Annotated in this window: 49 protein-coding genes and 9 pseudogenes (2 of these 58 running past the window's edge); 30 read left to right on the top strand and 28 right to left on the bottom strand. The window is 63.0% G+C overall.

The annotated features are described in order from the left end of the window. Window positions 1-250: the 3' portion of a transcriptional regulator gene (locus NHAM_RS21865; protein ID WP_011504857.1), read on the top strand. Its footprint begins 122 nt before the window's first position; only the last 250 of its 372 coding nucleotides appear in the window; its start codon lies off the left edge, out of view; it ends in the stop codon at window positions 248-250. Between the two features lie 76 nt (window positions 251-326). Here NHAM_RS21865 and NHAM_RS21870 read toward each other — a convergent pair whose 3' ends face one another. From NHAM_RS21870 to NHAM_RS21920, 12 genes and pseudogenes are all read right to left on the bottom strand, one after another. Next, complete coding sequence (locus tag NHAM_RS21870) at window positions 327-659, bottom strand: single-stranded DNA-binding protein (protein ID WP_041359558.1); 333 nt, start codon at window positions 657-659, stop codon at window positions 327-329. A 617-nt stretch (window positions 660-1276) separates the two neighbouring features. After that, window positions 1277-2509: a plasmid replication protein RepC gene (gene repC / locus NHAM_RS21875; protein WP_011504855.1), complete on the bottom strand. Its 1233-nt coding sequence runs from the start codon at window positions 2507-2509 to the stop codon at window positions 1277-1279. Window positions 2510-2777: 268 nt separating this feature from the next. After that, window positions 2778-3779 (bottom strand): plasmid partitioning protein RepB, encoded by a 1002-nt coding sequence (gene repB / locus NHAM_RS21880; protein ID WP_011504854.1) that lies wholly within the window; start codon window positions 3777-3779, stop codon window positions 2778-2780. Next, window positions 3779-5002: a plasmid partitioning protein RepA gene (gene repA, locus NHAM_RS21885; RefSeq protein ID WP_011504853.1), complete on the bottom strand. Its 1224-nt coding sequence runs from the start codon at window positions 5000-5002 to the stop codon at window positions 3779-3781. Before repA ends, repB begins: the two co-directional genes overlap by 1 nt. Before the next feature lie 205 nt (window positions 5003-5207). Continuing rightward, window positions 5208-6412, bottom strand: a pseudogene (locus NHAM_RS21890) (site-specific integrase). Beyond that, window positions 6409-6732 (bottom strand): hypothetical protein, encoded by a 324-nt coding sequence (locus NHAM_RS21895; protein ID WP_011504852.1) that lies wholly within the window; start codon window positions 6730-6732, stop codon window positions 6409-6411. The pseudogene NHAM_RS21890 and the gene NHAM_RS21895 overlap by 4 nt, the downstream one beginning before the upstream one ends. A gap of 72 nt (window positions 6733-6804) precedes the next feature. Further along, the gene (locus NHAM_RS21900) at window positions 6805-7242 is read right to left on the bottom strand and encodes a type II toxin-antitoxin system VapC family toxin (protein ID WP_011504851.1); all 438 of its coding nucleotides are present in this window, start codon (window positions 7240-7242) and stop codon (window positions 6805-6807) included. Further along, window positions 7239-7517, bottom strand: a complete 279-nt coding sequence (locus NHAM_RS21905; RefSeq protein WP_011504850.1) for a type II toxin-antitoxin system Phd/YefM family antitoxin — start codon at window positions 7515-7517, stop codon at window positions 7239-7241. The genes NHAM_RS21900 and NHAM_RS21905 overlap by 4 nt, the downstream gene beginning before the upstream one ends. Before the next feature lie 57 nt (window positions 7518-7574). Beyond that, window positions 7575-7814, bottom strand: coding sequence for a hypothetical protein (locus tag NHAM_RS21910; protein WP_011504849.1), 240 nt, complete (start codon window positions 7812-7814; stop codon window positions 7575-7577). 447 nt (window positions 7815-8261) lie between these two features. Continuing rightward, window positions 8262-8474: a hypothetical protein gene (locus NHAM_RS28670; protein ID WP_245270099.1), complete on the bottom strand. Its 213-nt coding sequence runs from the start codon at window positions 8472-8474 to the stop codon at window positions 8262-8264. 91 nt (window positions 8475-8565) lie between these two features. Beyond that, window positions 8566-9177 (bottom strand): annotated as a pseudogene (locus NHAM_RS29495) (TniB family NTP-binding protein); the annotation flags it as partial. Beyond that, window positions 9119-10762: a Mu transposase C-terminal domain-containing protein gene (locus NHAM_RS21920; protein WP_011504847.1), complete on the bottom strand. Its 1644-nt coding sequence runs from the start codon at window positions 10760-10762 to the stop codon at window positions 9119-9121. The pseudogene NHAM_RS29495 and the gene NHAM_RS21920, both read right to left, overlap by 59 nt. A 110-nt stretch (window positions 10763-10872) precedes the next feature. Here NHAM_RS21920 and NHAM_RS21925 point away from each other — a divergent pair, with 110 nt between their 5' ends. From NHAM_RS21925 to NHAM_RS21950, 5 genes and pseudogenes are all read left to right on the top strand, one after another. Further along, entirely contained in the window at window positions 10873-11823 is a 951-nt protein-coding gene (locus NHAM_RS21925) for a DUF1612 and helix-turn-helix domain-containing protein (RefSeq protein ID WP_011504846.1), read from the top strand. Window positions 11824-11909: 86 nt separating this feature from the next. After that, window positions 11910-13040 (top strand): annotated as a pseudogene (locus NHAM_RS29500) (RHE_PE00001 family protein). Between the two features lie 117 nt (window positions 13041-13157). Beyond that, entirely contained in the window at window positions 13158-13985 is an 828-nt protein-coding gene (locus NHAM_RS21940; protein ID WP_041359477.1) for a DUF6088 family protein, read from the top strand. After that, window positions 13982-15061, top strand: coding sequence for a nucleotidyl transferase AbiEii/AbiGii toxin family protein (locus NHAM_RS21945; protein WP_041359478.1), 1080 nt, complete (start codon window positions 13982-13984; stop codon window positions 15059-15061). Before NHAM_RS21940 ends, NHAM_RS21945 begins: the two co-directional genes overlap by 4 nt. A gap of 154 nt (window positions 15062-15215) precedes the next feature. Beyond that, window positions 15216-15983, top strand: a complete 768-nt coding sequence (locus tag NHAM_RS21950) for a hypothetical protein (protein WP_011504843.1) — start codon at window positions 15216-15218, stop codon at window positions 15981-15983. A gap of 421 nt (window positions 15984-16404) precedes the next feature. On the opposite strand, the pseudogene NHAM_RS21960 reads toward NHAM_RS21950, so the two are convergent. Continuing rightward, window positions 16405-16632 (bottom strand): annotated as a pseudogene (locus NHAM_RS21960) (IS256 family transposase); the annotation flags it as partial. Between the two features lie 261 nt (window positions 16633-16893). Between NHAM_RS21960 and NHAM_RS21965 the strand changes: the two are divergent. Continuing rightward, entirely contained in the window at window positions 16894-18111 is a 1218-nt protein-coding gene (locus NHAM_RS21965) for an IS110 family transposase (RefSeq protein WP_198137033.1), read from the top strand. Window positions 18112-18183: 72 nt separating this feature from the next. Here NHAM_RS21965 and NHAM_RS21970 read toward each other — a convergent pair. Beyond that, window positions 18184-19260: pseudogene (locus NHAM_RS21970) on the bottom strand (IS256 family transposase); the annotation flags it as partial. Window positions 19261-19437: 177 nt separating this feature from the next. On the opposite strand from NHAM_RS21970, the gene NHAM_RS25815 reads away from it, so the two are divergent. The 4 genes and pseudogenes from NHAM_RS25815 (at window position 19438) to NHAM_RS21995 (ending at window position 24261) form a co-directional block, all read left to right on the top strand. Next, window positions 19438-19578: a transposase gene (locus NHAM_RS25815; protein ID WP_245270117.1), complete on the top strand. Its 141-nt coding sequence runs from the start codon at window positions 19438-19440 to the stop codon at window positions 19576-19578. A 1126-nt stretch (window positions 19579-20704) separates the two neighbouring features. After that, complete coding sequence (locus NHAM_RS27775; protein ID WP_198137063.1) at window positions 20705-20872, top strand: hypothetical protein; 168 nt, start codon at window positions 20705-20707, stop codon at window positions 20870-20872. Window positions 20873-21875: 1003 nt separating this feature from the next. Continuing rightward, window positions 21876-22283 (top strand): annotated as a pseudogene (locus tag NHAM_RS21985) (IS5 family transposase); the annotation flags it as partial. 1642 nt (window positions 22284-23925) lie between these two features. Continuing rightward, window positions 23926-24261 (top strand): carboxymuconolactone decarboxylase family protein, encoded by a 336-nt coding sequence (locus NHAM_RS21995; RefSeq protein WP_011504838.1) that lies wholly within the window; start codon window positions 23926-23928, stop codon window positions 24259-24261. Between the two features lie 436 nt (window positions 24262-24697). Here NHAM_RS21995 and NHAM_RS27780 read toward each other — a convergent pair whose 3' ends face one another. Beyond that, on the bottom strand, window positions 24698-25039 hold the full coding sequence (locus tag NHAM_RS27780) for an FAD-dependent oxidoreductase (protein WP_049769474.1): 342 nt from the start codon (window positions 25037-25039) through the stop codon (window positions 24698-24700). Between the two features lie 346 nt (window positions 25040-25385). On the opposite strand from NHAM_RS27780, the pseudogene NHAM_RS22005 reads away from it, so the two are divergent. Further along, window positions 25386-25757, top strand: a pseudogene (locus NHAM_RS22005) (nitrilase-related carbon-nitrogen hydrolase); the annotation flags it as partial. 11 nt (window positions 25758-25768) lie between these two features. After that, on the top strand, window positions 25769-26392 hold the full coding sequence (locus NHAM_RS22010) for a TraH family protein (protein WP_011504836.1): 624 nt from the start codon (window positions 25769-25771) through the stop codon (window positions 26390-26392). A gap of 84 nt (window positions 26393-26476) precedes the next feature. On the opposite strand, the gene NHAM_RS22015 is transcribed toward NHAM_RS22010, so the two are convergent. Next, complete coding sequence (locus NHAM_RS22015) at window positions 26477-26758, bottom strand: type II toxin-antitoxin system VapC family toxin (protein ID WP_347336465.1); 282 nt, start codon at window positions 26756-26758, stop codon at window positions 26477-26479. Window positions 26759-26850: 92 nt separating this feature from the next. Further along, window positions 26851-27119: pseudogene (locus NHAM_RS28685) on the bottom strand (IS110 family transposase); the annotation flags it as partial. Between the two features lie 974 nt (window positions 27120-28093). On the opposite strand from NHAM_RS28685, the gene NHAM_RS22025 reads away from it, so the two are divergent. Continuing rightward, entirely contained in the window at window positions 28094-28813 is a 720-nt protein-coding gene (locus NHAM_RS22025; protein ID WP_011504834.1) for a hypothetical protein, read from the top strand. A 514-nt stretch (window positions 28814-29327) separates the two neighbouring features. Here the strand turns inward: NHAM_RS22025 and NHAM_RS22030 are convergent. The 5 genes from NHAM_RS22030 to NHAM_RS27790 form a co-directional block, all read right to left on the bottom strand. Further along, window positions 29328-29603 carry a hypothetical protein gene (locus NHAM_RS22030; RefSeq protein WP_245270101.1) on the bottom strand — a complete coding sequence of 92 codons (276 nt, stop codon included), beginning with the start codon at window positions 29601-29603 and terminating at the stop codon, window positions 29328-29330. A 213-nt stretch (window positions 29604-29816) separates the two neighbouring features. Then, window positions 29817-30317 carry an Hsp20/alpha crystallin family protein gene (locus tag NHAM_RS22035; RefSeq protein WP_011504831.1) on the bottom strand — a complete coding sequence of 167 codons (501 nt, stop codon included), beginning with the start codon at window positions 30315-30317 and terminating at the stop codon, window positions 29817-29819. An 85-nt stretch (window positions 30318-30402) separates the two neighbouring features. Then, the gene (hspB, locus tag NHAM_RS22040; protein WP_011504830.1) at window positions 30403-30864 is read right to left on the bottom strand and encodes a small heat shock protein HspB; all 462 of its coding nucleotides are present in this window, start codon (window positions 30862-30864) and stop codon (window positions 30403-30405) included. Window positions 30865-31435: 571 nt separating this feature from the next. Then, a complete protein-coding gene (locus NHAM_RS27785) occupies window positions 31436-31864 on the bottom strand; it encodes a type II toxin-antitoxin system VapC family toxin (RefSeq protein ID WP_011504829.1) in 429 nt (142 codons plus the stop codon). After that, window positions 31861-32115 carry a hypothetical protein gene (locus NHAM_RS27790; protein WP_011504828.1) on the bottom strand — a complete coding sequence of 85 codons (255 nt, stop codon included), beginning with the start codon at window positions 32113-32115 and terminating at the stop codon, window positions 31861-31863. Before NHAM_RS27790 ends, NHAM_RS27785 begins: the two co-directional genes overlap by 4 nt. Window positions 32116-32224: 109 nt before the next feature. Between NHAM_RS27790 and NHAM_RS24300 the strand changes: the two genes are divergently transcribed. After that, on the top strand, window positions 32225-32740 hold the full coding sequence (locus NHAM_RS24300) for a hypothetical protein (protein ID WP_157043841.1): 516 nt from the start codon (window positions 32225-32227) through the stop codon (window positions 32738-32740). 121 nt (window positions 32741-32861) lie between these two features. On the opposite strand, the gene NHAM_RS22060 is transcribed toward NHAM_RS24300, so the two are convergent. Further along, window positions 32862-34079: an IS110 family transposase gene (locus NHAM_RS22060; protein ID WP_198137033.1), complete on the bottom strand. Its 1218-nt coding sequence runs from the start codon at window positions 34077-34079 to the stop codon at window positions 32862-32864. An 853-nt stretch (window positions 34080-34932) separates the two neighbouring features. Then, a complete protein-coding gene (locus NHAM_RS24305) occupies window positions 34933-35523 on the bottom strand; it encodes an IS110 family transposase (protein ID WP_049769477.1) in 591 nt (196 codons plus the stop codon). A 76-nt stretch (window positions 35524-35599) separates the two neighbouring features. On the opposite strand from NHAM_RS24305, the gene NHAM_RS22070 reads away from it, so the two are divergent. Further along, the gene (locus tag NHAM_RS22070) at window positions 35600-35857 is read left to right on the top strand and encodes a hypothetical protein (protein WP_041359490.1); all 258 of its coding nucleotides are present in this window, start codon (window positions 35600-35602) and stop codon (window positions 35855-35857) included. Window positions 35858-36597: 740 nt separating this feature from the next. Here the strand turns inward: NHAM_RS22070 and NHAM_RS27795 are convergent. Both NHAM_RS27795 and NHAM_RS22080 read right to left on the bottom strand, forming a co-directional pair. Beyond that, entirely contained in the window at window positions 36598-36879 is a 282-nt protein-coding gene (locus NHAM_RS27795; protein ID WP_041359492.1) for a hypothetical protein, read from the bottom strand. 69 nt (window positions 36880-36948) lie between these two features. After that, the gene (locus NHAM_RS22080) at window positions 36949-37242 is read right to left on the bottom strand and encodes a hypothetical protein (protein ID WP_011504823.1); all 294 of its coding nucleotides are present in this window, start codon (window positions 37240-37242) and stop codon (window positions 36949-36951) included. Window positions 37243-37450: 208 nt separating this feature from the next. Here NHAM_RS22080 and NHAM_RS22085 point away from each other — a divergent pair, with 208 nt between their 5' ends. Genes NHAM_RS22085 through NHAM_RS22100 form a run of 4 tightly spaced genes read left to right on the top strand, consistent with a single transcriptional unit; the run spans window position 37451 to window position 43337 of the window. Then, a complete protein-coding gene (locus NHAM_RS22085) occupies window positions 37451-39148 on the top strand; it encodes a proton-conducting transporter membrane subunit (RefSeq protein WP_011504822.1) in 1698 nt (565 codons plus the stop codon). Window positions 39149-39154: 6 nt separating this feature from the next. Continuing rightward, window positions 39155-39916 carry a hypothetical protein gene (locus NHAM_RS22090; RefSeq protein ID WP_011504819.1) on the top strand — a complete coding sequence of 254 codons (762 nt, stop codon included), beginning with the start codon at window positions 39155-39157 and terminating at the stop codon, window positions 39914-39916. Continuing rightward, window positions 39901-43014 carry a DUF2309 domain-containing protein gene (locus tag NHAM_RS22095; protein ID WP_041359583.1) on the top strand — a complete coding sequence of 1038 codons (3114 nt, stop codon included), beginning with the start codon at window positions 39901-39903 and terminating at the stop codon, window positions 43012-43014. The genes NHAM_RS22090 and NHAM_RS22095 overlap by 16 nt, the downstream gene beginning before the upstream one ends. Further along, on the top strand, window positions 43011-43337 hold the full coding sequence (locus NHAM_RS22100) for a P-II family nitrogen regulator (RefSeq protein WP_011504817.1): 327 nt from the start codon (window positions 43011-43013) through the stop codon (window positions 43335-43337). Before NHAM_RS22095 ends, NHAM_RS22100 begins: the two co-directional genes overlap by 4 nt. Here the strand turns inward: NHAM_RS22100 and NHAM_RS27800 are convergent. Further along, on the bottom strand, window positions 43327-43479 hold the full coding sequence (locus NHAM_RS27800) for a hypothetical protein (RefSeq protein ID WP_198137070.1): 153 nt from the start codon (window positions 43477-43479) through the stop codon (window positions 43327-43329). The genes NHAM_RS22100 and NHAM_RS27800 overlap by 11 nt on opposite strands. Between NHAM_RS27800 and NHAM_RS22105 the strand changes: the two are divergent. The 5 genes and pseudogenes from NHAM_RS22105 to NHAM_RS22125 form a co-directional block, all read left to right on the top strand. Further along, window positions 43429-44002 (top strand): annotated as a pseudogene (locus tag NHAM_RS22105) (ATP-binding protein); the annotation flags it as partial. The gene NHAM_RS27800 and the pseudogene NHAM_RS22105 overlap by 51 nt on opposite strands. 367 nt (window positions 44003-44369) lie before the next feature. Next, a complete protein-coding gene (locus NHAM_RS22110; RefSeq protein WP_011504820.1) occupies window positions 44370-46067 on the top strand; it encodes a proton-conducting transporter membrane subunit in 1698 nt (565 codons plus the stop codon). Between the two features lie 6 nt (window positions 46068-46073). Continuing rightward, entirely contained in the window at window positions 46074-46835 is a 762-nt protein-coding gene (locus NHAM_RS22115) for a hypothetical protein (RefSeq protein ID WP_011504819.1), read from the top strand. Beyond that, complete coding sequence (locus NHAM_RS22120) at window positions 46820-49933, top strand: DUF2309 domain-containing protein (protein ID WP_041359586.1); 3114 nt, start codon at window positions 46820-46822, stop codon at window positions 49931-49933. The genes NHAM_RS22115 and NHAM_RS22120 overlap by 16 nt, the downstream gene beginning before the upstream one ends. Beyond that, window positions 49930-50256 (top strand): P-II family nitrogen regulator, encoded by a 327-nt coding sequence (locus NHAM_RS22125; RefSeq protein ID WP_011504817.1) that lies wholly within the window; start codon window positions 49930-49932, stop codon window positions 50254-50256. Before NHAM_RS22120 ends, NHAM_RS22125 begins: the two co-directional genes overlap by 4 nt. Here NHAM_RS22125 and NHAM_RS22130 read toward each other — a convergent pair. Beyond that, a complete protein-coding gene (locus NHAM_RS22130) occupies window positions 50246-51178 on the bottom strand; it encodes a LysR family transcriptional regulator (RefSeq protein ID WP_011504816.1) in 933 nt (310 codons plus the stop codon). The two genes, NHAM_RS22125 and NHAM_RS22130, sit on opposite strands and share 11 nt — an antisense overlap. 211 nt (window positions 51179-51389) lie before the next feature. Here NHAM_RS22130 and NHAM_RS22135 point away from each other — a divergent pair, with 211 nt between their 5' ends. From NHAM_RS22135 to NHAM_RS22155, 5 genes are all read left to right on the top strand, one after another. Further along, window positions 51390-52811, top strand: coding sequence for a form I ribulose bisphosphate carboxylase large subunit (locus tag NHAM_RS22135; protein WP_011504815.1), 1422 nt, complete (start codon window positions 51390-51392; stop codon window positions 52809-52811). Window positions 52812-52887: 76 nt separating this feature from the next. Then, on the top strand, window positions 52888-53214 hold the full coding sequence (locus tag NHAM_RS22140; protein ID WP_011504814.1) for a ribulose bisphosphate carboxylase small subunit: 327 nt from the start codon (window positions 52888-52890) through the stop codon (window positions 53212-53214). Between the two features lie 104 nt (window positions 53215-53318). Continuing rightward, complete coding sequence (locus NHAM_RS22145) at window positions 53319-55994, top strand: CsoS2 family carboxysome shell protein (protein ID WP_011504813.1); 2676 nt, start codon at window positions 53319-53321, stop codon at window positions 55992-55994. A gap of 11 nt (window positions 55995-56005) precedes the next feature. Then, a complete protein-coding gene (locus NHAM_RS22150) occupies window positions 56006-57538 on the top strand; it encodes a carboxysome shell carbonic anhydrase (RefSeq protein ID WP_011504812.1) in 1533 nt (510 codons plus the stop codon). Between the two features lie 13 nt (window positions 57539-57551). After that, on the top strand, window positions 57552-57671 hold the 5' portion of the coding sequence (locus NHAM_RS22155) for a carboxysome peptide A (protein WP_011504811.1). Its footprint extends 138 nt past the window's final position; 120 of the gene's 258 nt are visible here — the first part of the coding sequence; its start codon is at window positions 57552-57554; the stop codon falls past the right edge of the window.

Consider the following 57671-nt stretch of genomic DNA (forward strand, 5'->3'; position numbering starts at 1 on the left):
CCTGGCGCGTGGCACCTACTACACGATCCTGCGCGGCGTCGGGAATCCGACCTTAAGGACGATGGAGCGGATCGCCTCGAGCCTGAACATGAGCGTGCTTGAACTTCTCGGCTTCGAGGCCGCAGATGCGCGCCGCGCGCTCAAGAAAAATGGCGTCGATTACGACGAGCTGGTGTCGGCGATCGGCAAGAAAAATCGGGCCGACCGCGGGCTCGCGCGGCAGACCCGATCGCGAAAACTTCCTTCCTAACGGTTCGAACGTCCGAGTTCCGGAGCCGAGCCTTCAACCGGAAGCGATGGGGAGGCCGAAGCCTCCCCGCCCTTGGCTATGCCGCGGCGCGTTCGCTGGCCTGCGCCAGCCGGCCGACCTCCAGAGCGATGAGATCGACGGTGTAAACCCGCTGGCCATCCCGCTCATAGCTGTTCTGCCGAAGCCGTCCGCGCACGTGGACCAGGTCGCCCTTGCTGACGTGCTCGCTCACGTAGGACTGGATCGCTTTCGTGAAGATCGTGACTTCGTTCCAGTGCGCGTCGTCTTTCCACTGACCGTTGTCGTCCTTGAAGGGGTAGTTGGCGCAGATGCTGACGCGAACGGTCTTGCCGACCTGCTTGATGGTTCCGACCCGACCAATGAGGGTGAATTCGGCGATGTTGCGCATGGTCTTTCTCTTTTCTGTGGGGCTGTGCCCCGTTGCGATGGCTTTTCCGTAATGGCCGGGAAGACGAAACAGAGCCGGAGCCGCCAGAGGCGGGCGGAGGGCAAGCGCAGCGCTGCGCCCCGGCCGGAGCCACGAATTTTGGCGCCGCAGGCGCATGCGCGAGGAATGCCGGTCGGGGTCCCCGCTTGCGGGGTTGTCCGGCAGGGGAAAATTCTGGGCTCCAGGGGCCGACGTGGCGTCGACGGCCATAGGTATCCAGCCATGCAACCGGGAGCGACAGCCGACCGGACGAAAGACCTGCGATCGCCGCCTGCACCCGGCTCTTTGGGCGGCGCGAAGAAAAGGGACGGCCATGCCCTTTATCGCGGCTTTTGCGCGCCATCCCACGGAGGACATTTCGGAAGCCCTGATACGCACTGGCGGGTACGATCCGCCCGGCGATTCCGGGCAGCGAGCGATTCGTCGGCGGCGAGACCCGCGCACTATAGGACGGCCGCGCAGTTTCAGTCCTCCGCAGCACGGTCACTCGATCACGTGTACCGCATTCAGGTGCGTCCACAGGGCAAGGTCGAGGATGCCCGGCAAAGCGGGGAACTGGCGGCAAGGTCGCCATCGCCTTAAGCTCGGCGCTTTTCGTGGAGACGCGAATTGATCTGCGACATCAAAATCGGGCCGAGCGAAAATTCTCCGGCCTCGGCCTTCCGCGTCAAACCGCGCAGGTAGCCGCCGGCAGATCTGATCGCAGCGCCGCGCTGCAGGATGCACGCGACGACAATCGCAGCCGGCGTTTCGCCGAGCACCGTTTGCGCCTCTTCCCAGGCGCTCGGACTGATCCCCAGCATCGATCGAACCACGGCGGCGGTGGCGAGAAAATCGCGCCAGTTCGAAATCCCGCCCTTCGCGTAATCGACGATGTTGGGGCAAGCGTTCAGCACCATCCCCAACGGATAAGTCCCCTCCCCCACCCTCGGCGCTTGAAGTTTTGGCTCCGCCCCCGCCGCCCTGCCTTGTGGAAGGCTAGGTTCAAGATCAATAAGGGGATCTGTATTTGAATTCTGTATGTGGCGCTCGGTATGGGACTCATTGGCGCTTGGATTCGTGGATTTGATGTGTGTTTCCAGAAGATTGAGCACGTCATCCGCAAGCTGTGAGAGCTCCACGGCGATCGGCTCGAGTTCTTGCCTGGTCGCTGTGCGCGGAATCTGGTCGACGAGCGAGCGGAACGCGACATGAACTTCCTGCCAGTCGGCCGGCCCCTGCCCTCCCCTGCGCGTCGGGACATCTTCCTCGATCCCGGTAGCGATCATCTTGGCAATGTCGCGCCGGCACAGCGTGATCCGCTCACGGACAAGCTTGAGCGCCCGCGCCTCCGCCTCGATGTCGGCCGCCAGGCTCTCGAACTCTTCCGATCGGACAACCAGCGGCGACAGGTCAAAGCCGAAGGCCAGATCGATCTCGCCGGCGGTCCCCTTACGAGCGTAACGCTTGCCGTTCGGGCTATCGCGCCGAACCACTAGCCCGGCGTCGACGAGAACGGCAAGGTGACGCCGCAGCGTCGATGCCGGCATCCCATGCGCCCGCAGCGACAACTGATGGTTCGACGGGAAGACAATCAGATCGTCTTCGCCGGTGAGCGCGGTCTCCGGGTGGAAGGTGAGGAGCGCGTTCAAAACCGAGAGCGAACGCTCGGAGACGCCCAGGCGCGGCCGGGCCGTGCAGATGGCGTGAAAGATCTTCCATTTGTGCACGACCTTCTCAGGTGGCCGTGTCGTTGCCACCATTTGGCTTGCCACATGGGCAAGAGTCAGCGATCGCCGCCCAAAGGGCGTCGTTGGAGAGTGTGACTGCATGTCCTTGCCTCATCAGGGCAAAGGAAATCGGCTCGTCAAAACGACGCCGTCTCTCACGAGACACTTGACTGCGATTCGCGGAAGTGATTCTCTATCAATCGCCAAAGAGATGAGAGGGCTTCCGGGACGGTGACGTTTCGGGGGCCTTTTCTTTGCCTTATGATTCCTTTCGTAGTTGTCGGAAACGCGGTTTACGCATTACAGCGCTACCAGGGGGCGAAGCCCGCGGGGTGGCGGCTGCAATTTCGATCATGGGAAGAAATCATGTCTACCCCTTGGATTGCCTGAAGGCATCGTAGAGCTCAGGCAGTTTGTCTAAGACAAAGTCGCCGAATAGCGGGGCAGCTCTCTCGTCTAGTGCAAGAACGAACCGGTCTGCATTTCTCTCAATCTTTGCGACCTTCTTGCCGTCGCTTGCAGTCCAGGTCGTCGACTTAGAAGGTTTGGTGTCGCGTACTGTCACCGCGGACAGGACCATAGCAAACCGTTCGTCCGACGGCGCCGCGAGAAACCGCGGGCTCGAGAGCACCGTCTCTAGGACTTTGCTTCGCTTCCCGCTGCCGAGTCGATCGACAAGCTCCGTCCATCGCCGGCGACCCACTTTCGGTGCGGCGCCAATCGCGTCGCTCACCTCTGCAGGGATCGCACGAAAGACCGATATCAGGCGCGATAGCTCTGTCTTGTCGACGGACAATGCAGCCATGATGGTGTCGCGCTTGAAGTTGCGATCCTCAAGCAACGTGGCATACCGCGCGCGCTCAATGAAGGAGAGGTCTTCTCGCTCGCCATTCTCTTTTCCTTGAGCGATGACCAGCTCGTCGTCGGAGAGAGAACGGACGACCGCGCGGACCGAGCGACCTAGCTCCCTCAGTGCTCGGACACGACGATGGCCATATGCGATCTGATAGCGGCCAGACTGCGACGGGTGTGGTCTAAGTAGTGCTGGGACGAGCTGGCCGCTCGCTTTGATCGACTCAGTAAGCGCTGCAAAGCCAGCGTCCGTACCTGTCATGCGATCCGGGACGATCGAATCATCGATGAGACCAGAGTCGATCTCCAAGACGGCTTCGCCGCTTGCCAGTTGTTCCGATAAGGCCTTCGCGGCGTCGCGCTCGGCAGAGAGATGTTCAAGCGAACGGCTCATGGCCCCGACAGCGCCCCGTGTCCCGAGGGTTGGTGTGGGTTCTTTTTCTGTGGCGACGGTCACTCGAACGTCCGGCTCGGCGCCGCTGTCTTCGATAAGGTCAGCAAGGAGGTTTTTTCGTCCCATCAACCCCTCCGCCATGCTTCTTGAATGAGCTTCTCGATTTCGCCGTTTACGCTATCGAGTGACTCGATCGCGCGATCGTAGGTGGCGCGCGTGAATTGCTGGCGTTCCACCTCATACAGCGTCTGTTTGGTGATGCCCGCATCGGAGATGGCGGTGCTCTTCAGCACCATATTGGTCAAAACCCTGTCAGAAAAGAGCGAGCGCATGAAGCTCACCATTTGCGTCTGCGGACCGTCACTGGGTTCGTAACGCGTCACCAGGTATCGCATCCAATCGTAGTTCGTGTTGCCCCCTGCTTTGGCCACGACGGCCATCAGGTCCGACGTCATGATGAGGAATTGACACATCGACATCACGTCGAGCATTTGCGGGTGCACTGGGATCAAAAGCGCTGTCGCGGCGCAGAGCGCCGACAGTGTTAGGAATCCGAGCTGTGGCGGGCAGTCGATCACCACGACATCGTACTTGTCTTCAACCGTAGCAAGAGCGCGCGCGACACGCGAAAAGAAAAGCGGATCACCCGTCTGCCGAGACGCTAGGGCTTTTGGGGTTTCATGCTCGAATTCCATGAGCTCGATGTTGCCCGGGATGATGTCGAGCCCCGAAAAGTATGTGGGACGAATTATGTCGCACAGATCGCGCCGGGCGTCGTCATAGCGAATGGCGCCGTAGAGCGTCCCGTTCTCTTCGATGTCGAACTCCGGTTGATACCCATGCAACGCCGAAAGCGATGCCTGGGGATCGAGGTCGACTGCCAGTACGCGGTATCCCTGAAGGGTCAGGTGTTGCGCTAGGTGCGCCGCCGTCGTTGTCTTTCCTGAGCCTCCCTTGAAGTTGACGACGGCGATGACTTGCAGGTGTTCGCCCTCCGCGCGCCAAGGACGGTAACGGCGCGTACTTTTGCCGGTCTCGTCTAAGTAGGTCCGGAGCGCCTGAATATCGTCGAATGTATAGGACCGCCGTCCGGATGAGCTCGTTTCTGGCTGTGGGCCTTTGCCCTCGAGCGAGAGCTGTCGGAGGTAGCCGTCGTTGACGCCGATGAGCTTGGCTGCCTCTCCTGAGGAGAATGGCCGAAGCTTCTTCCTGGCTTTTGGGGGAAACAGCTTGAGTCGGTGAGCCTGCAGTTTTGCAGATAGCTCTCGTGCGTCCGCCGCGATAAGCTCGTGGATCGCAAGTCGACCGGACTCCTGCTGCAGGGTGGTCTGATCTAGTGTTTTATCCACGGCCCACTCGCCCAGTTACGCATTTGTTTCGCGCTTACGGTTGCAAAGCGTGGATAGTAAGTCCGATTCTGAGTCACTCGGCAAGAAATTAAGGGTTAACGAGGCGTTAACGCGTCTCGCCCGCGTTTCGCAGCCGAATCATCAATGGCCCCGTCCGAGAGTTGACCGGTGTCAACTTTCCAAAGGTCGCCGGAGTTGACACCGGTCAACTTCGCGGGGCGAATCGGCGAGTGCCTAAATAAAGGCCGAGCTTAGCTGCCCTACCGTGCGCGCGTTCCGCATCATTGTAGTAGCTGGCCGCCTGTTGCACCGACCGGTGCTGCGACTGCTGCATTGCCTCCGGCAGCGCTACGCCCTGGCGCGCCGCCTCTGTCAGATATCCCGACCTCAACCCGTGCGCGGAAAACTCTTTCGGCTCCAGTCCGGCCAACGCGCAACGGTGCTTGACGATCAGGTTGATGGATTGTGGCGTCAGCGCCCGCTCCTCGATCGCCTCCCAGCGGTCGATAGCCCGAAAGATGGGACCCTTCTTGATATCGGCCCGTTCGAGCCAGTCGCGCAGCGCCTCGACCGGCGGCCCGACCAGAAGCACCCTGCCCGTCTCGTCCGCGACGGCGGTTTTGGTGCGGCCGAGCTGGATCGCTACGCACGGCAAGCTGGGCGATTTCGGATCCATGGGATTGAGCGCCACATCCGGCTCGTCGCTTAGCTGCTCGACGCGCAGCCGCGCCACTTCGCTGCGCCGGCGCCCGCCGGAGGCGAAGGCCAGGAGCAAGATCGCCAGATCGCGGGTGTCGGCGAGCCGATCGGACCGACAAGTCGCAAGCAGCCGGTCGAGCACGTCGCGGGTGATGGCTCGCTTGCTCTTGCGCTGCCGGGGCCGGTTGCTGGCGCGGACGGCCAGCCTGACCGCTGTACGAAGACTGGGCGCGTGGAACGAATCCTCCTGCCCTTTCCAGCGATGCAGTGTGCTCCAATTCGCAAGCCGGCGCTTCACCTCGACGGCGCATGCGGCCCAGCGCTGCGAAGAAGCAAGGCCTCCAGCAGCGCCACCGCGACCTCGGCCGGCATCCCATGTTGCGGGTCGGTTTCGCGCTCGGCCGGATCCCACAAATGATGCGCCACGAACTTCAGCGCCAGACTTTCCGGCGCCGGCCACGGCAGGGGGGCACCGGTCGCCGCTTTCGCCCAACCCTCGAGGTAAGCCAGATCGGAGGCGAGCGCCCTCAAGCTGTTCTCGCCCATGCCCTCACGCGCGAGATGCTTCAGCGTTGCAACGTCATCGTCGGTGAGGAGTTCGGCGAGCCGATCGCGCCGCTCCATCGGCAGGATCGCCGCGAGCGCGTCGAGCTGGAGGGCCCGCCGGGTTTCGGGGTCGGAGACCAGGGCTCGCGAAGTCATGTCGTTCATAGGCGCCGCTCCATCAGAAGCCGTAGCGCGGTCTGAACATAGTTCGCCGCACCCGGCCCGGTCGGCGCCGGCACGAAGGCGCTCGTGCGGCGCCATTCGGTGATCTGCAGATCGGTCTCCCTCAACCGCGGCCAGACCGCCTTGACGTCACCAGTCTCCTTGACCAGTTTGACCACCATCCACGGGCGCAATTCGCCGAGTCGCGAGCCGTCGGGACACATGATGGACCGGGTGTCGCGCCGGTTATCGCCATCGATCGGCGCGATGCCGAATGCAAAGCCTGGAAAGGCGGCGCTGAGGGCAGGGGAAGAGGCCCACATCGGCCGACGCCGGATCCAGCCCCGCCAGCCCGGTTTCAAGGGAGGCGGCGTCCGGAAGGCGGACAGGCGCGGTCATCCCGGCGCTCCTTCGTCGGTCCAGGGGTTGAACAGCGCCACGCCCAGCGGCGCAAAATCCTTGGTGTTGCGGGTCGCGAGCACGAGGTCACGGTCATGGGCGGTGGCTGCGAAAAACCCGTCCATGGCGGAGAGCGCAAAGCCGCTCTGGCGGGCTTGTGCCATCAGATCGCCCCAGCGTTCGGCGATCGCGGGATCGATTGGCACAATTCGCCCGGCGAAGCGCGCCGTCAGATCCTCCGCAAGCCAGGCGGTAAGCGCCTCGCGACGCCGGCCATCGTCCATCAGCGCAATGCCGCGCTTGAGCTCGGCGATCGACGCCACGCTGATGAAGGCGCGGTCCTCGTCGATCGTGTCGAGCCAGGCGAGCACCTTCGGGTCGGGCGCCGACCGGCGAACCTCCGACAGCACCTTGGTGTCGAGCAGGACATTCATAGATCAAGGTCGCGCGGCTGATCGCGGAGCCGCTCGAGATCCAGATCGGCGTCACGCAGCGGCGACGCCATCAGGAACTCGGCCAGCGTGCCCTTGCGGACCGTCTTGCGCGCCCATTCCTCGGCCGAGACCATGACGACGCTCGGCTTGCCGTGGCGGGTAATGATCTGCGGGTCGCTCTGGGCGCGCTCGATCACCTCGGAGAGGCGCGCCTTGGCGCCGGCCACCGTCCAATGGTCAGAGTCGGGCGCTGGGGTGTTGCGGGAGGCTGTCACAATCTACTCCTATGACCATGATAACCATTGTGACTATAAGTCACTGGGCGGCGATTTTCAATAGAGGCCGCGCGGGGAGGGCGCCGTTCCGCTATGATCCAGAGCGAACGGAAAGAAGGCGTCATGGGTAGCCACGCGAAGCAGACCAACACGTAGCCGGCGGCGGGTGACAAGGCGGGTGCGGCCGAGCGGAGCCAGGCGGCCGGCCGCGATCGTCGGGTTGTTCCGGCTGTCGATCTGACCGACGAAGACATCGCCGCGATCGAGGCCAGCGAGATGGCGCCTGGTTTCGAGCACCTCAACGACGAGGTCGACGACGTCTGAGTCTGAGCGCGACCGCGACGACCCGAAGGCGCCCGGAGGAGGGGGGCTGGCACGGGGCGCATCCTGTGGTCAATCGGAGGCCTGGCGGGGTGTAAATTTCCGGGCTGTCGGCCGTCAGACTCGCTAATTTGCGCCGTGACGTCCACACTATCGATAGGAGGGAATTATCGATAGTGATGGGTAGGCGCCGGAAGGCATCGCTATGACGGAAGCTATATTCGTGATAGGTTCCGTTTGAATGATTCCCATTAAGGTTATCAAAGCCTTGCAACCGGCCTACCCCAGCCCCGATCCACTGCTGTCGCTTTCCATTTGTCGCGCTGTCCTTCAATCCGCAACATCGCCGGTGCTGCCGTTGATGTGCAACACGATAACGCCACGCGGTCGACAGAGAGAGGGAGCATGCGGCGCCAGACCACCTCACGCGACGATGGTGCGCTCGAACAGGCTCGGACGCCATCGCTCGACATGCTGATCGGTGATCTGCTCCTCCCCAGACCGGATGGCTTCGACGGCCAGATCGCCCATCATCTCGAAAATGCGGGCGGTGTTGCCGCGCGTCAGCCTGATGACAGCCTTCAGGGCCTCGGCCCCGAGCGTCGACGGGACCCGCAGCGGCAAGCTTCTCAACACGGTCGCGATCCGCCGCGAAATCCATGTCGAGGTCCCAAGCGCCAAGTTCCGAGAGACCAAAGCGACGGGCCAGCTGCGGATCCCCGGCGAAGGCCTCTCGCGCATCGTGGGTGCCGAAGCAGACAAAGGAGAGCATCAGCTCGTTCGACAGATATCGCAGCTCAGCGAGTATTTTGCGCTGCTCCCGGAAGCCGCCGGCGAGCAAATTGTGCACCTCGTCGAACACGATGACCCGCACTTCCAGATCGCGCAGCGCCCGCAGCGCCTGCGTCTTGGTCTCGAACATCGCGCGGGCAGGGCCGTGCACGCCGATCGTTTCGAGCAGCGTCAGATAGAGAATGCGCTGCGTGACGCCTGGCGGCATCTGGATCGAGACAACCGGCATCGTGGTGCGGCCACGCTCGCGGCCGATCTCGGGAGGATGCAACCTCGCAAACTTCCGATCGATCTGCGTCTTGCCGATCCCGGCCTCGCCGAGGATCAGCAGGCTCGGCATGCGCCAGTTGCGCGGGTGCGCCAGGATGCGCTCCATCTGGTCGAGGACGACCGCCGCTTTCGGGTAGGTGATCCAGCGATCGCCTCTGGCGTCGCAGATCCGCGCCTCCTCGCTCGCGGTCGCAATAAATCGAGCCCGCAGAGCGTCGTTAGGGACGATGCTTATCATGAATGACCTCCACGTCGAACAGGCGCAACCGAGCATCATTGGTGTCGATCGGGCCGATCCCGCGAGGCTCGTCTCGCGGCGGCGCGATCGGGGCAGGACGGCGGACGATCTGGCGGCGCGCTTCCCTGGAGCCACGCCGGGCCGCGTCCTCAAGCACCCGTTGCGCCTCGATGGTCTCGAAGATCAGGGTTTCGTCGACCTCCGCGCGCCCTTGCGCCCGCAAGCGGCCGACCGCCCGGCGCTGTTCCCAGAGCGAGATCGAGGCCCGGCCGAGATTTTGGTAGGACACCTCGACAAACTGCCCCTGTGGTCTGCGAACATAGATCAGCGACAGGTCGCGGGGATCATAGCGAACTTCCAGCCGTTGATGGCCGCGGCCGGGAAGGTCGCCGAGCGCATCCGACCAATAGCGGATGCCGAACAACCGTACCCCGTCGCGCCGAACCATGCGTCGCTCGGCCGGCAGCAGACCGACCAAGAACGCCATGCGGTTCCTGGGCGCCGGCAGCGCCAACCCGCGGGTTCGCTCCTGCCAAACCGCGATCGGCGGTCGCGACAAGCCGGCATGGATGCGCTGATGATAGACCCCGAGGATCTCAAGCAGCATCCAGCGCTCGAGCTCCTTGAGCGTCATCACGGCTCGTTGCTCAGACGGATAAACCCCTTTCGCAACCGTGTTCGAGAACGTCGTGCCGGGCAAAAGATGCACCGCGCCCATCTGCGTTCCGATCAGCCTTTCCACATGGCCACCGAAACGCGGCTTGCCGATCGGCCGATAGATGATTTGAATGCCGTGATCCTGCAGCGTGCGGGTGAAAGCGCTGGCATGGAATTCTCCGGCATTGTCGACATGAACCGCGCGCGGCAAGCCGGAAACCGGCCAGGTCAGGGCGACGCCCCGCGCCGCCAGCCACGCTTCCTTCTCGAACACCGATTGGGAGAGGCAGACACCCGCTCTCAGCACCGACGGTTCGTCGAAGCCAAGATAGAACCCGGTCACCATGCGGGTCGCCACGTCGATGGCGAAAGTCACGACCGGACGGCCGAGCGGCTTGCGATCGACCTCGTCGACAACAACGACATCGACGACCGTATGATCGAGTTGGACGACGGCGAGCGGTTCACTGACGTCGAAACTGGCGACGACCGGCTCACAACGAGCCGAAGCGGCGGTGGCTCCCTCTCGTCGGCGAAGGCGCTCTTTTGTATCGATGGCCTCGACCCGGCGCCGCACCGTGCGCCAGGCCGGCTTGCGCAGGCCCGCCTCACGCGCCTGACCCTGAATGCGCCACACCAGCGCCGCAAGGCTCGGAGCCTCGGCGGTCAGATAGAAGGTCTTGATGGCGCCCGCAATCAGCTCCTCCAGGCACCGCGGAAGAATCCGCGTGCCCGACCGCCGGCCCTTGGCGCGCGGCATCAGGGCCGATGCGCGATGCTCGACACCATGGCGCTTGCGCCAACGGTAGAGCGTGGTTCGGTCGACGCCGAGGAGGCGGGCCGCCTCAGAGAGCCTGAGCTCGCACCGGCCATCGGGGCCCGCGAAGGTTCGCCGCAGGATCGCGGCCCGCTCGCAGGCCACCTGCCAATCGACCTGCCAATCGACCTCATTGTCGGGCTCGGACATCGGCGTCGCTCGCGCTCAACGCCCCCACAACAGGCTCGCGCTGCCGGGCACGCGAGTCGAGCCCAATCCTCTGGACGTCACGGCCCATCAACAGAAATGCGGGTGGCGCGATGATTGCCCCGTTGCGGATCGGCGCCGAGGTTGCGGCCAGCCCGGCCTTCGAGCGCGCCAGCGACGCGCTGCTGCGGCTTGACGAGCGCCTGAAATCGTCCCCGTTTCGCCAGGGATACCAGTCACGCAGCGACTTCCGCGAAGCCTGCGCTAACCTCTGGATGCAAGGCCAGCTCGTCGACCTCCAAGATCTCGTACTGCTCGACGCCAACACCAACCACAAGATCGTCGATCAAGCTACGAGCCACGCCTGGATGGTGCTGCGGGCTCGGCGCATGGTAGCGCGGCGCGCCATCGACTGGCCCCTCTCCGACGCAGGCATCCTGGGTCTCGAAGGCGAGTGGGCAGGCGAGGCCGAGGGCCGCCAACGCGACGAGTTTATCTATGAGCCCGGCTGGAATGAATCCGAGCGACTTCTTGCCTGGCGCACCGCCATCAGCGAGGTCGAAAAACTGCCAGCCCTCATCGCTGCCGCCATCGCCTGGGATCAGTGGCTGCGGCTCGAACCCATCCAGCGCAGCAGCTGGCGGGCCGGCCTCATGGCCGCGCTCATTCTGCGTTCAAAGGGGAAAACGAAGTATCATCTGGCGGCGGTCGATTGCGGCGGACGATACGCAAAATACCGCCGCGCGAGCCATCATCAACCCTACGAGCGGATCGTCGGTTTCCTCGAATGGATCGAGACCGCCGCGAGCGCCGGCTACAAGGAACTCGATCGGCTGGCGCTCGCGCATCGGGTCATGAGCCTGAAACTCAAGGGCAGGAGGAAGAATTCGCGGCTCGGCGAACTCGTCGATCTGTTCATCTCGCACCCGGTCGTGACGGTCCCCATGGCGGCGAAGGCCTTGCGCGTGACCACGCGGGCGGTCGACCTCATGATGAAGGAAATCGGCTCGGTTCCACGCGAGCTGACCGGCCGCGAACGCTACAAGGCCTGGGGTATCTTGTGACCCAACTGCGACAGACCACCCCAGCGATGTCGCAGCCTCGAGGGCAGTGCTGTCCGCAATAGCCACACGCAACCTGCTGAAACGACGTGATCCTATGTTGCAGATTTAAGGGCAGTTCGACACTCGCCGGCCCGCTCGCCGCCGCCGAGGATTTCTTGGCCCGGCTCGACGAGCGCCTCGCCAAAAGCCCGATCCGCGCCGGTTTTATCGCCCGCACTCACTTCACCGACGCCGCGGCCTGCCTATGGCTGGAAGGCGCGCTGGTCCACCTCGACGATTTCGTGCTCCACGACGCCGGCATGGACGTCCGCGCCCCGACCTTTGAGCTGACCCGGGCCCATGCCGTGCTGCGCACCCGACGGCGCATCGCCGACGGCAAACCCGACTGGGCGCTGTCGCCAGCCGGGCTCGCCGGCTTGCGCGGACGGGGCGGGGAGGGCGACGGAGTGGAGGGGAGGAGCGAACCGGAAGGAGGAAGCGGATGAGGCACGCGACCTGGAAGACGGCGAGGTGGACGCGGCTGAGCCGCTTGGCGTAGCCTCAACGGACGAACGGCTGGCCGACGTCTTCGCCGCGGTCGACGCGGCGATCGCCCAAGCCGACCGCACCCTCGCGCACGAGATCGCCACCAGACGCCCGCCGAGCGCGACCCGCTGGTCTACGATCTCGATTGGGACGAAGAGGAACGCCTCGATGCGTGGCGCGTCGTCATCGACCAGACCCGCACGCTGCCGCCGGCGCTGGCGGCGGCGATCACGGCCGAGGCCTGGAGCGCGCTCGAACCGCTGCAGCACACCCCGTGGCTCGGACGTCTGCTCGCAGCTAGCGTGCTGCGCCAGCGCGGCAAGACGCGCTCGCACCTGTCCTGTCTCCATGACGGCCTCAAAGCCATTCCGCGCGAGCGGCGACGACCGCGCGACAGCGCCGGGCGCCTTGCCGTCGGGCTCGAGGCGATCGCGGCCGCCGCCGAGGCCGGGCTCAAAGAGCACGACCGCTGGCTGACCCGCACCCTCCTGACCCGCAAGCTCGACGGTCGCCGCTCGACCTCCCGGCTGCCGGCCCTTCTCGACTACGTGCTGACCCGGCCGATCGTCTCGGCCGGCATGATCGCGGCGGAGTTGAAGATCACGCCGCGGGCCGCCCAAGACCTGGTCGGCGAGCTCGGGCTGCGCGAGGCGACGGGACGAGGGCGATACCGAGCCTGGGGAATCCTTTGAAAGACTGATAGCGGGGGATAGAGGGGTAGGGTAGGGCGTGAGACTGTCCGAAATTTGTGTAATAGTTTCGGACACATGATTCGCAGATCGTCCGAAGAAGTGCTACAATTTTCAGACATGAAAAGCGACTCACCCGATCTGAAAACAGCGATGCTCGGCCGCATCCGTGCGGATGAGCCGCGCAAGGTTTGGACACCCAGTGATTTCGTCGATTTGGCGTCGCGGGACGCCGTCGACAAGACACTTCAGCGATTGACGAAGGCCGAAGCCCTCAGGCGGATCGATCGCGGCCTTTACGATCAGCCCGGATTCAACAAACTCACCCAGAAACCAAATCCGCCTGATCCGCGCTCCGTCATCGACGCCGTCGGGCGCCGCGACCAAACGCGGATGCTTGTCGACGGTATGACCGCCGCAAACGATCTGGGTCTTACCGACGCCGTACCCGCCAAAATCGTCGTGCACACCGATGCCCGTCGCCGTGCAATCAAGCTTGGCAATGCCACAATCACCTTTCGTCCGACCGCCGCCAGCAAGTTGTTTTGGGCCGGGCGGCCCGCAATGCGCGTCGTCCAGGCGCTTCATTGGCTACGCGATCTCCTGGTTCGCGATGGCGAAAGCGAGCAAATCCAGCGCAAGCTCGCGAAGCTCTTCGAAGATCCGGCTGTGGGACCGCCGCTCAAGGCCGATCTCGCCGCGGGCATGACCGCGCTTCCGACATGGATGCTCGTCTTCCTCAAGCCGTTGATCGAGACCGATCCTGACGATCGTGGTCAACATCCTGACAATGTTCATGCTGCGGCCGATCAAGATCGCCAGCGACACGACAAGGCAGGTGATGATGATCACCACAAGACCATCAGGGCGCAGTCAAACCCGAAACCACACTCGTCACTGAAAGCTCGGACCGCCAAACGCGCGACGACCAAGGCGGCAAAGGCATGAACCCGGCATTCGATGAAGTTCTCGCAGCTGGACCTGCCGCGATGCTGAGCGCCTTCGACACGACCGCGCAGCGCCTCGGCACGGCATCTCAGAACATCGAGAAGGACTTCTGGGTTTGTTGGACGCTGGATGCCTTGTTCAACGGCCTCAGTGAACGTGGGCCCCGGCTCCTCTTCAAGGGCGGTACTTCATTGTCTAAAGGGTTCGGCTTGATCAACCGCTTCTCTGAAGACATCGACGTTACGGTGTTTCGCGACGACATCGGCGAACCGGCGACCATCGAGGAGCTCAACGTCTTGAGCCGCAACAAACGCCGGGCGCGCCTCGACGCGATAAAGGAAGCCTGCCAAGCCTACATCAACGGCCCACTGCGGGCTGAATTGACGGCGATTTTACAGAAACGTCTACAGGCCGCCGGCCTCAGCGCCGGCGACGCTCGGGTGGAAGCGGACGGCGCCGATTCCGACGGACAGACCCTGTTGATCTGGTATCCCGCCGCGACACCTCGGTCGGACTATGTACGGGCGGCAATCAAAATCGAGTCGGGTGCGAAGTCCGCGCTAGACCCGAACAGCGAAGTGCCGATCAAAGCATATGTCGACGATGACTTGCCGGCGCTTGACCTGACAGTGCCGGCTGTCCGGACCGTCGATCCCGAACGCACCTTCTGGGACAAGGTCGTCATCCTCCATGGCCTGCGGCGCTGGTTCGACAAGCGCGGCGAACTGCGCGGCGGGGGGCAGCGAGTGTCCCGTCACTACTATGACCTGCACCGGCTCACCGCAGCACCTGTGGGTGCCGCCGCCATTGACGACGCCGCGCTCGGCGCGGACTGCGTTGCGCACGCCAGGATGTTTTTCAATCGACCGGATTACGACCTCGCAACCGCCGCACCCGGCTCCTTCGCGCTCGCGCCTCATGACGAGATGATCGAGCAGTTGCGCACCGACTACAGGGCCATGCAAGGCATGATCTTCGGCGACCCTCCAAGTTTCGAGGCAGTGCTCAAGAGCATCAACTCGCTTGAGACGCAGCTAAACAAGGATATCGCGAACGAAGGCGGGCCGACGCGGTGAAGCACAAAAACAAGTCACCACCAACGAATTAAAAAGCAGACGCGGACGGTGGGGACGAGGCGAACGTTATGATGCAGCTCAAACAGCGCAGCCGCGGCTAGCTCTTCGTTATCCCGTCCAAAAAGGGTAGTGAACGCGATGAGAGAGGCCCGGCATGAGCGACTACGTATTGTTTCAGATGTGGGGCCCCTTCCGGCAGTCACTTATCAAACGTCACGCTTTCTACGTGGATCAGGCGCGCAAGCGCCTTCTCTCACAGTTCGACAATTTGGAAGCGGAAGCTGACAAGGCAGCAGAAGACTGGCTGGAGCAAAGTAGCGACCGGTTCGACCCTGACCGACACGATCCCGGAGAATTCTACGAGGCGGCCCACGATGCCGGTATTGAGTTCTACCAACTCCTAAGCGACATGCGTGACCAAACCCACCGCAGCGTCATCGCCGGGATGTTCCACGAGTGGGATAAACAGCTGCGAGATTGGCTAGTGCGCGAAATGCAACACTGGCATCGTGGAGAGACAGCATTTTCGAGGGTCTGGTCGGCGGACTTTATCAAAATTGCCGACCTCTTGGAGAGCTTGGGCTGGAAACTCCGCAGCACCGATTACTTCTCCACGCTCGATGCGTGTCGATTAGTGGTCAACGTTTACAAACATGGCGCGGGAAAATCGTTTGATGAGTTGAAGCAGAACTATCCTCAGTACCTTGACGATCCATTTCGCGATTCGTCGGGGCAATCGTCAGGAATGAATTTTCTGGATCACACACATCTCAAAGTGACCGACGAGCAATTTCAGGCGTTTTCGGAGGCGATTGTAGCGTTCTGGCAGGACGTGCCAGAAAATGTCGTCAGTGCTCAAGTAGCGGAGGTGCCTGACTGGTTTGGAAAGGCGATCCAGGTCGACCGCAAGGCCCAGCCATAGTCCGCAGTTCTCAAATCACGCGCGAGTATGTCTCGCCGTCGATGACTCGCTGAACCTGCTGTAAACCAACCGGCGCTGAACAAAGCCCCTTGAAGCTACAGCGGTAACTTCTTGTGACAAGTAACGGAATCTAAGTCGGAGTGGGGTCACGGTCGGTGCCGATCGTGACCCCATTCTGATCGGCTTTTTTCGATTGTCTTCATGGCGTTACTGCCGGCACCTGCAGCGATCTGACCCCTGTGCCGATTCACACGCATGAAGCGGATCGGCCTCGAACAGGGCAGGAGCTTCGACATTACCGAAGTTGACGCGACCGCACGGAAAGCCATCGAAGACGCGCCGGCGCAAGGTCACAAGCTGATGGCATGGAAGGTCCCGACATTGGCGCGGAGCTATGCGGGATTTTGGGTGACGAGGTTGATCAGGCGGCGTGGTGAGCCGGCATTTCAGTGACCTCGATTCCGTTTTTGAATTTGACGCCTTGAACGACCTTTGGCAACTGGTTCTCGCCGTTCAATCGGCGCCATGTTTTTGCGGCGGCATTGACGAGTTTGAACACCATGAGCTTGGCGGTCTTTGCCGATAGCGCGCCCTTTGTCCGCACGGTTCGATGACGCACTGTCGCGAATACGCTCTCGATCGGGTTTGTAACCGGTATGAGATTCTTGGTGCCGATGTCCGGCTGCGGTTTCGTGATCGCGGCGTATGGTGCGACCATCCGGGACAGAGGCACCGGGAGCACGAAGTGCGGGCAGGCCGATCTTGCACGTTGAGCTGCGAGCTCGTGTTAGTAGATGGCCGCCTCTGCGACTCGCCCGGTTGCGCTGAGAGCGCGGATCCGTAGTTGTCGTGTCGCCCGCCGCTCCCCTCTGATTATCGAGAGGAGACAGGAATGCGACGTGTAATCGGAATTGATACCCACCGTACCTTTGGGGAAGTAGTAATCTGGGAAGATGGTCGACTGCGACACATGGGTCGGGTCGATATGACGCGAACTGCGCTGGAAGGCTTCGGCAAAACGCTTCTGACCACCGACGAGGTGGTCATCGAGGCTACCGGTAACTGCATGGCGGTCTCTCGGGTGCTGTCACCGTTCGTGAAGCGGGTAGTGATCGCCAATCCACTGCAGGTGAAGGCGATCGCGCACGCCCATGTGAAAACCGACAAGATCGACGCCGGCACGCTGGCCAACTTGTATGCAGCCGGCTACCTGCCGGAGATCTGGACACCCGATGCTGTCACGGAGCGGATGCGCCGCCTGGTGGCGCGACGCTACCAGGTTGTCCGGCATCGGACCCGAATCAAGAACGAGGTGCACTCGATCCTCTATGCTCACCTGATTCCGCAGTGCCCTCATGCCGACCTGTTCGGGCGGCTCGGTCGTGCCTGGCTCATCCGACAGCAGGTGCCGGATGACGAGCGCGCCGCGATCGAGCGTCATATCCGGGAACTGGATCGGTTGGGAGAGGATCTCGGCGTGCTTGACCGGGAGATCGCTGAGGGCGCCCTCAGCGATACGGCGATCGAACGGCTGCTCACAATCACTGGCGTCAATCTCACGGTGGCCGCCGGGCTAGTGGCGGCGATCGGCGATATAGGCCGCTTTTCCAACCCCCAAAAGCTGGTGAGTTACTTCGGCCTGAACCCACGCGTGCGCCAGTCGGGGCTTGGGGCAGCCCATCACGGGCGGATCAGCAAGGTCGGACGCAGTCATGCCCGCGCGATGCTGGTGGAAGCCGCCTGGGCAGCCGCCAAGACGCCAGGCCCACTCCATGCCTTCTTCGTCCGCGTCCGGGCCAGGCGGGGCCATCAGGTCGCTGCCGTTGCAGTGGCGCGCAAGCTGACCGTCCTGTGCTGGCATATGCTGACGAAAGAAACGAACTACCTCTGGGCACGCCCCAGTCTCGTTGCCCACAAAATGCGCGGCATGGAGTTGCAAGCCGGCCGACCGCAGAAGAAAGGCAACACGCGCGGCCCCGCCTACGCCTACAACGTCAAGAAACTCCGGAACCAGGAAATGCGCGTCGCCGAACAGGCACAGAAGGGCTACGAGCACTTTGTCGAAGCCTGGCGCCCGCGCCCGCCAAAAAAGGCGCGCGGGCGCCTCAATCCGGCAAGGCTCGAATAAGGCTGCCCGGCAGCGCTTTCAGCCGATGCACCGCGCTCCGCCACGAGGTCGCCCACGCAGCAAAATAATATCACGACCGGAAAGAAACTGCTTGTCGATCTCATCCGACGTGCGCAGATGGTCCCAATGCTCGGCAGGGAAGTCGAAGAAGGCAAGCAGAGTTTCCCGGTCCTTCGTCAGGCAGACAACCGCCTTGTCGTACTTGGCGCCGTATTTTTCGGCGAATACGTCGATCGCGACCTCGGCTGCCGCGCGGGTCGGCGCGTCGTAAATCTCACGAAGGTCTGCCTTCATGTTGACCTGGACCGAGAGCGCAACCTTGTTCAGCACGTTGGCCGTCTTGTGAACCCAACAGCGCTGGTGCCGGGTAGCGGGAAAGGCCTCCTCGATCGCCCTCCAGAAGCCGAGCGCACCGTCGCCGACCGCGAGGTCCGGCGCGATCTCGAGCCCACGCTGCTTGATGTCGATGAGCAGCTCGCGCCAGCTCTGCGCGCTCTCGCGGACTCCAGTCTGAAAGCCGACAAGTTCCTTCTTGCCTTCAGGCGTTGCGCCGATCAGCACCAGCATGCATTCGGCGTTATCTTCCATCCGGGCCTGAAGGTAGACCCCGTCCGCCCACACGTACACGTATCGCCGTGCCGAGAGATCGCGCTTCTGCCAGGCGTCGTAATCCGCCTGCCACTCCGCCGTCAGCCGCGAGATCACGGCCGGCGACAGGTTCGGCGCGTCCTTGCCTAATAGGGCGGCGAGGGCCTCCTGGAAATCGCCGGTCGCCACTCCGCGTAGGTAGAGAACCGGCAACAGCGCATCGAGGCTCTTCGTCCGCCGCGCCCATTTCGGCAGGATCGCCGAGGAAAATCGAATTTTCTCCTCCGCCTCCACGTCGCCCCGATCGCGCACCTTGGCGCGACGGACTTCGACAGGTCCGACTCCGGTCTGGATCGCGCGATGCGGACCGTGGCCGTGACGCACGATGCGGTCGCGACCATCCGCCAACTTTACGTCCTTCCACATGGCGACGAAGGCGTCGGCTTCGGCAATCAGCACCTGAGCCAACATTCGGCGGGCACCTTCGCGTGCAAGTTCAGTCAGTGGATCATCGATGGCGTCAGGCTGGCGGAAGGCAATGACAGTGCTATCCATCGACATGGCGTATCGCTCCTTTCGGGGAGGTTCTGGCAGGCTTGGACACCCGCCTCGATACGCCGCCTTCAATCAATCGTCGTCACCCAGATTCCGCCTTAGCTCTCGACAAGGTCCGCAAGACCGAATACGCGCGGCTTAGCGGCAAAGGGTCGTCGCTTCATTAAGGGGCAGAAATACACGCTGCTCGCGCACCACGAAAACCTCAGCTTGGAAGGCAGGAGATCGCTCAAGCTGCTGCTGGCGGCGAACAAGCGGCTGAACACGGCCTACGTACTGAAGGAATCCTTCGGCCAGCTCTGGGACTGTTATTCGGCCCTTTAATTGCGTGATGTTGTCAAGCTTCCTTGAGATGCCGGCACTGGGGTCATGGTCCTTTCCGAGGTCGCCAAGCGCCTCATGATGATGTCCGGGTCGGACGCCTCAACGTCTACAGCGGAGTGCGGACGAGCCGCCACCAGCCGAATAAACGAGGTCGTCGCAACTGCCGTCCCGGCGAGGACATCGCCAGCCCGGCCGTCGCCGCAAAACCGATGCACGTCATCGAGCAGACCGCGCTGGCGTTGATGGGTGAGGGGGATCGCGCGCGCCCATAGACGCTTCTTGAATGCTAGCTGCCCGCGCCTTCCCCGGCGGCCCAACTCGGCCCGCTTCCTGCCGGCCGCGGGCCTTCCTTGAAGATAGCCTAGCCCCGCTGGAACAACTTCCGATTGCGTGAATTAACCCGCCGGAACGGGATACCACAAGCTCCCTTGTGGCCCCGCTTCCTTACTCCCGACGAAAACTTAAGCCCGCCCCGAGAGGCGGGCTTTTTTGCTGCCGCGGCCGTTCAGCCTGAATTAGGAACCTCTCAGCCGCCCTACGCATTATCCGGCGGGAACGGTGGTCGTCTCCGCGCCTCTGATCCCGGTTCCGATTAGGCTCGCCGCTCCTCCGCGGCGGGCCTTTTTGGTGGCCAATCTTAGCGCTCGCGCGGCACGCCTTATCTCGGCGAGGTCAACAGCACAGTCGGCAACCTCACGACTCGTGATGGGCAGCCCGCCGCCGCGCACCGCGCTCCCGCGGGCGCTGCATTCTTGCCACCGCTCTCACCACCTTGCTTGCCGGGCACGGCAGGACGCTTCATTCTCCGCCTGTGAAACTCTGCACTGCGATTGCGACGCTTACTGCTACCCTCACCGCTGGCGGCGAGCAGATCGACGGCCGGAAAAGCGCGACCGCCTTGTACGTGTCGATAATGCCCGAACCTGCGCTGGCCGGAATGTTCCGGGCGTCCTGGTCGAGATCCACCCGAGATTCAAGCCGGTTCCGTCGTTTTAGGAACAACACGAAAGGTTGCGTGCTCACGGCAAATGAATGGAACGCTTGCCGGGTTGATGCCTTGGTCTTGTGCTGCACTGCAATCAATGCACTGCAACAGCGGTTCCAATGGAACCGAGAAAGACCTCTAATGAATGACACTGATCAAGTTGAAAAAACCGCCCAATCGCAAAAAGATGACGATGACTTCGCCGCCCGGCAGGCGGATCCGCGTTCCAGCGATAGTCTGATTCCGATGCTTGCGGCCGGAATTGCTCTAACCGTGGTAGGGATGGGTGTTGCCGTGGCCTTCAGTTGAGGCCAGCAAAGCTACGCCAGGTCGGCTTGTGAGACGTTTGGTCTCTGATCAAGAAGATTCCGAACTCGCCAAGCACCGCGCCTGCATCCGATGCGGGGGTACTGATTCCCCACATCGGATGCGCGACGAGGAGAGAGTGAACGTAAGAGACCGAACGACGAGAGAAGGGCCGCTAGTTTTGCATACTCTCGTTACGACATGAGAGCGGCGGTGCAAAATTAGTCCACGGTAGCGGCGGAATGGTCCCGCTTCGGGCGGCGTAAAAGCCGGCCACCTATTTCCTTCTGCGACGAATGCAGGGGTTGGGGATTTATACCGTGGAATTATATCTGAAGGTCCGTCTGGCCTGTTCTGAAGGAATGAGTCGGATTGTGACGTGAACGGGGTATATTATGCTTGGCTTGGCTGCCGCGGCATTAGCCGCCACCTTATCCGGCCATGGCTCAAACCGGGCGAATTCTTCAGGCACGATCTCGAATCCCGGCAGCGGCATTCATCAAAGGGCCACGTTTTTGGCGATTCGCTCGTCTCGTCATGGCGTTGCTCTCCTTGTGGAATCAGCACCCTGAGCCTACCGGCTCAAGATGGGCAACTCCGACCTCTTCAGAAATTCAACAGAACCCGGGACATCGCCACATGCCTATGGCAAAAGCTTGCGCCTCCACGATTCTTAACGCGCTTCAGGAGGCCGAGAGTGAACTGGTCGTCCTGAGTAATGGTAATGCTGGAACCGTGCAGACCGTCAGACTCGATGAGTTTCACGGCTTGCGAATTTGCATCAATGGGCATTGTGGTAAGTGGCCGGTATCCACCATTAAATTTGTGCAGAAACAATAAAAGACGCGTCGAGGACAAGCAGCCTTGAGGGTTCGTCGCAGTCTGGATCTTCCATTCTCCTGCCGCGGAGGCATCGGCAGCGTTTAGAGGCTGACCCGAAATTAAGTTGAGTGATTTCAGTCGCATGTGATTCAGTCGTGGTTGCGAGCTACGACGGAGGCACAAGATGGTTTGGACTGAAATCACCCGTCCGAAATATTGTCGAGATGGGCTGCGTTATGCAAGCGATACGACAGACGAAGAGTGGGCGATGATCGCCCCATACATGCCCTGCAAGAACCGTCGCGGCCGGCCCCGTGTGACGGCGATGCGGAGATTGGTGAATGCGATCTTTTTCATCGCTCAGAGCGGTTGCCAGTGGCGGTTGCTACCGAAGGAGTTTCCGCCCTACACGACGGTGCAGCGGTACTTCTACCGGTGGCGCGACGACGGCACTTGGCAGAAGATCAACCACCATCTTGTCATGATGGTGCGCGAGGCCGACGGCCGAGAGGCAAGTCCCACCGCAGGAGTGATCGACAGCCAATCGGTTAAACCCACCGAGGCTGGAGGTCCGCGCGGGTTCGATGCCGGCATCATATTCGGCGATCACGCCAACGCACGCCGAGTTCGGACTGGTTGCTGCAGGGCCTCACGGTCTGCCGTCGTTGCGGCTACGCTTATTATGGCAAGCGCGCGCCTCGCGTCCACAAGTATGACCCGACGGAAACGCTGCGCTACTATCTCTATGGACGGCTCTCCCGTTGCAAGTCGATTTTGAATTGATCCACTTGGCCCGTTGCAAACATCTATCCGGCGTCACCCGATCAATTGGGGCGCCCAAATGGGGAATCCGCTCGCACCTGCCTCTACAGCTGGTAGGCCTCTAGATGTCACAAAAAGGTGTCGGTCGCATCGCTTGGTTTTGGTTGCGGTCGGCGAATAAAGATATATTTTTAATGCATCTTAAGAGGCCCGAACGTTCTGGCCGTAGCTAGGCTTGAGACAGAACAGATAGGTCGCGATTTGCCTCGCGGATCGCGATCCGTGACTGAAGATATAGCAGAGTCAGAGAGAATCGAAGGTTCGGCCGCGAACGAGATTGCCTGGGCAAACGCGATGCGCGGTCTTTCATCTTTCACATAGGAGAAGCACGATGTTAAAAGCTAACAGGTACAATGAGCAGTTTCATGTCGGTGACGATGGGTCATCGCCCGATTCCGTTAGTACTTTGGTGCCGATGCTGGTCGGAGGTCTTGGTCTCATTGTCGCTGGGATGATCGCAGTCGGCATATTCGTGGGAGAGTCGCAGTCGACATATTCGTTTAGCGCAGGATGTGCACGGCAGTGACAAAATAGGCCACGGGGCGGCGGCACGCCGTGGATGCGGACAGATAAAGCCGTCTGGATGGGCGCTTCTAGCCTTAGAACCGCGTAAAGCACGTGAACGTCAAGAAGTTGATAGATGATGCAGGAGAGTGTTATGCTGAGTAACTCTCACAATTCTGTTCGACCTGCAAGCGAGCCCGAGCGTGCATATCTCGAATCCCTCATTCGAGCAGACTATGAGCGCTGCCACCCCGGTGAGACGATCGAGGACATGAAACGACGCGCCTCCTTTTCGAAAGAGGACAAAGGACTTCTCCGCGATTGGATGGCAGTGGCGGCGATGCGTGCGGCTGCGGGACACCTGGTATCGCCACAATCCATGGCCGCCTAATGAGAAGTTCACGCGAAGCAGCAGCGATGATGCCATTCGAGCGACCTCATCTAGCGGCTGGGAGGGCCAGCTAGTGCCTTATGCGCATGAGGAGGTTCTGAGCGGCGCGCGCGTCTCACCCGCGAGATCATGGCTCGGACCGGAATTGGCGAAGTCATGATTGAGCGCCTCGTGAGGCGTTTTTATCGAGGTGCAAGCGAATGCTATCCTGGGCTCGATCTTCGCCGAAAGAATTACCGATTGGCACGCCCATATCAGCAAGCTTCGCGATTTTGGTCATCAGTTGCGTTGAGGTCTGGCCGCTATCGTGGTCAGCCGATGCGGGCCTGCCTCGGCTTTCTCATCGACAGCCAACATTTCGATCGTTGGCTGTCCCGGACGGGGAATGAGCCTTGTCCACCAAACGCAGCGAGACATTTTGTCGAGCGGGCGCGGCGGATCGCGAGGCGGCAATTTGATCCCATCTGTCACGCGACCGTATCGTTCCTGAAGTTGAAGCATCGATCGGAGGCCCATCATGAGTGACCTAACCTATCCAAAGCCTACGCGCGAGCTAGCCGAGATGCGGCGCAGCCTCAACCCTGAGGCCGAAGCCGCATTCCAAGCGTTCAGCAAAGCCGTCTTCTCGGATGGCGCGCTTTCCGGCAAGACCAAGCAGTTGATCGCGGTCGCGGTCGCGCATGTGACGCAATGCCCTTATTGCATCACCGGCCATACGAAGGCAGCGCGGCGCGCAGGAGCGACACCTCAGGAGCTGATGGAGGCGGTTTGGGTCGCGGCCGAGATGCGGGCGGGCGGCGCATTCGCTCACTCGACATTGATGCTGAGCACCCTTGAATCACCCCTGAGCTAAACATTGCAGAGCCCAACGGTCACTATCGCGCTGCTAGTGGTCTGATTCATTCGGACGATTCCCAAATCGACCGAAGCAGTTCAAGCTCTCGGCATAAGAGCAGGAATTGTCGTGAACGTCAGCGGACCGCCATCGACTTGAGGTGATCGTCTCGGATGGCAGCGCGCCGCAGAAGCACGTGTGGCGAGCCAACATTATCTTGCCACTGCCGAAGGCTGCGGGTACCGCCGAAAACATGCGCCGCTCGGGCAAACCCAAGCCCGTGGTGTGGTGATGGCAGGCGCGGTTCATGGCGGAGGGCGTCGAAAGCTGACACGCGCGACAAGACACGCAAACCTGGCAAGCAACCTCTGCCGACCGGCACCATGCGGAAAGTGGTCGACCTGGCGCTCGGACCGCCGCGGGGAAACAAGCGTTAGAGTCACTCCACTAGTTATCAATAGCCGGTAAATTCTTCGGTGCGGATATTGTCCTCATTGACTTTAAGGCCCACCAGTAGAGTCCGCATGGATTTGACCATGCCCTCCGGACCAGACAGATAGTAGATGGGTTGATGTAGGTCTGATACGTACTTTCTCACCATATCGGCATCGACGCGGCCCTGCTCGCCTTGCCAGCCGCCAGGTGCGGACTCGACGGTCATGACATAAACGAAGTTCGGATTGTCCCTGGCCAATTGCTCGAAGTCGCCTCTTAGCGGCAGATCGACCAGCCTGCGACTGGCGTGCAGCAAGGTGATCTGGTGCGAGGTCTTGTCGTGGGTGGCTTGAGCAACCATGCTGCGCACCGGGGTTACACCGATGCCGCCGATGATGAAAACCGCCGGGGTAGACTCGGTCTTGTGCAGCGTAAAGTCTCCGTAGGGTGCATCGAGCTTGACTCGCTGCCGATCGGTAAGTCTTTCAGCACACGTTTGAAGGCAGTGTCGCGCATGCGTGTGGCTGGAGCTAAGGCGGAATCTGGGTGACGACGATTGATTGAAGGCGGCGTATCGAGGCGGGTGTCCAAACCTGCCAGAACCTCCCCGAAAGGAGCGATACGCCATGTCGATAGATAGCACTGTCATTGCCTTCCGCCAGCCTGACGCCATCGATGATCCACTGACTGAACTTGCACGCGAAGGTGGCTACGACAACGTCATGGTGGAGGCCGGCGACGGTCGCGCGCGCGTTCTCTACGGCGAGCGCATGCCGGTCCCGGTCTCGATGTGGCAACCCTGGCTGGCTTGGACCGGGCAGGGCGGCGGCGCCCGGGCCAGCTTCTTCGGCAACCCTGTCGTCGAGGTGGCCGGCCGGCGGGGCGCGCCGCTGATCTGCTACGAGCAGCTTCTCGTCTGGCCCGTCCTGCAGTCGATGTGGCACGCGCCCGACGTGGTCGTTGCGATCGGCAACGACTGGTGGACCGCCGGCAGCAGCATCCTCGCCATTCAAAAAGCCAGCTCACAGGCCTGGGCGCGACTCTTTGGGCTGCCGCTCGTGCTCGCGTTCAACACCTGAAGGGGATCGTCATGATCGATGCCGCCACCATTCACCAATGCGCCGATCCGGTATTGAAGCCCGCGATCGTCAAGAAATTCATCCGTGCGGTCGGATCGCCCGATCCGCTCACCGTCACTATCCGCGCCGGCAACCGCGTCGTTCTCGTGTCGCCGCCGAAAACGCCGGATCAGGCGATGGCGCTCGTTCGGCGCTATGTCGGCCACGCCATGGTCCGCGTCGGCGTGACGCAATATCCCGCAGGGTTCGGCGTCATCGACGCTGGCGCGCTGAAGCCCGACCTGGTCGACGCCTGCGCCAATATCAAAATGGGCACCGCGCTGTTCGGCAAGGTCTACCGCATCGTCGTGAAATGGTATGGCACGCCAGCCGACCAGGCGTTTGGCGATGCGCTCGAGGCGTGGAAGACCGGATACTTCGACGGCAAATATGTGTTCGACGAGCCCGATCCCGGCAGTCTCCCGCCACGGAAGGGCACGCCGGGTGACAGCGACCAGCCTGTCAAAACGGGCGATGCGCCGAAACCTGCGACCAGCGCCGACAGCGGCGCGCAGCCGGCCAAGGAGCGGGACGACCCGAACAAGGCCGGCATCCGCATCGATCTGACCAGCATCGGCGTCGGCAAGCCGAAATAGGCAGCCTGAAAGCCGTTGGTTGCGCGAAATCGTTCTGTGCGAGCAGGTCGTGGAGACAATGGAAGTCTGACCAGATCGAGAATTTCATATCTCGATCGAGAATTCTTGTTGCCGCCCGCGTTTTTTGCCGAATTGGGTGATGCGCTCATCGTAAGTCACCAGCGGGCAGCGAAGGTCGATCGCCGTGGCGATCAGAAGCCGGTCCGCAGGATCGCGGTGTTCAAGATGATGAAGCTGGTAGCTGCGAGCGGCGGCGCGATGCGCCAGCGGTACGCCCTCGAGGCCTGGCCGATCAAGAAAACGGTCGATCCACGCATCCACGGGAATGTCGAGTTCGATCCGTCCCGTATCGACAAGCAGGGCGATTTCCCAGACCGTGACGGAGCTGAGCCAGACTCAGTGTTCGTTGTCTTGAGCGGTGTTGAAGCGGTTACTGTATCTAAGCTATATATCTTTCTTCAGGCGATTCCGAACGGTCGTTCTCGGAAGATACCGCCACGCTGCATGATTGCCCAGACGATACGGGCGAGTTTGTTGGCGACTGCGACGGTGACCACGCGCGCCGGCCGCCGGGTGAGCAACGCATTGACCCACCCGGCCAGGTCGGGCTTGTTGCGCTCGTAGCGAACAACGGCGTGGCGCCGAGCACGAGGAGCCGCCGCAGGTACGGTTCGCCCTTCTTGGAAATGCGGTCCAATGCCATTTTTCCACCGCTGCCTGTAAAACGGCGCCGGGGTCACGTCGCTGGAAGGATGAGCAGTAACGTCCTGAAGAAAATTGAGAAAGCTTCCTCGGAGTGGGGTCGCGATAGGCGCCGGTGTTGACCCCACCCCGGCGCGGATTATGTCAACTGCGACATGGAATTGTGGCCGATAGTTCACGGGGCCAAGTTCGGCACCGATTAGCAGGCTGCGCCTCGAATTCCAACACAATCCGCTACGGCACCACGACGATCGGCTGCAACGAAAGTAGCTGATCCATCTGCATTTGCTCGAACATGGTGAGGCTCAGGATCTGTAGGATTTCATAGAGGTTGGCGGAGAGTTGGAAGCCGCTTCTTGACGATGGCGACCAGCACGTATGCTGACGCTACTGGCCCCGGATATCGTTGAGGCTATCCTGAACCGGATGGCAACCGCCGAACCAGCACGTAGACTGCCTGCTACGGGTGTTTCCGGTGGGGTGGCGGGAGCAACGGGCGACATCTTTCGGCTGAGGCCGATCGTTCGCGCGAGCAGAATCCAACACGCTTGGTTCACGAAGCCTCAAGCACCGTCCGGAGCATTTGACCGGCATTCCGCCAAACGCTCGAGCGCTAGCTCGGTACCCCAGTGGGCCTGTATTTCCTGCAGATCACGGATCGCTACGTCGACGGCAGTGCGCAGGTCAATTGCGCGATCTGCGTCAGCTTCGGCTCGCCGGTCGCACAGCCAGATGATTTCAGCACTCAACGCAGCACCCTCCGAATCAGCGGCAGGATGCCAGCGGCGCGCCTAATCAACCGTTAGCAGAAACACTCACTGGTCCATCCTCGGGCACAATCGCCGGCTGGTAACGTCACCATCCAGCGGGTAACTGTCTGCCCCCAGCCACGCTTCGGATTTTAGGTTTGCCAATTCCCCGAATCAGCATGTTGGATTAAAAGCGGGCCATGCTGTGGCGCCGCGGCGTCATCCGCGCATCGTCGAACGTGGAGGTCACATGGTTTCCGCCGCCGTCGTTCTTCGGGAAGACAACGCCATTGAGAGGCCGGCCGCCCTGTTGAGCCGCGCCGAGGTGCTTACCCGTTACCGCCATTTACGGGAAATCAGCCGCCAGCATCATTCCGCCGTACTGGATTTTTTATCCAAGGATACGATCATATCCCAGGCTCGGCGCTTAGGTCTGGCTCAGGGCAAGACGCTGCTCCTCGACAGCATGGACGATCTTAATTTCGTTTTCGACCTTGCGATCCACACGGCAAAGGACCGCTCCCGGGCGATTGATCGCTATGCCAGAGCGGTACGTCTGGCGCCAGGGTCTGACGAAACACTCATGCTCGAGGCCATGCGACGCGCGCGCTTCGCGATCATCAGTATTGTACGCCGGCACCCTGTTGCGGGCCTGATTGTCAAAGACTTGTTTCGCGGCGTGGAGGTTTGGCTGGTCGATGAGGGCCTTGAGAGTTCGCTCCCGGACGGGGCAGCGCTGGCCACTCGGCTCTTTACGCCCGAGGGCTTCGCCATGACGGCCGGCGTCCTGGTTCCGCTCGACATAGAACTGATAGAAGATGCGATTGCCGACACGCCGCAGTTGCTCCGCAATCGGCGTGAGGAGTTGATCGATGATCGCCGTTTCGCGGAAGCGATCTATCGAGTTGCCCTTGCGAGCGGGTTGATGGAGCAGGTCGCTTACCAGGACACAATTGCAGAAGCTGGGTGACGTTGGAGCACCGTAGCGATTGCCACCGCGCATTCCGCTGGCGTGAAATGCCGGAGAACGGCACCCACGCAACCATCGCGGAGATCGCCACCGCCGAGAAAATCAACGAGACCTATGTGGGTCGTGTCCTGCGGATGACTCTCCGGACAGTCGAGGCAATTCTGAATGGGCGTCACCCGGCGGGGCTGCTGCTGAACGATCCCGGCTGTCCATCGGCCACTTTCGCCCGGGTGCGTTGGACTCCACGGGAGGATTCGGCAAGTCTGAGCGGGGAAGGGGTCAGTCGGCTGCCGCGTAGCGGCGCAGGCGGCGAACTTTCGGGTGACGATCCTCAGAGCGCTGGTGAGCGACCCCGATGGCTCTGCGCGTTTGGCGGCGGACTTGCTGCCGGTCAGAGACAGGTGGAGAAATCCTGCTGTGGGACCGGTGGACGGGCACCCGGGACAAGCTGCGCCCAAGGAGCACGATGGGCGGCGAAGGCCGCTCGTGAGCTTGCCGCCCATCCAGAGTAGACTCAGCCGAACGCGCTGGAGCCAACGTCGCCGTTGTCTGGCCCCCCGCGTCTACGGCCTTTCCAGTCGCTCCATCGTCTGCGCCGCTGCCGGCGCTTGAACGCGTAGGTCATCGTGTCCGCGGACTGCCCAGCATCAAGCGACTGCAGCGCATCGATGATGTCGTCATAACTGACGACGCTCCCTGTTGCGGCAGCGCGCAGCGCGGGGTTGGAGTCGATCGAACATGCGTCTGAAGCCCATGACGCGAGCACGGACCGCTTTTCGGCAACTGTCATGTCGGTATCCCGCACGACGTCCAGTGGGTGGCGGAAGGCCCTCGACGGGTGAAGTAAGGCTTCAATGTCGAACGGTGTCTTCCTGGCTTGAAAGCTCTGCTCCATAATTGTTCTCCCTCAGCACGCGGGCGGTTTCGAAGAGGCTGCGCCAACCGCCCGTCACCATTAATCAACCGGACGATCGCCGATTGAACGCCCGGACGTTGGAAAGTGTCAGTCATTGCGATTGATCGCGATGCGGCGGACATTCTTCGCTTCGACCGATTTCGGCACCGTGACGGTCAGCACGCCATTCTTGAAGGCGGCCGAGGCCTTGTCCTCCTCGATATCCTGCAGTTGTATGCGCCGTTCGAACCGGCCGTAGTACCGCTCGCTGAAACGCCGTGCCTTGTCTTCCGATTCCGATTTTTTCTCGCCGGAGATCGAAAGAACGCCATTTGCGATTTCTAGGCTGACGTCCTTCTCATCGAGCCCGGGCAGTTCGGCTGTGATGCGCACCTCCTTGTCCGTCTCATCGATGTCGATCTGAGGCCAGCCGAGCCCGCTCAGTCGTGGGGGCGATCCGAACGGCGCAAGATCGAACCCGCGGAATACATCGTCGAAGATGCGGTTCATCTCGCGATGCAACGTAAAAAACGGATTCACGTCGGCACCACGATGGATGGTGACTTCGCGTCCGCCGTTATTCCAGGGAATGAGATCTTTGATACCCATAGCGTTATTCTCCTCGATTCAAGCGACTTCCGCCGCGAACCGCTGCGGAAATCTGTTCTTTGCCGATGCGAGCGTTGCTTCGCGGTCAGGCCGCCTTGTCGTCGATCTGCCGGACGTTCGGAGCGGACGAGCCGTCGATCGAAATTCGGCGCGGCTTCATGGCCTCGGGGACCTCGCGCACCAGTTCGATCTGGAGCAAGCCGTTGTCGAACGCGGCTCCCTTGACCTGGACATAATCCGCCAGATTGAACTGCCGCTTGAATGGCCGCGACGAGATGCCCTGGTACAGGAACTCGCGCTGGTACTTTTCCGACTTCCGGCCCTCGACCGTCAGCACGCTTTGTTCTGCGGTAATTGCGATTTCATCGGCCGAGAAGCCCGCCACCGCGAGCGAGATCTGGTAGCGGTCTTCGCCTAGGCGCTCGACGTTGCATGGTGGATAGTTGTCCTCCGCGCCGGCCTGTTGCGCTGCGTCCACGAGGTCGAACAGGCGGTCAAAACCGATGGTCGACCGCCAAAGGGGGGCAAAATCGTAGGTTGTTCTCATAGCCAAATCCTCCGTTGAGCAAGATGGGTACGAGTAGGCACCGGACACCTCCGGAACCCGTCTTCGCCGAGCCCCAGAAGGCGCCCGGACCGCTTATCGCGGCATGTCAAAAACTAGAAAAAGCGATCCCGGTTTCAAGGGGTTTGCTGATTTTTTTCGCGGTAACGCGGGAGGGGCCTCGTACCAAGCTTGGCCATGAGATCCTGTAAGGCGCTGGCAGGTCTCAGGGGCATGGCGTCCGTCGAAGGGCGAGCGCCTCGTTGCAGGCAAGTCTCCTGCTTTCGGCTATGCCGTCGGTGACGTCAGGAAGCCAGCGGCACGTCGAACGCGTAGACGAAGCCGTCCGACTCGTAGGTCAAATGCACGTCGCCCTTAAGTTGCTGGTCGGAGCGCGGCATCTGGGAAGACATTTTCAGTGCGCTGGCCGGGGCCGAGGATGCGCCGGACCGGATCCTTATCGACTATCGGCGTCGGCAAGCCGAAATAGGTCGCCTGAAAGCCGTTGGTTGCACGAAATCGTTCTGTGCGAGCAGGTCGTGGAGACAATGGAAGTCTGACCAGATCGAGAATTTCATATCTCGATCGAGAATTCTTGTTGCCGCCCGCGTTTTTTGCCGAATTGGGTGATGCGCTCATCGTAAGTCACCAGCGGGCAGCGAAGGTCGATCGCCGTGGCGATCAGAAGCCGGTCCGCAGGATCGCGGTGTTCAAGATGATGAAGCTGGTAGCTGCGAGCGGCGGCGCGATGCGCCAGCGGTACGCCCTCGAGGCCTGGTCGATCAAGAAAACGGTCGATCCACGCATCCACGGGAATGTCGAGTTCGATCCGTCCCGTATCGACAAGCAGGGCGATTTCCCAGGCCGTGACGGAGCTGAGGAAAATTGTTCCGCCATTCCGCCAGCAATTGTCGATCAAAGCGCGGGTCGAATGATGCAAACGGTCGTTGCCGCTGTCGAGCCATAAGGCGATGTGCGTGTCGAGCAGGAGAGCCTCAGTCACCGCTCGACCTCCCTGCCAGTCTCCGCGTCGGGCACTACGTCCAGAATTGGTGCGGTCAGGTCCACGCCTTCGGCAATCCGCACGGACTTCTTGTGAGCCCCAAACAACGTTCCCGCGCGTGCGCCTTGCTCCAGCAAGCGCCGCATCGCCAGTGCGACCGCCTCGGTCTTGTTGCCGCCTGTCATTTTCTCTGCAGCCTCCTCGACAAGCGCGACGACGTCTGGACGATTGATGGTGATTACGGTCGCCATGATTTGCTCCAGTCAGCATGTCATTACATGTATAATGATAACGTGCAAATGCAATGATGTCGTCCGGCGAGATTATGTCGCCTTCGCCTTGAGCCTGCCGAGCGGTGCGATGCACGATATGCGCGGCCTGGTTCGACGCCGCCTGCCCGACCGGCTTCAGGCCGGAACGGCCGCCGGCGCCGAACCGTCTCGGAGTGGCGGATCGATTTTGGGCCGGGCATCGGACGATCTATCTCGCCTTTACACCGGCAAGGCGCTGATCCGCGATTATATCAACGCCACCCTCGGCTTCGATACACTCGGTGCGGCCGTCTCGATCGACCCGAAGAATCTGATGCGCATGTTCGGGCCGCGCGGCAACCCGCGTCTCGGAAATCTGTCGGCCGTGCTGCGCGAACTTAATCGGCGCGAGGCGGTCCATTTGAAAGTCGAGCCGGAACGCTTGGCGGGCTGGCGGCCGAAACCCGATGACCTTGGCACGCCAAACATTCTGAATATCGCGGGACCCGGGTCGATTGCCAGGCCCGCCGCTCGCGGCGATGTAAGCTCGGTCGTTATTTCCAGCGATGCCCTCAGCGAGCTTGGACCTCATCCCGCACCCTTCATCTCGGCAGATCACTACTAGCCGCTCAGCCTGTACGGATGAGATCGACAAGCAGTTTCTTTCCGGTCGTGATATTATTTTGCTGCGTGGGCGACCTCGTGGCGGAGCGCGGTGCATCGGCTGAAAGCGCTGCCGGGCAGCCTTATTCGAGCCTTGCCGGATTGAGGCGCCCGCGCGCCTTTTTTGGCGGGCGCGGGCGCCAGGCTTCGACAAAGTGCTCGTAGCCCTTCTGTGCCTGTTCGGCGACGCGCATTTCCTGGTTCCGGAGTTTCTTGACGTTGTAGGCGTAGGCGGGGCCGCGCGTGTTGCCTTTCTTCTGCGGTCGGCCGGCTTGCAACTCCATGCCGCGCATTTTGTGGGCAACGAGACTGGGGCGTGCCCAGAGGTAGTTCGTTTCTTTCGTCAGCATATGCCAGCACAGGACGGTCAGCTTGCGCGCCACTGCAACGGCAGCGACCTGATGGCCCCGCCTGGCCCGGACGCGGACGAAGAAGGCATGGAGTGGGCCTGGCGTCTTGGCGGCTGCCCAGGCGGCTTCCACCAGCATCGCGCGGGCATGACTGCGTCCGACCTTGCTGATCCGCCCGTGATGGGCTGCCCCAAGCCCCGACTGGCGCACGCGTGGGTTCAGGCCGAAGTAACTCACCAGCTTTTGGGGGTTGGAAAAGCGGCCTATATCGCCGATCGCCGCCACTAGCCCGGCGGCCACCGTGAGATTGACGCCAGTGATTGTGAGCAGCCGTTCGATCGCCGTATCGCTGAGGGCGCCCTCAGCGATCTCCCGGTCAAGCACGCCGAGATCCTCTCCCAACCGATCCAGTTCCCGGATATGACGCTCGATCGCGGCGCGCTCGTCATCCGGCACCTGCTGTCGGATGAGCCAGGCACGACCGAGCCGCCCGAACAGGTCGGCATGAGGGCACTGCGGAATCAGGTGAGCATAGAGGATCGAGTGCACCTCGTTCTTGATTCGGGTCCGATGCCGGACAACCTGGTAGCGTCGCGCCACCAGGCGGCGCATCCGCTCCGTGACAGCATCGGGTGTCCAGATCTCCGGCAGGTAGCCGGCTGCATACAAGTTGGCCAGCGTGCCGGCGTCGATCTTGTCGGTTTTCACATGGGCGTGCGCGATCGCCTTCACCTGCAGTGGATTGGCGATCACTACCCGCTTCACGAACGGTGACAGCACCCGAGAGACCGCCATGCAGTTACCGGTAGCCTCGATGACCACCTCGTCGGTGGTCAGAAGCGTTTTGCCGAAGCCTTCCAGCGCAGTTCGCGTCATATCGACCCGACCCATGTGTCGCAGTCGACCATCTTCCCAGATTACTACTTCCCCAAAGGTACGGTGGGTATCAATTCCGATTACACGTCGCATTCCTGTCTCCTCTCGATAATCAGAGGGGGAGCAGCGGGCGACACGACAACTACGGATCCGCGCTCTCAGCGCAACCGGGCGAGTCGCAGAGGCGGCCATCTACTAACACGAGCTCGCAGCTCAACGTGCAAGATCGGCCTGCCCGCACTTCGTGCTCCCGGTGCCTCTGTCCCGGATGGTCGCACCATACGCCGCGATCACGAAACCGCAGCCGGACATCGGCACCAAGAATCTCATACCGGTTACCAATTTCGGCGAGACTGCGCGCCACGCCGCGTCGTCCAACGGCTGAGAATATTTCGAGATGTTTCTCGACGGCGTTCTCACGCGTCACGCCTAGCGGCGGAACCCTCTTCGATCTATAATGAATGGTAGGGCAGTACGCGCTGCCCGGAGGTGTGGAAACCTCTGTCTAGCGGTTGGTGCCGGCCGTAACGGCACCAGGATCCTCTGACCTAACGGCCGGTCTCTAGCCGCGCGGATGTCAATCTTCTTTTTTCTTCCTACATCGTCTCTGATTTCGTTAGGCTTTCGGTTTGCACGCGAAGCTCTGAAGGCAATAGGCTGTCGTTGCCGGATTGCTCCGACATTTCAAGTTTCAGCGTTGCTGTCCTGCTCGCAAGATCATCAGTCTCTCCGTAGTCACGCTGCCTTCTTCCGATCGCAGCGGCTACATTATGATGTTCAATAAGAACAAACAGGTGGGACCAATAGGAGCCGCGGCTTCAGCGTTGGTCGGGAAGATCCCGGTCAACCAGCCACCCGACCGAACGTCGCTCACCCATCTGCCGTCTTGCTGCAAGACCCCCGGCTTCAGACTCACCGGGGTTTTCGTTCAGACGGCCGCCGTGGCGACCCGTCCGGATTTCGAGGCAACGGCAATCAACTCCTGTTTGAGCTTGATGCGTTCCTGAGGGCTCAGATTCTTCGGCCGGAAGCGATCGTTGTTCAGCCACATCTTGTGCATGATCGTCGCCAGTTTCCGTGCGACGGCGATGCGGGCTTTGGAGAAGCCAATACGTTTCGCCAGACGTACGCCCCAAGCTTTCAGGCTGTTCCATTGTTGTGTGCCTGAGAGCAAGACTGTTGCTGCTATCACGAGGACACGGCGAGTTGCCGGATCACCGCGCCGGGATATTCTGCCCATGAAGTTCGTCTCCCCCGACTGGAACTGCCGGGGCGTCAAGCCGAAGTATGCGGCCACGTCCGAGGATTTCTGGAACCGCTGCGGATTGTCAACTGCCGCATAAAAAGACAATGCTGTAATGGGGCCAATGCCAGGAATGTCTATGAAGCGCTTGACGATCACGCGCACCGGGAAGCCCTGGCGGATGGTGAGTGTCGGCTGGATGTTGAGCTGACGGCGCACGAGCTGCTGGCCGGTGTTGTTGATCGAGTCCTGCGAGCCGCGGCGCATCGCGCGCATCGGGCGCGCGCTGCGCCATCTTAAAGGTTAAAGGGCGAAGATTGCGGCATGGCCGCCAAAAACAGTGAGAACAGGTATGTTTCCCGCCTCGGTTTTGATAACCGTAAATGCGCCGTACAGCAAAAAGCTGGACGCGCAGGCGCTTGCCTATTGCCTAACGCATCCAGCGGCTGCAAAGGCGGCGCCGGGACAGATGTCGGCGCTCTTCGGTGAGGTCGCTCCGGAACTGCAGAAAGAATTTGCCTGCGCGTTTCACATCAGTGACGTAGAGTTGGTTATTGCCGCCAAGACGTTCGCCGAATTTTCGGGTAAGTTTTACCCGCTCGCCGCGTGAGTGCGGGCGGATCAGACTGGGCACGCCTTTTTCGTATTGCCTGCTCGTTGATCCGTCAGGTCAATTCCGAATAGATTATTGTGGGTTCCTGGTCGTTTGGCGGTGGGACCGCCATGATGGTTCAGATTGATCATCGAGAAAGGCCACGATGTCGATATCTTCTTGCCCGACGCCCAGCTCCTGCCCTTTCTAGATCCGAAACTGCACGATTTTGAGTTCGAAATTAAACCGTCTAAGCGCCATGGAGCGCCTGAAGCCGGATTTCGTCAATGCAACCATTGCGGAACTGGCAATCAAAGATTCGTTCAAGCCGATTGCAAATACTGCACTCTAGAAAACGACGGGCCTATTAAAATCAATCTCAGCGCAAACTAATCTGCCGTGAGATTTTAAGCGTTATCAGTTTTCACATATCCGCCCTGACGTCCAAGACATGGCGGCATCGCGATTGCAAATGGAGACATGGCTACTTCGCCACTATTCTCACAGAAACACTAGCTTGCCAGGATCCGACGACGCTTGAGGCCCGTGGCGCAAACGGTCAGTACGCTCCGTTCATCCCGGGCGAGAGCGGAGGCTATCCGACGACAGACGCGGTAATGGATGCATCAGTCTAGCGGACGTCGCGGATTACTTCCGTGCAAACGATCGAACACTCAGTGTCGCCGTCACCCGCACCCGCTACTGCGCCGGAGATCTGGCTATCGGCGCGCGTTTTGAGGCCATTCACGTGGCCGTGCTCACCACCCGGCGCGACGTTGTGGCGCTGCCGAAATCCTCGCGATGCGGCAGAAGGTGGTTGAGGCCACCCCAACCGCAGCGGTTTGTTCGGCATGGTCGATGTGGAATTCGTCGTGCAGTTCCTGGTGCTTGCGCACGCCGCCGGCTACCCGCAAGCTCACCGCCGATCTGGCAATACCGTCCTGCTCGGCATGGCCGAGGTGCTGGACTGCTTGCCCGCAGGCGTGGCACGCGCTGCTGCCGACGCATACTACGAACTGCGCAGCAGTGCGCGCACTCACCCAAGCGGTGTTGGCACCGTGACCCGAGCGCGCAAAGACCGGGCATTAACCCGACCGCTGTCGGCGCGGCTATTCCTCCTCCGACAGCTCGGGGTCCCAGCCACGCGCCTTGGCGCGGGTGATGGCCTCGGCATAGACGCGGTTGTGGCGCTCGGCCAGCTCCGGCGGCAGCGCGCTGGGCAGGTTGCCGTACTGATCCCAGTGCTGCTCCACCGTGTTCTTTAGCACCTGCATCTGGCCAATGCTCCAACCCGCGCAGTCTTGCGTCTCGGGAATGAGACCGAACACGCGCGCATCGAGCACGATGCGTCCGAGCTGGGTGATGCCGTGCCTGTCCTGATCGAGTCCGACGTATGTATTCATGGAAGATCTCTTGGGTGAAAACGATTTGCAGAGCGGCCGTCGCCAAGGGTATATCATCTCGCCTTATGGGTTGAATAAGCAAATCAAATCTCTGCTTATTCAATGGATTCTTTATGGTATTGCGGCCGGCCGGCTCCGGCCAGCCGGGTCTGGCGGACCCTAGCCCCTTCCGCATTGTGCCATCCCGATCGAGCGAGGAGTCTGTACCGTGGACCAGTGGGTCTCTTGGTGTCTCGTGGTGTTGCCGGCGCTGCCGGCGCTATCGGCGATCGTCGCCCCGCTGGCCGGAGCCGGCCGTCCGGCCCGGGCGGGGCGCGTCAGCGTGGCGATGCTCATTGCAACCTGCGCGGTCGCACTGGCGTTGCTGGTCGCGGTGCTACGGGCGCCACAGACCGAGGTAGCGCTGGCGCAGTTCGGGCCAGCGGCTCTGCTGCTCGACCATCTTGCCGTGGCGATGGCGGTGCTGGTGGCGGCTATCAGCCTGGTGGTGCATGTCTACTCGGTGCGCTACATGGCCGACGAGCCTGGCTACGCGCGGTTTTTCGCCCTGCTGGACCTGATGACGGCCGTGATCCTGCTGATGGTCACCGCCGCCGATCTGCTCACGCTGCTGGTCGCCTGGTTCCTGATCGGGGTGCTGCTGTTCTTTCTGCTGGGCTTCGACACCAGTCGCAAGGCCAGCGGCCGCTATGCCTTCTGGACGTTCCTGACCTGTCGCGTGGGCGATCTACCGCTGGTGGGCGCGGCGCTGTTGTTGTGGCATGGCTATGGCACGGCGCAGTTGCCGGAGCTGTTCGCGCGGATCAGCGCCGATCCGGGCGTGCAACTCGGAGGGATGGCGGTGGTGCCGCTGGCGGCGCTGCTGCTGGCGCTGGCGGCGTTTGCCCGCTCGGCGCAGTTCCTGTTGCATACTTGGCTGCCTTACACCATGGACGGCCCCACGCCGGTGTCGGCGCTGATGCATGCGGGCATCGTCAACGCCGGGGGATTTTTATTCAACCGCTTCGCTCCGGTGTTTATCCACGCGCCCGACGTGCTGCACCTGGCCTTCGTCGTCGGGGTGGTGACGGCGCTGATCGGCTCGGCGCTGATGCTGACGCAGAACGATGTCAAAAAATCCTTGGGCTATTCCACCATGGGGCAGATGGGCTTCATGATCATGGAATGCGGGCTGGGCGCATTTTCGCTCGCCGTCTATCACCTCATCGCACACGGGCTGTTCAAAGCTACGCTGTTTCTCAACTCGGGCAATGTGATCGGCGACACCCGCCGCGACGATGGCGTGCCGCCCGACGACATCTACACCTTTGTGGTCGAGCGCCGTCCGCTGCGCGCGGTGAAGGTGCCCTGGCTGCTGGCCGCGCTCATCACCGTGCTGGTGCCGGCGCTGGTGCTGGGTCTGTCGCACTGGCTGGTGGCGGCGGACTTTTTCCACAAGCAGGGCGCGGTGCTGCTGCTGTTCTTCGGCTGGGTCACCGGCGCGCAGGTGTTCTTCTCCATTCACAAGCTGCCCAGCGAGAACCCCTGGCGCTCGCTGACCATGATCCTCCTGTCCTTCTTCATCGTGGTGGTGGGCTACACTCTGATCGCGCATGCGTTCGAGACCTTCCTCTACCCAGACCCGGTGCTGCGCGACGCCATCTATGCCGCGGCGGGCATCAACGTCCTGGCTTTCGACATGCTGGTGGTGTTCCTCACCGTGGTGCTGGCGGGCGCCTGGCTGGTGACTTTTTATGCCCAGTCGCTCGAACTCGAGGGGAAGCCCGGCACGCTGTGGAATGCCATCTACCTCAATCTCTACACCCTGTTTTCGCGAGAGTTCTACGTGTCCGACGTTTACACCCAACTGGGGCGCGGCGTGCTGACCGCGGCCAAGCGGGTGAATATCTGGCTGCGTTGGGTCTGAACCGCCATGATCGCACTGCTCCTTGCTTTGATCCTACTGCCGCTGTTTCCCTTGAGCCTGTTGGCCAACGCCGCGCTCCAGGTGCTGCCCCTGTGGCTGCGCGTCCCGGCGCTGCTGGCTCTGCCTGCAGCGGGAGCACTGCTGCTCGCTCAGACGACCGCGCCACCCGCGCCGCTGGCTACAGCGCTGCAGGTCCTCGCGGCGTTCACCGCGCTGCTCTATGCATGGCGGCTGCTCGCGGTGCGGGAGGTGTTCATTTGGGCGCGGCTGCAGGCCACCTCGGCCTGGCCGCTGGTGTGGCTGGCCTGGCTGCATGGCATGAGCGGTGAGGCCCTCGTGCTCGTGGCCCTGGCGGTGACAATTCCCGCTGCGGTGCTGATGATTCTCGGCTGCAGCCTGAGCCGCCGCCTCGGAGGGGCGTATCTCGGGCTGCGCGGACGCATCGGCCCGGCCTGGCCGCGCCTGACCGGCGTGTTTGTGGTGGCGCTGCTCGCGGCCATGGCGGCGCCGCCGTTCCCGGGGTTCTTCGCCATGCTCGCGGTGCTGCAGCAGATTTCCGCTGGTCTGGCGGCTGTGGTGCTCGCGGTGTGGTTGCTGTGGAGCTGGGCGGCCGCGGTGCTGTGGCAGCATGCCCTGTTCGGAGACGAATGGCCGCGCGCAGTGGGCACGGTTGACCTGTCGCGCAGCGGCACCGCCCTGTGGCTGATGCTCGCTGCCGTTGCCGCAGTGCTGGGTTCGATCGGAGGATGGTCATGGTGGATGCATTGAACCTCGGGCGGCGTCTGCGGGTGCGCTCGACCGCCTACGTGGCGGGTGAGCCGGTGCCGTTTTTCTGGCCGATGCGCACTTTCATTCACCACAACCCGCTGTACGGCCTCGAGCACATGCCTTTCGAGCAGGCGGTGCGCCGCGGCGCGGAGCTGTTCCACGCGCGCATGTTCCTGCCGCGCAGCGACTATCAGCGCTGGCAGCGCGAGGGCAAGGTGCGGCAGGATACCCTCGCCGAGGAGATCGCGCGCCGCGCTCAGGCACTGCCCGCCGTGCCGGGCATCGACTGGCCGCGCTGGCTGCAGGCGCTGATGCAGTCGGCGCACGACCGCGATGTGGTGGTGCCGGGCGTGCGGGCGCCGGACGTCCACGCTGCGCTGCACGGCCAGCCGCCGTCCGCGCAGGCGGTGGACGTGGCCGTGCTGCTGCCCGCGCTCGAGCAGCGCCTGCACGGACTGACGCTGCCCGAGGCGGTCGATGCCCTGTGGGGCACCCGCCTGGCCGACGAGCTCGACGAGCTGGTGATCAAGAGTTACCTGGATTTTTTTGACGAAGACCAGTCCTCCTGGCGCATGCCCGGGCGCGAGCGCGGCCTGTTTGCCGCCTGGAGCGAAATCGCGCGGCGCAATGCGCGCATGTTCCTGCGCGGGCTGCACGTGCGCCGCACCCTCGGTCGGGTGCAAGACCCCGAAAGCGCGGTGGTGCACGTCATGGAGGAGATGGGCATCGACCCCGACGCCTGGTCGGCCTACTTCACCCGCGAGCTCACCCGGCTGCACGGCTGGACCGGCTTTGTGCGCTGGCGTTCGTCCGCCAAGCATTACTACTGGGCGCAGCGCTATCCGGCCGAGGTCGTCGATCTTCTGGCCGTTCGCTTGGTGGTGGGACTGGCGCTGCTGCAGGAAAGCGCGCGCCATCGCCGTACGCCGGTGCGGCGCGAGCAGCTCGACGCCTTGCTGCACGAACGCGGTGCGGAATGCCTGCTGCGCAACGCGCTGCACAGCGGCGAGGTGTTGCCCGATTGGGCGCAGCGCATCGACGACACCTTGTCGCGCGGCGGCAGCAAACGCTGCGAGGCTCTGCTGCAACGCTACTGGCCATTGTGGCAAGCCCGCCAGGGACAGGATCAGGCCGCCGCCTTGCGCGAACTGGCCGCCGCGGCGGACGCGACCGCGGCGCTCGAGGTGCTCTCGCCCGAGGATATCGCGGGACTGATCCAGGGGCTGCAGGAGTTTGCGCGGCAAGAGGGCATGGTCTGGACGCTGGCGATGGAGGCGCAGGCCATCGACCAGCTGCTCGCGCAGGTGCAGGTGCCGCAGGATCTTGCGGCCGGCAAGCGGCCGTTCGCCCAGGCCTGGTTCTGCATCGACGTGCGCGCCGAGCCCATCCGCCGCCACCTGGAGCGGGTGGGCGATTACCAGACCTTCGGCATTGCCGGATTCTTCGGCGTGCCCGTAGGCTTCCTCGGCTACGGCAAGGGCAGCGAGAGCCATTTTTGTCCGGCGGTGGTCACGCCCAAGAACCTGGTGCTGGAGCTGCCCGCCGAGCTCGATCCTGAAGAGGACGACCTGCTCAGCACCCTCGGCCATGTGCTGCACGATCTCAAGAGCTCGGTGCTCTCACCCTATGTCACGGTGGAGGCGGTGGGCATGCTGTTCGGGCTGGACCTGTTCGGCAAGACCCTGGCGCCGCTGGGCTACAGCCGCTGGCGCAACCGCATCGATGCCGACAAACCCGTCACCCGCCTGTTGGTGGACAAGCTCACCCGCGAGCAGGCCGACTCCATCATCCGCACCCTGCAGCGCGCGATGATCGTCAAGGCGCTGCATGCCGAGCTGCATATCGAGCGCGAGCGGGTGGATGACGACATGATCCGCGAACTGCGCGAAACTGCCTTGCGCCACCGCGAGGGGCCGACGCGGCTGCAAAGGACCTTTGGCGTCTCGGACAAGCAGGAGGCCGAATTCATCGACAAGCTGCGCGAGGTCTACCGCGTCGATGCCGATTACGCCAGCTATCAGCTCGTGCGGCTGGGACGCATCGGCTACTCGCTCGACGAGCAGGTCAACTACGTGCACACGGCGTTGACCATGATCGGGCTGACCAAGACCTTCTCGCGCTTCGTGCTCATCGTCGGCCACAGCGGGCAGACCGAGAACAACCCGTACGAATCGGCGCTGGACTGCGGCGCCTGCGGCGGCGCCAGTGGCCTGGTCAACGCCCGGGTGCTGGCGCAGATGGCCAACAAGACCGCGGTGCGCGAGCGGCTGCGTGGCATGGGCATCGACATTCCCGATGACACCTGGTTCCTGCCGGCGCTGCACAACACCACCACCGACGCCATCGAGCTGTCCGACCTCGTTCTGCTGCCGCCGCGCCACCTGGTCTATCTGGATCGTCTGCGCAACGGCCTGCGCGCCGCGTCCAGGCTAGCCGCGGCCGAGCGCATGCCCAAGCTGCTGCCGCAGGCGCGGGCGATCGAGCCGGCGCAGGCCTGGCGCCTGGCACACCGCCTGGCGGTGGACTGGGCGCAGGTACGGCCCGAGTGGGGGTTGTCGAAGAACGTGTACGGCATCATCGGCCGGCGCTCGCTTTCAGAGCGTGCCGATCTGCAGGGGCGCCCCTTCCTGATGTCGTACGACTGGCGCTGCGACCCCAAGGGGCGCTTGCTGGAAAACCTGCTGGCGGCGGCGGTGGTGGTGGGCCAGTGGATCAACCTCGAACACTTCTTCTCCACCGTGGACAATGCCCGTCTGGGCAGCGGCAGCAAGGCCTATCACAATGTGGCCGGGCGCTTCGGCGTGATGACGGGCAGTCTGAGCGATCTGCGCACCGGCCTGCCGGCGCAGACGGTGATGCGCGAGGGCCAGCCCTATCACGAGCCGATGCGCATGATCGCGCTGATCGAGGCGCCGCTGGACTTCGCCGGCCGTGCGCTGCAAAGCGTGGTCAAGGTCAAGAGCCTGGTGCTCGGCGGCTGGATCCGCGCCATCGTCATCGACCCCACCCAGGGCTACAAGCCTTTCGTCTTCAACAATGGCCAGTGGGAGGAGCGTCCGCCTCTGGTCGCTCCTGCCGAAGAGGAACACGCCGCATGAACGCGATCAAACTGCATCCGCTGAAAAAGCTGGAGTTCATTCTCGAGGGCGCGCACAAGGAATTCGTCACCGACTTGCTCGATCGCGCCGGAGTCAAGGGTTACACCATCGTTGGCAATCTGTCGGGCAAGGGCAGCCACGGCTTGTACGGAGGGCACCTGATGTTCAACGAGGATGACGTCCTCATCATGATCATCGCCGCCGTGCCGCAAAGCCTGGTCGATCCGCTGCTCGACGGCTTTCAGCCGTTTTTCGATGCCCACTCAGGGGTGATTTTCGTCAGCGACATCCAGGTCGGCCGCCCGGTCAAGTTCATGGCGTGAGCGGGGCGGGCTGCGGATGCTTGGGCGAGGCCAGCGGGCGCGCCTGCTGGGTGAGGAACGCCAAGAAGGACTGCGCCACCGCCGATACGGCATGAAGGCCGCCTTCGACGAGATCATGGCGGCTGCCGTCAAGCGTCAACACGAACCCCAACGCATTGTCGGCGACCTCTCAACGCCGAGATCAATGAGAAGCAGGCCCGCTCGATCAAGTACCAGCTCACCATCACCAAGCGGCCACTTGCCAAGGATCTCGACGACTTCCAGTTCGAGGGCACTGCCATCAATCAAACCCTAGTCAATGATCTCGCCGGCGGCGGCTTCATCGCCCAGCAACGCAATGCCGTCCTGGTCAGCGGTACCGGCACCGGCAAAACCCATCTTGCCATCGCCATTGCTCGCAGTTGCATTCGGTCAGGCGCTCGTGGTCGGTTCTACAACGTCGTCGATCTCGTCAACCGGCTGGAGACCGAGACCCGCAACGGCGGCAAGGTCGCATCGCCGAGCATTTGACCCGGCTGGACTTCCTCGTCCTCGAAGAACTCGGCTACTTGCCGTTCGCTCAATCCGGCGGCCAGTTGTTGTTCCACCTCGTCAGCCGACTCTACGAGCGCACCTCCATCCTCGTCACCACCAATCTCGCCTTCGGCGAATGGCATGTCGTCTACGAAGCCGGGCCATGCGGATACGGGCTTAAGTTGAGGCTGTAAAAATCGCCACGCAATCGATCAAGCGCCATAGGCAACGTTGATCAATTGGGGAAGGGTCTCAGTAGCCCGGATGCCGAGCTGGGTGATGCCGTGCCTGTCCTGATCGAGTCCGACGTATGTATTCATGGAAGATCTCTTGGGTGAAAACGATTTGCAAAGTGGCCGTCGCCAAGGGTATATCATCTCGCCTTATGGGTTGAATAAACAAATCAAATTTTTCCTTATTTAATTCCTCTCTTATCATGTGACGGTTCGGCCAGCCGGGTCTGGCGGACCCTAGCCCCTTCCGCATTGTGCCATCCCGATCGAGCGAGGAGTCTGTACCGTGGACCAGTGGGTCTCTTGGTGTCTCGTGGTGTTGCCGGCGCTGCCGGCGCTATCGGCGATCGTCGCCCCGCTGGCCGGAGCCGGCCGTCCGGCCCGGGCGGGGCGCGTCAGCGTGGCGATGCTCATTGCAACCTGCGCGGTCGCACTGGCGTTGCTGGTCGCGGTGCTACGGGCGCCACAGACCGAGGTAGCGCTGGCGCAGTTCGGGCCAGCGGCTCTGCTGCTCGACCATCTTGCCGTGGCGATGGCGGTGCTGGTGGCGGCTATCAGCCTGGTGGTGCATGTCTACTCGGTGCGCTACATGGCCGACGAGCCTGGCTACGCGCGGTTTTTCGCCCTGCTGGACCTGATGACGGCCGTGATCCTGCTGATGGTCACCGCCGCCGATCTGCTCACGCTGCTGGTCGCCTGGTTCCTGATCGGGGTGCTGCTGTTCTTTCTGCTGGGCTTCGACACCAGTCGCAAGGCCAGCGGCCGCTATGCCTTCTGGACGTTCCTGACCTGTCGCGTGGGCGATCTACCGCTGGTGGGCGCGGCGCTGTTGTTGTGGCATGGCTATGGCACGGCGCAGTTGCCGGAGCTGTTCGCGCGGATCAGCGCCGATCCGGGCGTGCAACTCGGAGGGATGGCGGTGGTGCCGCTGGCGGCGCTGCTGCTGGCGCTGGCGGCGTTTGCCCGCTCGGCGCAGTTCCTGTTGCATACTTGGCTGCCTTACACCATGGACGGCCCCACGCCGGTGTCGGCGCTGATGCATGCGGGCATCGTCAACGCCGGGGGATTTTTATTCAACCGCTTCGCTCCGGTGTTTATCCACGCGCCCGACGTGCTGCACCTGGCCTTCGTCGTCGGGGTGGTGACGGCGCTGATCGGCTCGGCGCTGATGCTGACGCAGAACGATGTCAAAAAATCCTTGGGCTATTCCACCATGGGGCAGATGGGCTTCATGATCATGGAATGCGGGCTGGGCGCATTTTCGCTCGCCGTCTATCACCTCATCGCACACGGGCTGTTCAAAGCTACGCTGTTTCTCAACTCGGGCAATGTGATCGGCGACACCCGCCGCGACGATGGCGTGCCGCCCGACGACATCTACACCTTTGTGGTCGAGCGCCGTCCGCTGCGCGCGGTGAAGGTGCCCTGGCTGCTGGCCGCGCTCATCACCGTGCTGGTGCCGGCGCTGGTGCTGGGTCTGTCGCACTGGCTGGTGGCGGCGGACTTTTTCCACAAGCAGGGCGCGGTGCTGCTGCTGTTCTTCGGCTGGGTCACCGGCGCGCAGGTGTTCTTCTCCATTCACAAGCTGCCCAGCGAGAACCCCTGGCGCTCGCTGACCATGATCCTCCTGTCCTTCTTCATCGTGGTGGTGGGCTACACTCTGATCGCGCATGCGTTCGAGACCTTCCTCTACCCAGACCCGGTGCTGCGCGACGCCATCTATGCCGCGGCGGGCATCAACGTCCTGGCTTTCGACATGCTGGTGGTGTTCCTCACCGTGGTGCTGGCGGGCGTCTGGCTGGTGACTTTTTATGCCCAGTCGCTCGAACTCGAGGGGAAGCCCGGCACGCTGTGGAATGCCATCTACCTCAATCTCTACACCCTGTTTTCGCGAGAGTTCTACGTGTCCGACGTTTACACCCAACTGGGGCGCGGCGTGCTGACCGCGGCCAAGCGGGTGAATATCTGGCTGCGTTGGGTCTGAACCGCCATGATCGCACTGCTCCTTGCTTTGATCCTACTGCCGCTGTTTCCCTTGAGCCTGTTGGCCAACGCCGCGCTCCAGGTGCTGCCCCTGTGGCTGCGCGTCCCGGCGCTGCTGGCTCTGCCTGCAGCGGGAGCACTGCTGCTCGCTCAGACGACCGCGCCACCCGCGCCGCTGGCTACAGCGCTGCAGGTCCTCGCGGCGTTCACCGCGCTGCTCTATGCATGGCGGCTGCTCGCGGTGCGGGAGGTGTTCATTTGGGCGCGGCTGCAGGCCACCTCGGCCTGGCCGCTGGTGTGGCTGGCCTGGCTGCATGGCATGAGCGGTGAGGCCCTCGTGCTCGTGGCCCTGGCGGTGACAATTCCCGCTGCGGTGCTGATGATTCTCGGCTGCAGCCTGAGCCGCCGCCTCGGAGGGGCGTATCTCGGGCTGCGCGGACGCATCGGCCCGGCCTGGCCGCGCCTGACCGGCGTGTTTGTGGTGGCGCTGCTCGCGGCCATGGCGGCGCCGCCGTTCCCGGGGTTCTTCGCCATGCTCGCGGTGCTGCAGCAGATTTCCGCTGGTCTGGCGGCTGTGGTGCTCGCGGTGTGGTTGCTGTGGAGCTGGGCGGCCGCGGTGCTGTGGCAGCATGCCCTGTTCGGAGACGAATGGCCGCGCGCAGTGGGCACGGTTGACCTGTCGCGCAGCGGCACCGCCCTGTGGCTGATGCTCGCTGCCGTTGCCGCAGTGCTGGGTTCGATCGGAGGATGGTCATGGTGGATGCATTGAACCTCGGGCGGCGTCTGCGGGTGCGCTCGACCGCCTACGTGGCGGGTGAGCCGGTGCCGTTTTCCTGGCCGATGCGCACCTTCATCAGCCGCAACCCGCTGTACGGCCTCGAGCACATGCCTTTCGAGCAGGCGGTGCGCCGCGGCGCGGAGCTGTTCCACGCGCGCATGTTCCTGCCGCGCAGCGACTATCAGCGCTGGCAGCGCGAGGGCAAGGTGCGGCAGGATACCCTCGCCGAGGAGATCGCGCGCCGCGCTCAGGCACTGCCCGCCGTGCCGGGCATCGACTGGCCGCGCTGGCTGCAGGCGCTGATGCAGTCGGCGCACGACCGCGATGTGGTGGTGCCGGGCGTGCGGGCGCCGGACGTCCACGCTGCGCTGCACGGCCAGCCGCCGTCCGCGCAGGCGGTGGACGTAGCCGTGCTGCTGCCCGCGCTCGAGCAGCGCCTGCACGGACTGACGCTGCCCGAGGCGGTCGATGCCCTGTGGGGCACCCGCCTGGCCGACGAGCTCGACGAGCTGGTGATCAAGAGTTACCTGGATTTTTTTGACGAAGACCAGTCCTCCTGGCGCATGCCCGGGCGCGAGCGCGGCCTGTTTGCCGCCTGGAGCGAAATCGCGCAGCGCAATGCGCGCATGTTCCTGCGCAGGCTGCACGTGCGCCGCACCCTCGGTCGGGTGCAAGACCCCGAAAGCGCGGTGGTGCACGTCATGGAGGAGATGGGCATCGACCCCGACGCCTGGTCGGCCTACTTCACCCGCGAGCTCACCCGGCTGTACGGCTGGACCGGCTTTGTGCGCTGGCGTTCGTCCGCCAAGCATTACTACTGGGCGCAGCGCTATCCGGCCGAGGTCGTCGATCTTCTGGCCGTTCGCTTGGTGGTGGGACTGGCGCTGCTGCAGGAAAGCGCGCGCCATCGCCGTACGCCGGTGCGGCGCGAGCAGCTCGACGCCTTGCTGCACGAACGCGGTGCGGAATGCCTGCTGCGCAACGCGCTGCACAGCGGCGAGGTGTTGCCCGATTGGGCGCAGCGCATCGACGACACCTTGTCGCGCGGCGGCAGCAAACGCTGCGAGGCTCTGCTGCAACGCTACTGGCCATTGTGGCAAGCCCGCCAGGGACAGGATCAGGCCGCCGCCTTGCGCGAACTGGCCGCCGCGGCGGACGCGACCGCGGCGCTCGAGGTGCTCTCGCCCGAGGATATCGCGGGACTGATCCAGGGGCTGCAGGAGTTTGCGCGGCAAGAGGGCATGGTCTGGACGCTGGCGATGGAGGCGCAGGCCATCGACCAGCTGCTCGCGCAGGTGCAGGTGCCGCAGGATCTTGCGGCCGGCAAGCGGCCGTTCGCCCAGGCCTGGTTCTGCATCGACGTGCGCGCCGAGCCCATCCGCCGCCACCTGGAGCGGGTGGGCGATTACCAGACCTTCGGCATTGCCGGATTCTTCGGCGTGCCCGTAGGCTTCCTCGGCTACGGCAAGGGCAGCGAGAGCCATTTTTGTCCGGCGGTGGTCACGCCCAAGAACCTGGTGCTGGAGCTGCCCGCCGAGCTCGATCCTGAAGAGGACGACCTGCTCAGCACCCTCGGCCATGTGCTGCACGATCTCAAGAGCTCGGTGCTCTCACCCTATGTCACGGTGGAGGCGGTGGGCATGCTGTTCGGGCTGGACCTGTTCGGCAAGACCCTGGCGCCGCTGGGCTACAGCCGCTGGCGCAACCGCATCGATGCCGACAAACCCGTCACCCGCCTGTTGGTGGACAAGCTCACCCGCGAGCAGGCCGACTCCATCATCCGCACCCTGCAGCGCGCGATGATCGTCAAGGCGCTGCATGCCGAGCTGCATATCGAGCGCGAGCGGGTGGATGACGACATGATCCGCGAACTGCGCGAAACTGCCTTGCGCCACCGCGAGGGGCCGACGCGGCTGCAAAGGACCTTTGGCGTCTCGGACAAGCAGGAGGCCGAATTCATCGACAAGCTGCGCGAGGTCTACCGCGTCGATGCCGATTACGCCAGCTATCAGCTCGTGCGGCTGGGACGCATCGGCTACTCGCTCGACGAGCAGGTCAACTACGTGCACACGGCGTTGACCATGATCGGGCTGACCAAGACCTTCTCGCGCTTCGTGCTCATCGTCGGCCACAGCGGGCAGACCGAGAACAACCCGTACGAATCGGCGCTGGACTGCGGCGCCTGCGGCGGCGCCAGTGGCCTGGTCAACGCCCGGGTGCTGGCGCAGATGGCCAACAAGACCGCGGTGCGCGAGCGGCTGCGTGGCATGGGCATCGACATTCCCGATGACACCTGGTTCCTGCCGGCGCTGCACAACACCACCACCGACGCCATCGAGCTGTCCGACCTCGTTCTGCTGCCGCCGCGCCACCTGGTCTATCTGGATCGTCTGCGCAACGGCCTGCGCGCCGCGTCCAGGCTAGCCGCGGCCGAGCGCATGCCCAAGCTGCTGCCGCAGGCGCGGGCGATCGAGCCGGCGCAGGCCTGGCGCCTGGCACACCGCCTGGCGGTGGACTGGGCGCAGGTACGGCCCGAGTGGGGGTTGTCGAAGAACGTGTACGGCATCATCGGCCGGCGCTCGCTTTCAGAGCGTGCCGATCTGCAGGGGCGCCCCTTCCTGATGTCGTACGACTGGCGCTGCGACCCCAAGGGGCGCTTGCTGGAAAACCTGCTGGCGGCGCCGGTGGTGGTGGGCCAGTGGATCAACCTCGAATACTTCTTCTCCACCGTGGACAATGCCCGTCTGGGCAGCGGCAGCAAGGCCTATCACAATGTGGCCGGGCGCTTCGGCGTGATGACGGGCAGTCTGAGCGATCTGCGCACCGGCCTGCCGGCGCAGACGGTGATGCGCGAGGGCCAGCCCTATCACGAGCCGATGCGCATGATCGCGCTGATCGAGGCGCCGCTGGACTTCGCCGGCCGTGCGCTGCAAAGCGTGGTCAAGGTCAAGAGCCTGGTGCTCGGCGGCTGGATCCGCGCCATCGTCATCGACCCCACCCAGGGCTACAAGCCTTTCGTCTTCAACAATGGCCAGTGGGAGGAGCGTCCGCCTCTGGTCGCTCCTGCCGAAGAGGAACACGCCGCATGAACGCGATCAAACTGCATCCGCTGAAAAAGCTGGAGTTCATTCTCGAGGGCGCGCACAAGGAATTCGTCACCGACTTGCTCGATCGCGCCGGAGTCAAGGGTTACACCATCGTTGGCAATCTGTCGGGCAAGGGCAGCCACGGCTTGTACGGAGGGCACCTGATGTTCAACGAGGATGACGTCCTCATCATGATCATCGCCGCCGTGCCGCAAAGCCTGGTCGATCCGCTGCTCGACGGCTTTCAGCCGTTTTTCGATGCCCACTCAGGGGTGATTTTCGTCAGCGACATCCAGGTCGGCCGCCCGGTCAAGTTCATGGCGTGAGCGGGGCGGGCTGCGGATGCTTGGGCGAGGCCAGCGGGCGCGCCTGCTGGGTGAGGAACGCCAAGAAGGACTGCGCCACCGCCGACAGCCGCTTACCCTTACGGTGCACGACGAACCATTGCCGCACGATCGGAAAGCCCTCCACGTCGAGGGTGACCAGGCGGCGCATCGCCAGCTCCAGCTCTAGGGTGTGCAGCGACAGAATGCCCAACCCCAGCCCGGCATCGACTGCCTGCTTGATGGCCTCGTTGCTGCTCATCTCCATCACCGAATGAAATTCTACGCCGTGACGCGAAAAATGCCGCTCTGCCGCATTGCGCGTGCCCGAGCCAGGCTCGCGGGTAATGAAGCGCTGGCGACCCAGTTGCTCCAGTGGAATCTGCCGGCTTTTGGCCAGGGGATGCGCGGGCGAGGCGATGACCACCAGCGGGTTGTCGAGGAACCCGCGCGCGACGAGCTCGGCATCCTCTCGCGGTTGCCCCATGATGGCCAGATCCTGGTTCGACGCCGAGAGCATCTCGAGGATGTGTGTCTGGTTGGACACCTGCAGCCGCACCTGCACCTTGGCGTGGCAGGCGCAGAACGCTGCAATCAGCTTGGGCATGAAGTAGTTGGCCGTGCTGGCCACAGTGAGGTCGAGTTCCCCGCGATGGATGCCACGGAACTCCTCCATCGCAGACTTGAGGTCGCGCATCTTGGCGCTGATGAGCGTGGCGTGGCGATGCAACTCGCGACCGGCGTCGGTCGGCTGGATCTGCTTTCCGACGTGGTCGAACAGCGGCACGCCGATCTGCTCTTCTAGGTGCCGCATCTGCATCGAGACCGCCGGCTGGGTCAGGTGCAGCGCGTCAGCTGCGCGCGTAAAGCTCTGCTGACGCACCACCGCGTCGAAGATCTGGAGCTGTCTGAGTGTTAGGTACATGGTTGATACATAAGCAGGTCTAATGCATTTAATCAAAAATAACAATTCGCGTTTATACCGATACTCCTTTATCACGGCTCGTGAATCGACGGGCTGTGCTGAAATGCACGAACGTCATCCCCGGGCCGAGTGGGGGATGGCCTCCGTATCGCGGTAGGTCCTCGCCCGTCGTTCGCTTACCGCAAAAGCGCGCATGAAGGAGTCCTCGAATATGGCAGTCAAAACGTACCAGGCCGGCGTCACGCAGTATCGGCAAAGCTACTGGCAGCCGGATTACGTGCCTCTCGACACCGATATCTTGGCCTGTTTCAAGATCACGCCGCAGCCCGGGGTGGATCGCGAAGAGGCGGCGGCGGCGGTGGCCGCCGAGTCGTCCTGCGGCACCTGGACCACGGTGTGGACCGACCTGCTGACCGACCTCGATTACTACAAGGGACGCGCCTACCGCCTCGAGGACGTGCCGGGCGACGATACGTGCTATTACGCTTTCATTGCCTATCCCATCGACCTTTTTGAGGAAGGTTCGGTGGTCAACGTGTTCACCTCTCTGGTGGGCAACGTGTTCGGGTTCAAGGCCGTCCGGGCGCTGCGGCTGGAGGATCTGCGCTTCCCCATCGCTTACGTGAAGACCTGCGGCGGCCCGCCGCACGGCATCCAGGTCGAGCGCGACAGGCTCAACAAATACGGCCGTCCGATGCTGGGCTGCACCATCAAGCCCAAGCTCGGCCTGTCCGCAAAGAACTACGGTCGCGCCTGCTACGAAGCTCTGCGGGGTGGTCTGGACTTCACCAAGGACGATGAGAACATCAACAGCCAGCCGTTCATGCGCTGGCGCGACCGTTTTGATTTTGTGATGGAGGCTGTCCAGAAGGCCGAACAGGAAACCGGCGAGCGGAAGGGTCACTATCTCAACGTGACAGCGCCGACGCCCGAGGAGATGTACAAGCGCGCCGAGCATGCCAAGGAAATCGGCGCCCCTATCATCATGCACGATTACCTCGCAGGGGGCCTTTGCGCCAACGCCGGCCTGGCGAACTGGTGCCGCGACAACGGTATATTGCTGCACATCCACCGCGCCATGCACGCCGTGATCGACCGCAACCCGCACCATGGCATCCACTTTCGCGTGCTGACCAAGATCCTGCGTCTGTCGGGCGGCGACCATCTGCACACCGGCACCGTGGTGGGCAAGCTCGAGGGCGATCGCGCCTCCACCCTGGGCTGGATCGACCTGCTGCGTGAATCCTTTGTGCCCGAAGACCGCTCGCGCGGCATCTTCTTCGACCAGGACTGGGGCTCGATGCCCGGCTGCTTCGCCGTGGCGTCTGGCGGGATCCACGTCTGGCACATGCCTGCGCTGGTCACCATCTTCGGTGACGACTCGGTACTGCAGTTCGGCGGCGGCACACTGGGCCACCCCTGGGGCAACGCCGCCGGTGCGCACGCCAACCGTGTGGCGCTTGAAGCCTGCGTCCAGGCCCGTGCCGAAGGCCGTCAGCTGGAGAAGGAAGGCAAGGATATCCTCACCGCTGCCGCCGCCCACTCGCCCGAACTGAAGATCGCCATGGAAACGTGGAAAGAGATCAAGTTCGAGTTCGAGGCCGTGGACCAGCTCGCCATCGCCAACAAGTAATCGCTGCCGGCTGTGGTCGGCCGTGCCTACGGGCCCGCGCCGCCGCCCAGCACAACCGTTTCGAAAGGACACAGTCATGGCCGTTCAAGCCTATCGCTCGATGAAAAAGTACGAGACCTTCTCCTATCTGCCGCCGATGACGCCCGATCAGGTGCGCCGTCAGATCGCCTACGCCATCGCCCAGGGTTGGAATCCGGCGGTCGAGCACACCGAAAAGGGCACGTCCGCAAAGACGAGCTACTGGTATATGTGGAAACTGCCACTGTTCGGCGAGCAGTCCGTCGATGCCGTGATGGCTGAGATCGAGGCTTGCCACCGCGAGTTCCCGGATCAGCTGGTGCGTTTCCTCGCATACGACAACTACTCCCAGAGTCAGGGCATGGCGTTTGTGGTGTATCGCTGATGAGGTGGGCGCTGGAACCCGACTCGATTCGGCGCCCCTGATTTGAACGCGGCGCGGCGCATCGGCGCCGTACCCTTCATCGAGTTCTTTGTGCTGAGGTTCGTATGACAAACGCCACACCCGGTCATGCTACTGCAACCCTATCCGGCCGCGAGCTGGCGCTCCAGCGCCGGCAGGCCATGGCGCGTCACGGCAAGGGCCGCGTCATCCAGGCCGCGCAAACCGACAAGCGCTCCGCGGCCGGCCGCCTGCAACTGAATGCGGCGCAGATCGCGAGCGCCCATCACGGGGGTGTTCCAGCCGCATCGGCGGTGGCGTCGGCGGCACGCACGGCGTCTACGCTCGCCCCGGTGGCGTCGAAGTCTGCGGCGCGATCCCGGCGGCAGGCGCTGTCCACTACAGGTCGGGCGGCGTTGCAAAATGCCGGGCACGGCACCGCAACCCGCCCCGCGGCGCATCTGCGCCCCGGCCGGGCGGTGCCGGCCGAGGTGCGTGGCTCTGATGGCGGCTGCGGTTGCGGCGGGCAATGCGGCTGCAGCACCGGCGGCGCGCAGCGCAAGGAGGCGGCGCAAATCGGCGCGCCGGCGGTGGAGCGCGCCGCGCTGAACGTACAAGAGGTCGCTACCGGCCGCGCGCTGGCCAAGATGCGCCGCGCTGCACTGAATCAGGATGGCAAAACGGGCCTCAAGCGCGTCGCCCAGGCCACGCGGATCGCCGCATCGATGCCGGGCCAGGACTGGCAGAGTGCCATGCTCAAAGGCGCAACCGGCCGTCAGGTCGCTATGCAGCGCCGGCTGGTGCAGGCGCTGGCGGGCCGGGTCGACAAGACTTCCGGCGCCAGCACTCGCCCGACTGGTCGGGTGCGCGCGCGGAACGTGGTCGAGGCACCGGCCAAGGTCGAGCAGGGGCATACCCTGTCGGGGCAAACCGTCACTGGCACTCAGGTCGAGCGCATCTCCAAGGTGACCGGCAATGAGTCGGGCTCCTGCCGCGCGATCACAGGCACCGAGTATATTGGTTTCGAGCAGTTCCAGACCCTCTGCGGCACCCGGCCGGAGCCGGCTGCGCCGAAGGTTGCCGTCAGCAATACGCTGCGCGAGCAGCGCATCACCGGCACCGCGCTGGGCCGCTCCACCAAGACCACCGGCGATGAGCATGGCGCATGTCGTCCCGTGACCGGTACCGAATATCTCTCGAGCGAGCGCTTTGAGCAGTTCTGTTCGACGCGGCCGTCCGCGCCGCTGGGGAAGGTGGCGCTCACCCGTACCGACAAGGGCCAAACCGTCACCGGCGCGCTGGTCGACCGTCCGCGCCGCGTCACCGGGGTCGAGCACGGCGCCGACCGTGCCATTACCGGCACGCGTTACAGTCAGGCCGAGCCCGATGACGCGCCACCCAAGGTGGCGGTCACCCACACGGCTGCGGGCAAGCCCGTGACCGGCACGGTGGTGGGTCGCAGTGAGCGGCAGACCGGCGACGAGGCCGGGAGCTGCCGCCCGATCACCGGCACTGAATATCATACTGTCGAGCAGTTCCGGGATTTTTGCCGGACCGCGCCGCCGGGCGGCCCGCGAAAGGTCAGCGTGATGTCCACCCGCGACGAGCAGACCGTCTCGGGTACCGCGGTTGATCGGTCGGGCAAGGTGACCGGCAACGAAGTCGGCTCCTGCCGTAGCATCACTGGCAGCCAGTACTACACCACCGCCGATTTCGCCGGGCTGTGCAAGAGGCCCGGCCCTCAGAAAGTGGCCGAGATGCAGACGCTGCGCGGTCGGACCGTGACTGGCTCGGAGGTCGCTCCAAGCCCAAAATCCTCCGGTGACGAGTCATACGGGTGCGAACCCGTCACCGGCACGGACTACATTGGCACCCGCCAGTTGGCCGCGGTCTGTCCGACGGCGCCTAGCGTTTCTCCGGTGAGCAAGGTCGTGATAGACACCACGCTGAACGGCCAGACGGTCACGGGCATCGCCGCGGGACGTGCAGACCACGTCACCGGCAACGAGGCCGGCGCGTGTTCGCCGATCAGCGGCACTCCGTACATCGGCCAGGGCCAGTACGCCGCGTTCTGCGAGGCGCCGCAGCGCCAGCAGCAGGCTGCGCGGGTGCGCGACAGTGCGGTGATCCCGGCCACCATCGTCACCGGCGACCGGCCGGGTGCGGGCGGAGCGCAAGTCACCGGCGACGAGCGCGGAGCTTGTGAGCCGGTTTCGGGAACGCCCTATCTCGGGCTGGACAATATTGCATCCGGGCAATGTGCGATGAGCGACCGTTTCCGCACGCGCGATACGGATCGACGCCCGCCCGCTCCCCGGGATTTCAGTATCAGCATTCCGGCGCGGCAGGCTCGCGAGGAGCGGCAAGCCGATGTCATCACCGGCAGCGGCATGAGTAGCTCGCGCATCACCGGACCGATCAACAAGGCCGATGGCTTGATCACCGGCACGCCCGAATTCCGCCACGGCGACCAGTCGCGTCGCCCACGCGAGAATGAGCAGTCGCTCCCCGCCGCGCGCCGCTTGAGCGGCGAAGGCAGCCAGCAGGGTCGGCGCGTCTCGGGAGACGCCTGGGACGGAAACAGCCGTGTCACCGGCACCGAGGGCTCGTCCAGCCTGGCGCGCAACCCGTCGATGCGCGGCCAGCCGCGTGGCACCGGGGTTAGCGCTATGGCGTTTCGCAGCATCGAGCGGCCTGAAGTGCCCGACTCGGTGATCACCGGCTCGGCCGGTAATGCCCGGGGCGGCGCCATGGTGACCGTCTCCGGCGGGGCGCGTGGCTGAGGATCGCGGACATGGACACGCGCAAACGTCTTCAAGCCCTGCAAAGAGCGGCGAGTCCGGTTGCCTCGGCATCGATGGCGCTCGATGCGGCGGCCGTGCCCGATCATCCGGCGTGCATGATCGGCAGCGGTCAGCGGTGCGAGCATGCGCTGGTCGACCGCGACCTCAATCGCCTGTTGTTCGACTACGAGCAGAAGGTGCGCTCGCGCTTTACACGCATCGTCGACGTACTCAAGCGTATCTCCACGTATCAGCACGACGAGAACTTCACCGAGCGTGCGCAGCAGCACGCCCGCGAGCAGCTCGGTTTCGATCTGCCGTCGCAGGTACTCGAGGACGCCTGGGTGTGCGGGCTGGATTTGTCAGCCCTGCATTCGCGCTGCACATTCAGCAGCCTGAAGTCGTGCGTCGAAAATGCGCAGGCCGAGCAGGCCGGCTGGCGCCAGCGCATGCCGCTCGATGAAAACTTCCTGCGTTCCTGCGGCTATCACACTGTGGACATCAGCCCCTGTTCCGACGGCCGGCTGCAGGGCGTCAGCCCCTATGTGCTGCGCATTTTGCCTGGGCCGAATGTGTGGGTGAAGGCGTATGCCGGCGCACTGTTCGATGTCGAGGTTGATGTGTCCGACTGGGCGCAACGCGAAGTCGAGCGACTGTCGGGCGCGATGGTCGACGGCGAACGCCTGAACTACCTCAAGATCGCCGTCTATCACTTCAGCAGTTCCTCGCCCAACGGCCAGGGTTGCGCCGCTCACGGCAGCAACGACCGTCAAGCCACCGAGGCGGCGCTGCAGCGCCTGCAGCACGAGTTGCGAGAGGCAATTGACCGGACTTTCGGCGCGGGCGCCGCGCCCGACGTGCTGCTTATCGGCGTGGACACGGATCTGGATGCGCTACGCATCCACCTGCCCGACGGCTTCGGCGAGGTCAACCCGCATCGCTACTTCGAGACCGCGCAGATCTACCGCGACACGGTTGGGCTTTCGCCCGAAGCGGCGCGGGCGCGCATCGCCGAGATCGTCGCCGATGCCGAGGGCATGGGCGGCTGGGGCCAGGGCAACGGCAGCATGCGCGAGGGCATGCGCCGCCTGGTGCTGGCGCTGGCCGAGGCCAATCTGTCGCAGATCGAATACGTCATCAAACACCACACCGGGCGCTATGCGACCATCGGGCACGACGAGGAATGCATCGTCGCCGGCGAAGCGGTGCGGGTGCTGCAATTGCGCAATCTGTTTTATTTCGCTCACCTCGACACCATTGAGGAAGGTACGAACGACATGGACGTGGGGATTAATATCTTCCGCAAGCTCAACATCGCCCATGGTCTGCCGGTGCCGGTACTGGTGCACTTCGAATACGACGCGCGGATCCCCGAAGCCCGCGAGCGGGCGATTGCGCGCGGCCGGCGGGTGCGCGACGCCATCCAGGCGCGTTACTCCGATCTGGTCGCGCCGGGCCTGCTCAATTGCGCGATTGCGGTGAGTGACCGCACCGGCGGCGAGTGCTGCGCCTTTGTCACCGATGACGTTGGCGGCCATCATTGAGGACGGAAGCATCATGAGAATCATGCGTGTGAAAACCACTCTCGTGTCGACCAATCGCATCCATGCCATGGGTCACCGTCCGCTGCTGGTCGTGCAGGACACACCGGGCGGAGCGCGCAGCGTTGCGGTCGAT

This window comes from Nitrobacter hamburgensis X14, assembly GCF_000013885.1.
Classification (GTDB): Bacteria; Pseudomonadota; Alphaproteobacteria; order Rhizobiales; family Xanthobacteraceae; genus Nitrobacter; species Nitrobacter hamburgensis.

Coding starts and splice junctions, on each gene's coding strand:
- NHAM_RS22080 (WP_011504823.1), bottom strand. CDS start 37,242: ATGAATACATACGTCGGACTCGATCAGGACAGGCACGGCATCACCCAG.
- NHAM_RS22145 (WP_011504813.1), top strand. CDS start 53,319: ATGACAAACGCCACACCCGGTCATGCTACTGCAACCCTATCCGGCCGC.
- NHAM_RS21870 (WP_041359558.1), bottom strand. CDS start 659: ATGCGCAACATCGCCGAATTCACCCTCATTGGTCGGGTCGGAACCATC.
- NHAM_RS22125 (WP_011504817.1), top strand. CDS start 49,930: ATGAACGCGATCAAACTGCATCCGCTGAAAAAGCTGGAGTTCATTCTC.
- NHAM_RS22095 (WP_041359583.1), top strand. CDS start 39,901: ATGGTGGATGCATTGAACCTCGGGCGGCGTCTGCGGGTGCGCTCGACC.
- NHAM_RS24305 (WP_049769477.1), bottom strand. CDS start 35,523: ATGCGCGCGATGCGCCGCGGCTCGCAGGACTCGATCAACAACACCGGC.
- NHAM_RS21950 (WP_011504843.1), top strand. CDS start 15,216: ATGAGCGACTACGTATTGTTTCAGATGTGGGGCCCCTTCCGGCAGTCA.
- NHAM_RS21945 (WP_041359478.1), top strand. CDS start 13,982: ATGAACCCGGCATTCGATGAAGTTCTCGCAGCTGGACCTGCCGCGATG.
- NHAM_RS22130 (WP_011504816.1), bottom strand. CDS start 51,178: ATGTACCTAACACTCAGACAGCTCCAGATCTTCGACGCGGTGGTGCGT.
- NHAM_RS21920 (WP_011504847.1), bottom strand. CDS start 10,762: ATGTCCGAGCCCGACAATGAGGTCGATTGGCAGGTCGATTGGCAGGTG.
- repB (WP_011504854.1), bottom strand. CDS start 3,779: ATGGGACGAAAAAACCTCCTTGCTGACCTTATCGAAGACAGCGGCGCC.
- NHAM_RS22030 (WP_245270101.1), bottom strand. CDS start 29,603: ATGACAGTTGCCGAAAAGCGGTCCGTGCTCGCGTCATGGGCTTCAGAC.
- hspB (WP_011504830.1), bottom strand. CDS start 30,864: ATGAGAACAACCTACGATTTTGCCCCCCTTTGGCGGTCGACCATCGGT.
- repC (WP_011504855.1), bottom strand. CDS start 2,509: ATGCAGTCACACTCTCCAACGACGCCCTTTGGGCGGCGATCGCTGACT.
- NHAM_RS21925 (WP_011504846.1), top strand. CDS start 10,873: ATGATTGCCCCGTTGCGGATCGGCGCCGAGGTTGCGGCCAGCCCGGCC.
- NHAM_RS22120 (WP_041359586.1), top strand. CDS start 46,820: ATGGTGGATGCATTGAACCTCGGGCGGCGTCTGCGGGTGCGCTCGACC.
- NHAM_RS22115 (WP_011504819.1), top strand. CDS start 46,074: ATGATCGCACTGCTCCTTGCTTTGATCCTACTGCCGCTGTTTCCCTTG.
- NHAM_RS22025 (WP_011504834.1), top strand. CDS start 28,094: ATGGTTTCCGCCGCCGTCGTTCTTCGGGAAGACAACGCCATTGAGAGG.
- NHAM_RS21995 (WP_011504838.1), top strand. CDS start 23,926: ATGAGTGACCTAACCTATCCAAAGCCTACGCGCGAGCTAGCCGAGATG.
- NHAM_RS27775 (WP_198137063.1), top strand. CDS start 20,705: ATGAATGACACTGATCAAGTTGAAAAAACCGCCCAATCGCAAAAAGAT.
- NHAM_RS27780 (WP_049769474.1), bottom strand. CDS start 25,039: ATGGTTGCTCAAGCCACCCACGACAAGACCTCGCACCAGATCACCTTG.
- NHAM_RS22035 (WP_011504831.1), bottom strand. CDS start 30,317: ATGGGTATCAAAGATCTCATTCCCTGGAATAACGGCGGACGCGAAGTC.
- NHAM_RS21895 (WP_011504852.1), bottom strand. CDS start 6,732: ATGTGGGCCTCTTCCCCTGCCCTCAGCGCCGCCTTTCCAGGCTTTGCA.
- NHAM_RS24300 (WP_157043841.1), top strand. CDS start 32,225: ATGCACGATATGCGCGGCCTGGTTCGACGCCGCCTGCCCGACCGGCTT.
- NHAM_RS22070 (WP_041359490.1), top strand. CDS start 35,600: ATGTTTCCCGCCTCGGTTTTGATAACCGTAAATGCGCCGTACAGCAAA.
- NHAM_RS22150 (WP_011504812.1), top strand. CDS start 56,006: ATGGACACGCGCAAACGTCTTCAAGCCCTGCAAAGAGCGGCGAGTCCG.
- NHAM_RS22090 (WP_011504819.1), top strand. CDS start 39,155: ATGATCGCACTGCTCCTTGCTTTGATCCTACTGCCGCTGTTTCCCTTG.
- NHAM_RS22135 (WP_011504815.1), top strand. CDS start 51,390: ATGGCAGTCAAAACGTACCAGGCCGGCGTCACGCAGTATCGGCAAAGC.
- NHAM_RS22140 (WP_011504814.1), top strand. CDS start 52,888: ATGGCCGTTCAAGCCTATCGCTCGATGAAAAAGTACGAGACCTTCTCC.
- NHAM_RS22010 (WP_011504836.1), top strand. CDS start 25,769: ATGATCGATGCCGCCACCATTCACCAATGCGCCGATCCGGTATTGAAG.
- NHAM_RS22100 (WP_011504817.1), top strand. CDS start 43,011: ATGAACGCGATCAAACTGCATCCGCTGAAAAAGCTGGAGTTCATTCTC.
- NHAM_RS21940 (WP_041359477.1), top strand. CDS start 13,158: ATGAAAAGCGACTCACCCGATCTGAAAACAGCGATGCTCGGCCGCATC.
- NHAM_RS21900 (WP_011504851.1), bottom strand. CDS start 7,242: ATGAATGTCCTGCTCGACACCAAGGTGCTGTCGGAGGTTCGCCGGTCG.
- NHAM_RS27790 (WP_011504828.1), bottom strand. CDS start 32,115: ATGGCGACCGTAATCACCATCAATCGTCCAGACGTCGTCGCGCTTGTC.